This window comes from Paenirhizobium cremeum, assembly GCF_022884085.1.
Taxonomy (GTDB): Bacteria; Pseudomonadota; Alphaproteobacteria; order Rhizobiales; family Rhizobiaceae; genus Allorhizobium; species Allorhizobium cremeum.
This window is the reverse complement of record NZ_JAGGCS010000012.1, coordinates 1-56130: the sequence shown is the minus strand read 5'-3', so window position 1 is coordinate 56130 and position 56130 is coordinate 1. Positions and strand designations below refer to the sequence as shown.

Here is a 56130-nt window from a genome sequence, read left to right as displayed (position 1 = left end):
GCGATCTGGCGACGCTGGAGCGCTGGATTGCCGCCGCCGGCGAAACCGGCCTTGTCGCCTTCGACACGGAAACCACGTCGCTCGACCCGATGCAGGCTGAATTCGTCGGCTTCTCGCTGGCGATCGCCGATAACACCCGTACTCCCGGTTCGACCGATATCCGCGCGGCTTACGTGCCTCTCGGCCACCGGACCGGCGGGGAGGATCTGTTCAGCGACGGGCTGAAGCTTGCCGGAGGCCAGATCCCGATGCCGGACGCGCTTGCCGCCCTGAAAAGGCTGCTGGAGGATCCCTCCATTCTCAAGGTCGCGCAGAACCTCAAATACGATTACCTGCTGATGAAGCGCTACGGCATCGTGATCGAAGGTTTCGACGACACCATGCTCATTTCCTACGTGCTCGACGCCGGCAAGTCGAACCACGGGATGGATGGGCTTTCGGAACGTTGGCTCGGCCACACGCCGATTGCCTACAAGGACGTTGCCGGCAGCGGCAAGTCATCGGTGACCTTCGATCGCGTGGCGATCGACAAGGCGACGGCCTACGCGGCTGAGGATGCCGATGTCACGCTTCGGCTCTGGATGGTACTGAAACCACGTCTCGTCGCAGAAAAGCTGACGCGCATCTACGAGCGGTTGGAGCGGCCGCTGGTGCCGGTTCTCGCTGGCATGGAGGAACGCGGCATCGCGATCGACCGGCAGATCCTGTCGCGTCTCTCGGGCGAACTCGCCCAGAAGGCGGCCGCTTTCGAAGACGAGATCTACGAACTCGCCGGTGAACGTTTCAACATCGGCTCGCCCAAGCAGCTCGGCGACATCCTGTTCGGCAAGATGGGCCTGCCGGGCGGCTCCAAGACCAAGACCGGCCAGTGGTCCACCTCGGCTCAGGTGCTCGAGGATCTCGCCGCCGAAGGTGCGCCGCTGCCGCGCAAGATCGTCGACTGGCGCCAACTCACCAAGCTGAAATCCACCTACACGGATGCGCTCCCCGGTTACGTCCATCCGGAAACGAAGCGCGTTCACACCAGCTATTCGCTGGCGGCGACGACCACCGGCCGTCTTTCTTCCTCCGAGCCTAATCTGCAGAACATTCCGGTCCGCACGGCCGAGGGCCGCAAGATCAGAACCGCCTTCATTGCCTCGCAGGGACACAAGCTCCTTTCGGCCGATTACAGCCAGATCGAGCTTCGCGTGCTCGCCCATGTCGCGGAGATCCCGCAACTGCGTCAGGCGTTTGCGGATGGCATCGACATTCACGCAATGACGGCTTCCGAAATGTTCGGCGTGCCGGTCGAGGGCATGCCGTCCGAGGTCCGTCGTCGCGCCAAGGCGATCAACTTCGGCATCATCTACGGCATCTCCGCCTTCGGTCTCGCCAATCAGCTCGGCATCGAGCGGTCGGAAGCCGGCGACTACATCAAGAAGTATTTCGAACGCTTCCCCGGCATCCGGGATTACATGGAAAGCACCAAGGCGTTTGCCCGCGAAAACGGCTATGTCGAGACGATCTTCGGCCGCCGTGCCCATTATCCCGAGATCAAGTCGTCCAACCCGTCCATGCGGGCCTTCAACGAACGAGCGGCGATCAACGCTCCGATCCAGGGCTCGGCCGCGGATATCATCCGCCGGGCGATGATTAAGATCGAGCCGGTGCTGGCGGAGGCAGGGCTCAACGAAAAGGTCCGCATGCTGCTGCAGGTGCATGACGAACTCATCTTCGAGGTGGAGGACGAAGCGGTCGAGGCCGCAATGCCGATCATCGTCCAGACCATGGAACATGCCGCCATGCCGGCGGTTGCGATGCGTGTACCGCTCAAGGTCGATGCCCGCGCCGCGATGAACTGGGATGAGGCCCACTAGCCGGCGGTCGGCCGTACGGTAGTTCGGCAACCGGGTGTATTCAGGATTCGGCGCTGCGCTTCAACACTCCCTCGAGGGTTTCGAGCAGTTGCCGTCCGGCATCGGCCAGATCACCGCTGTTGTCGATCGTCACGCAATCGAAGTTCGGCGGGATCTCCAGCGATCCCCGGCTGAGCCGGGCAAGGATATCCTCGCGGGTCTCCCGGCCGCGCTGTTCCAGCCGTTGCGCCAGCACGTCGGGCCGGGCGGTGACATTGATGACGAGCAGCGGCGAGAACGCCAGCGCGAAACGGTCGAGTACCGAGCGCGAGCCGTTGGCGACAACCAGATGGCCGAGCGCCAGCTTCTCGTGGACGGCCGCCGGAATGCCGTAACTCAGGCCATGGGCATCCCAGTCCACCGCGAAGGCGCCCTTTTCCCTGAGGGTGTCGAACTCGTCGGCCGACACATCCTTGTGTGCCTCGCCACCGGCGTCCGCCGGCCGGGTAATCACCCGCTGAACGAAATGCACGTCCGCGCGACCGGCGAAATGCTCCATGGCGATCTGGATGAGGCTGTCCTTGCCGGCGCCGCTAGGCCCCACCACGACAACCATGGTGCCGGTGGCTGCATTGGGGTGAAGCTCTGCGGTGCGTCCGTCCATCAGGCGACCCTGTTTCCCTCGCGCCAGACCGAGCGCACCACGGGCACATCCTTCTGGCGACGTACCCGAACCAGATCGGCGCGCAGGCCGGGCGCGATCCGGCCTCGGTCGTCAAGACCCACGGTGCGTGCGGGTGTCGACGTTACCATGGCGATCGCCTGCGGCAGCGAGATGTCTTCGAAATCGTCGGCCAGCACGAAAGGCGCATGCAGCAGGCTGAGCGGCACGTAGTCCGACGACAGCACATCGAGCACGCCGCGGGCGGCGAGGTCGCGTGCCGCGATATTGCCGGAATGCGATTTGCCGCGCACGATATTCGGCGCCCCCATCAGAACGCTCAAGCCCGCCTTGTGCGAGGCCTCGGCGGCATCGAAGCTGGTCGGGAATTCGGCGAGCTTCACCCCGTGGCCTTTGGCTTCCTCCACATGCGCGAGCGTGGCGTCGTCATGGCTTGCGACGGTAATGCCCCGTTCGGCGCAGATCCTGGCCAAGGCATCGCGATGAGGCCTTGAATACTTGGTCGAAAGCGCCAGCCGGTTCTCGACGAAACGGGCGAAGGCTTCGTCGGAGAGCCCGCGCTTGGTCTTGTAGTAAAGCGTGTACTGTTCCATCGTCTGGAACTGGCGCTGGCCCGGCGAATGGTCCATCAGCGAGACGAGCCGCACATGCGGGTCATCCTCGAAATCGGCGAAGTGGTCGAGCACGTTGTCCGAGGCGACCTCGCAGCGCAGGTGGATGAGATGGGTGGCGCGCAGCCGGTCTTCCCTTTCGGCGGCCTGAATGGCGTCGGCCATCTCGCGCATTTCGCCATGTTCGAAGCCGCCATCCTCGTCCGCCCCCATGCGAAGGCAGTCGAAGACGGTGGTGATGCCGGAGGTGACGACCTGCGCATCATGCGCCTGGATCGCCGATGTCTTGTTCCAACGCACGCCCGGCCGGGGCGAATAGTGCGATTCCAGATGGTCGGTGTGGAGTTCGACGAGACCGGCAATCAGATAGTCGCCACCGAAGTCTTCGCCCATTCGGATCGATCCCTCCGAAATATCGGCGATATGTCCGTTGCGGATCAGGACGGAGCCGGAGACGATCTGGTCTTCCAGGACGATGAGGGCATTGCTGAAAACGGTTTCGGCGGACATTTTCCAAGGCTTTCAAAAGGGTCAGGCGGCCGCGAGCGGCTGCCAGTCGTGGACGATGAAGGGCGCGCCGCGTTCGGGTTCCATGAACAGGGCGAGCCCGGAGATGCGCAAGGGGCGCCGGATGAAATCGGAAAAGCGGAGATCCAGCACCGCGTTCATGGCCTGGGCCCGTTCTTCCGGAACCGGGCCGGTCAACGTCATGTGGAAGCGGAATTCCTCCATCACATAGGGATAGCCCCAGCGCGTCAAATAGGCGCGCTGGGCCTCGTTTAGCCGCTCCGGTCGCCGCCGCGCGATGTCGGCCTCACCAAGCGGTGCGCGAAATTCATCGAACGTTTCGACGACCGAGGCGGCAAAGGCCTGTAGCGGCGGGTGAAGCTCTGCCGGCACGAGTGCGAAAAAGGGACCGATGCGGGCTATCGTCGTTGACGGAATGTCGAAGGCTGCATTCGTCGCGCAGAAGTCTCCGAAACGTTCGATCAGCGCCCTCTCACTGACGCCGTCCGCAAGCGCGAAAGGAGCCTTGAGCGTAGCGTGGAAGCCGTAGCGACGAGGGTCCGCAGTAAGTTCCGCGCGTTCTTCCTGCGAAAAGTCTCCGACCGGCTGTAAAGCGCCGTCAATGCCGCTGAAAGCGTTGCGCCCGAGCCAGTCCGCCGCTGCAAGCGTCAACGGGTGATCGGCTTCCGGAGTGAAATAGACGGCATAGCGCAAGAGAGCATTCCTCGGATCGACGGACGGGCCGCCACCATGGGCTGCTTCGCCGTCCAAAGGCAAGATCGGCTGGCTAGCCGATCCGCGTGACAGTTTGATGATGCCGAACCCCGTTCGGCAGAATTTCATTCAGCGTTTCGTCCCCATCAGCCGTGAGCGCAGAGCGTTTGAAATGGAATCGAAGATGAAGACGACGAGCAGGATCAGCAGCACCATGTAGGCCACGTTCTCCCAGTCGGAATTTGTCCGCATCGCTTCCCAGAGCTTCAGGCCGATGCCGCCTGCGCCGACGGCGCCGATGATGGTTGCCGAGCGCGTGTTCGATTCCCAGAAATAGAGTGCCTGCGATGCGAAGACCGGCAGCACCTGCGGCAGGATGCCGAAGCGATGCACCGCGACCGCCGCCGCTCCCACCGACTTGACGCCCTCACGCTGCTTGTCGTCGATGTTCTCCAGCGCTTCCGAATAGAGTTTGCCGAGCGTGCCGGTATCGGTGAAGAAAATCGCGGAAATGCCGGCGAGCGGTCCGGGGCCGAAGGCGCGGGTGAAGAACAGCGCCCAGATGAACATGTCGACCGACCGCTGGAAATCGAAGAAACGTTTGGTGGCCTGGTTCAGCACGCCGTTTCTGGTGATGTTGCGCGCCGCGATGAAGGAGAGCGGGAAGGCAACGACCATGGCGAAGAGCGTGCCGACGAAAGCCATGACAATCGTCTGCAGAAGTTTGGTCCAGACGTCCAGATGCTGCCAGGACGGGTTGTAGAGGATGTCGTTGATCGCGAGCGACAGATTGCTGCGCGACGGGTCGAGCCGTTCGCCGGACGCAATCAGGCTGGCAACTTCGCTGAACGATTTGCCGAAGAAAGCGGAATTCGTGTCGAAGATGAAGTTCGCCCAGCCGAGGAAACGCTTGTGGATTTTGACCACGTCGTCCCGGATTTCGGCCCATCCGGAAAACCCGAAGGCAAGCACGATCTTCTCGCCGGGCGCTCGCTGGCTCGCCCATGTCGGCAGGGGGGCGTCGGCAATGACGCCACCTTCTGCCCGAAGCGTGGCCGAAAGGGTCTCGCCTCCGCGAACGACCTCGACGCGTTCCGGCGTCACTTCGATCCGGTCGGTCGAATTCATCTTAACGGTTGCCCGGGTCACGACTTCTTCGGTGCGGGTTTCGCTACGGGCGGCGTTGCCGTCCTGACCGTTGCCGGTCGCGGCGTTCGGCGCGAGGAAGGAGAAGGAGGATGTCGGTTTGGCAATGGTCGGCTGTTCTGCCGCCGGGACCTCGATCCTGCGGGTCACCATCTTGCGTTCGGCAACCAGCCAGTCCGGGTTCGGATTGGGGCCGATCGGGTCGAAACGCGGGTAGGAAATCTTCATGTGGCCGTCGGCTTCGACTTCGATGTCCGGGCGGATTTCATAGGAAACCCAGTCGGCGAGATAGGTTCCGGCAATGCCCCAGTTGGCGGTTGCAAGCGTCTGACCAATGGCGAAGAACCACCAGCAGAAGATGAAATAGACAGCGACGCCGGCGCCGATGATCGGGAAGCGGAAACGCATCCAGAAGCTCGGTCTGAGCAGGTTGCCGTGACGGGCGGCTATGGCGTCCATTTCGGCCGGATTGAGCGTATTCATCGGCGGCTCCTCACACGACGGCCTGGAATGCATGGTCGCCGACCAGCTTGCGGCGCAGCCACGCCGAGAACTGGTCCACGGCGATGATGGTCACGAACAGCAGAAGCACGATCGCCAGCGTCTTGGCCTCGTGCCCGCGGCTGATCGAAAGACGGAGCTGCTCGCCGATGCCGCCGCCGCCGACAGCGCCGATGATGGTCGAGGCGCGCACGTTGATTTCCATGCGCAGCAGGAAATAGCTCACGAAATTCGGCATCACCTGCGGCACCATGCCGAACCAGGCGCGCTCCACCCAGTTGGCGCCGACCGCCTTCAGACCCTCGTCGGGCTTCATGTCGGCGTTTTCGATGACCTCGAAGAAAAGCTTGCCGAGCGCGCCGATGGTGTGGATCGAGACCGCGATGATTGCGGGAATGGGGCCGAGAGAAAGGATGGCGAGGAAGAAGCCCGCAAGCACGATTTCCGGAAAGGCGCGCAGGACTTCCATGAAGCGCCGGACGGCTCCGCGTATCAGAGGATTGCGCGTCATGTTTTTGGCGGCGAAGAAGGAAAGCACACCGCCGAAGATGAAACCGATCAGGGTCGACAGGATGGCGATGTTGAGCGTTTCCGCCATCTTGTAGAAATATTCGGGAATGTAGAGCGTATCGGTAACGTAGTAGCGGCCTTCCGTGTAGTCGTACTGGAGACTGCCGTCGTAATAGGGTGAGGGCAGATCGAACATCGCCCGCCAGATTTCCATCCCGTCCCGCGGCAGAAGATCGCCGACGAAATCGAACAGATTCGGCAACCGGTCGATGAATTTACCCGAATTGGTTTCGTTGGCGAACCAGAGCGAGGCCGCAAGCGCGGCCATGAGCACGACGATGCTGATGGTCGTATAGAGGCGCCGGCCGCGGGCAAGTTCCTGCCAGTGACGCTCGACGATGGCGCCGCGTTCGCTGAGGCCTGACTGCAACAGGGTGGAGTTCATGAAAACCGCCTTTTGAGGCCGCGGGATCGGAAGGATACGTCCAAGTGAAACGCCGCCGGATACAGCCCGTATCCGGCGGCGCACGAAAATGGCTTATCAGCCGCCGATCGTTGCCTTGCGGGCGTCGATGATCGGCTTGTAGAAGTCGACGTTGACTTCGGTGAAGCTCTTGAAGTCACCGCCCTGTACGGCCGAGAAGCAGGCCGGATCGTTGGTCGGCATGTCCATCATGAACTTCTTGAACTTGGCCTTCATGTCGTCGTTCATCGAGGTACGGACAACGACCGGACCGTTCGGGATCAGTGGGGACTTCCAGAGTTCTACGAGGTCGTCCATGTTGAGGACGCCCTTGTCGACCATCTTCCTCAGGTTGCCGGAGGTGTAGCCGTCCTTGAAGTCGCCGACGCCGGAACCGAAGGTCGTGCCGGCATCGAAGGTGCCCTTCAGGACTTCGAGAACGAGGTTTTCGTGGCCGCCGCCGAAGCCGGTCTCGGCAACGAATTCCTTGACCGGCACGCCGCCGAGGGCTTCCGGCAGGGTAACCGTCGGGATCAGGTAGCCGGAAGTCGAGTCCGGATCGGCGAAGCCGAGCTTCTTGCCCTTGATGTCGGTGACCTTGGTCATGCCGGAATCCTTGCGGGCAACCATGATCGAGTAATAGCCCATCGAACCGTCGGTCTGGACCGTGGTCAGGATCGGCTCGACGGCCTTGGGATCGGTGAGGTAGATCTTGGCGAAGCCGGAAGCGCCGAGTTCGGCATAGTCGAGCGTGCCGCCGAGCAGGCCCTGGATGACGCCGTCATAGTCGGCCGCCGGGAACAGCGAAACCTTTTCCACGCCGAGAACGGCGGGAAGCTTGTCGACCATGCACTGGTAGTTGCGCAGGCGGTCGGCTTCGTTTTCGCCACCAAGGATACCGATGCGGAATTCCTTGAGGTCTTCGGCATGAGCCGCGCCGACGAGCGAAACGAGCGCAACGGCGGCAAGAAGGGTCTTCTTCAACATGTTCATCTCCTGTTTTTCCGGGCGTGCGGAAAGCGTTCTGATGGATTGCCCTTCACGCGGGCGAACGATCGTCGCGGTTTCAGGCTTCGGCGACCGCCAAAGTGCCGACACCGGCTGATGGGGTTGCGCTCGCCAGGGGCTTCGCGCTGGCAATGTTGATGCTGGTCGATGTCATGCTTTCGTCGATGCCGGCGCCGTCCCTGTCGGAGCCGTAGATGGCGTGCACGGCTTCGGCCGTCAGTTCGTTCGGCGGTCCGTCGAAAACAACGCGGCCGCGCGCCATGCCGACGATGCGTTCGCAGTAGTTGCGCGCGGTGTCGAGCGTGTGCAGGTTGGTGATGACCGTGATGCCTTCCCGCTCGTTGATGTCCTTCAGCGCATCCATGACGATCTTGGCGTTCAGCGGATCGAGCGAGGCGATCGGCTCGTCGGCGAGCACCATCTTGGGCGACTGCATGAGTGCGCGTGCGATCGCCACGCGCTGCTGCTGGCCGCCGGAAAGCGTGCCGGCCGGCTGTAGCGCCGCCTGTTCGATGCCGAGGCGCTCCAGCGCGGCAATCGCCATGATGCGCTCTTCCCGGGTGAAGATGTTGAGAATGCTGAGCGCCGTCGAACGATGATTGAGCCTGCCGAGCAGTACGTTGGTCAGGACATCGAGACGCGGCACCAGATTGAACTGCTGGAAGATCATCGCGCAGTCGCGCTGCCAGTTGCGCAGACCCTGGCCGCGCAGAGCGGAAACCTCGGTGTCGCCGAAATGGATGGAGCCGGAGGAAGGATCGACCAGCCGGTTGATCATGCGCAACAGGGTCGACTTGCCGGCACCCGAACGCCCGATGACGCCAACCATCTGTCCGGCCGGAATTTCGAGAGTGACGGAATCGACGGCGACATGCTGTCCGAATTGCCGCGTTACGTTTTTCAGGTGAAATCTCATATCCGCTCTTTCGACATCATGTCCTACCGGGTCGGCACTGCTCTAGCGTCCCTTGATGAAGTGCGAATGTCAGTAATATGTAGGAAATATTATAAGTGCTATAATATTGATATTAATAGATAATTACGTGTATTTCGCGACGAATTCGTTCGCCGGAAGGGCGCGGAAGTCGCCAAGCGCAGCAAACAGCCGGTCATGATCCCAGTCCCACCAGGCAAGCTTTTCCATGCCTTCTGCAGTCCGCGCATCGAAACGCTCGCGTATGAGTTTGGCGGGCACGCCACCGACGATCGTATAGGGTGCAACATCCTTGGAAACCACGGCTCCGGCGCCGATTACCGCCCCGTTGCCGACTGTCACGCCGGGAAGCACCGTCGAGCCGTGCCCGATCCAGACATCATGGCCGATGACGACACGGTTTTCGCGCCGCCAGGCGAAGAAGTCAGTCTCCATGTCGGCGCCCTCGAAATAGTCGGCGGCGCGATAGGTGAAATGGTGCAGCGTTGCCCGCCAGGTCGGATGATTGGTGGCATTGATGCGAACCGCTGCAGCGATGTTGGCGAACTTGCCGATCGTCGCGCACCACACGGAGCCGTCCTGCATGATGTAGGAATAGTCACCCATCTCCACCTCTTCGAGGCGGGTGCGTTCGGAGACTTCCGTGTAACGGCCGAGCGTCGAGTTGTTCACGCGGGCGCTCTCGTGAATATACGGCTCGAGTCCGAGTTTCCGGGTCATGCTGCAGCCTTCCGCGGCGAAAATTGCGCGACGTCGAGAATGCGGTCCGCGACGAGTTCGCGCACCTCCTCGTCGTGGAATATGCCGAGCAAGGCAACGCCGTCTTTCTTCTTGGCGCGGATCATCTCGACGACGACGGCACGGTTGGTTGCGTCGAGCGAGGCTGTCGGCTCGTCCAGCAGCAGGACGTTGTGATTGGTGATGAAGCCGCGTGCGATGTTCACGCGCTGCTGCTCGCCGCCGGAAAATGTGGCGGGCGGCAGTTGCCAGTGTTCCTTCGGCAGGTTGAGCCTCGACAGCAGCTCCGCCGCTTTGTCACGCGCTTCCACGGCTGGGACGCCGCGAGCGACGAGCGGTTCGGCGACCACGTCGAGGGTGGAAACGCGGGGGACTGTTCTGAGGAACTGGCTGACATAGCCGAGCGTCGAGCGGCGAACGTCAAGCACCGCGCGCGGATCGGCGGTCGCGATGTCGATGATGCGGCCGAGGTGATCGATCAGGATCTGCCCGGAATCGACGGCATAATTGCCGTAGAGCATCTTCAGGATCGAGCTCTTGCCGATGCCCGACGGGCCGCCGAGCACGACGCATTCGCCGCCGGCAACCGAAAACGAAACATTGGAGACGACCGGCAGCCTGAGGCCGCCGCGCAGATGCATGGTGAAGCTCTTCGAGACTTCGGAAACGACGAGAGGCGTGGCCATGGTTTTTCCTGTTCTCAGACCTGCAGGATCGAGGAGACGAGCAGTTGGGTGTAGGGTTTGCGCGGGTCGTCCAGCACCCGGTCGGTCAGGCCGTGCTCGATCACATGTCCGTCCTTCATCACCATCATGCGATGGGAAAGAAGGCGGGCGACGGCCAGATCATGGGTGACGACGATGGCTGCAAGGCCGAGATCGTTGACGAGACCGCGCACGAGGTCGAGCAGGCGCGCCTGGACGGAAACGTCGAGGCCCCCGGTCGGCTCGTCCATGAAAACAAGCCGCGGGCCGGTCACGAGATTGCGGGCGATCTGCAGGCGCTGGCGCATGCCGCCCGAAAAGGCGCGCGGCTGGTCGTCGATGCGGTCCGTGGAAATTTCAACGCGCTCCAGCCACTCCGACGCCGTCTGGCGAATGCGGCCGTAGTGCCGGTCGCCGACCGCCATCAGCCGTTCGCCGACATTCGCGCCGGCGGACACCGTCATGCGCAGGCCGTCGGCCGGGTTCTGGTGCACGAAGCCCCAGTCGGTGCGCATCAGGAAGCGGCGCTCGGCCTCGTTCATGTGGTAGAGGTCGCGGTATTGGCCGTCGCGCATGTGATATTCAACGCTGCCGGTCGTCGGCATCAGCCGGGTCGAGATGCAGTTGAGCAGGGTGGTTTTGCCCGAACCGGACTCGCCGACGATGGCGAGAACCTCTCCCGGCCAGAGTTCGAAGGCGACATTGCTGCAGCCGATGCGGCTGCCGTAAAATTTCGACAGGTTTCGAACCTTGAGAAGCGGTTGGTCGGTCATTGCGAAACGTTCCTTACATTGTGACGGAAGACCCCCTCTGGGCTGCCGCCCATCGCCCCCACAAGGGGGGAGAACACCGGTGGCAATGCCTCTGTCCCATTCCGACGCGAGTGCGGCAGATTAAGCCCCTCCTCCCTGTGGGGAGGGGTTGGGGAAGGGGCTTTATCGTGAATGAAGTTCATTCCGCCGCCTCCCTGTCCGTTGCCAGCAGGTGGCCGGCATGGCCGTGTTCCCGGCGCTCCTCGCAATGGTCGGTGTCGGAGCAGACGAACATGCGCCCGCCCTTGTCATCGAGAATGACCTCGTCGAGATAGACGTTCTCGGCGCCGCAGAGCGCGCAGGGCTTGTCGAAGCGCTGGATCTCGAAAGGATGGTCCTCGAAATCGAGGCTGACGACTTCGGTAAAGGGGGGAACCGCATAGATCCGCTTTTCGCGCCCGGCGCCGAAAAGCTGGAGCGCCTCCGACATATGCATTTTCGGATTGTCGAATTTCGGCGTCGGCGATGGATCCATCACGTAACGGCCGGCGACCTTGACCGGATAGGCATAGGTGGTGGCGATCCTGCCGTTTCGGGCGATGTCCTCGTAGAGCTTCACATGCATGAGGCCGTATTCTTCCAGCGCATGCATCTTGCGGGTTTCCGTCTCGCGAGGTTCGAGGAAGCGCAACGGTTCAGGGATCGGCACCTGATAGACCAGAATCTGGTTTTCCGAGAGCTTTTCCTCGGGAATGCGATGGCGGGTCTGGATGATCGTCGCCTCGCGGGTGTGGGTGGTGACCGCGACATTGGCCACCTTCTGGAAGAAGGCCCGGATCGAAACGGCATTGGTCGTATCGTCGGCGCCCTGGTCTATCACCTTCAGCACGTCCTCGGGTCCGAGGACCGAGGCCGTGACCTGCACCCCGCCGGTCCCCCAGCCATAGGGCATGGGCATCTCCCGGGAGGCGAAGGGCACCTGATAGCCGGGTATTGCGATGGCCTTCAGGATTGCGCGGCGGATCATCCGCTTGGTCTGTTCGTCCAAATAGGCGAAATTATAACTCGCCAGGTCGCCATACTGCGAAACTTCTTGCGTCATCGGGCGTTGTCCTTGCTCTGAAGGAGGTGCTGGGTATGGAAGTCAGCGTGATACTTACGATCATCATCGCGACCATGATCGCCGCGACCGTTGTCAGCGCATATTGGTTCCAAGAGGAAAGGGACTAGGCTGACGCGGGTCATTCCGCAGCCTCGGCGCGGGCGTCGGCGTCCGTTTCGCCGCGTGCGGCGTCGAAGTCGCGGCGCATGCGGCGGACGAGATCGAGTTCGGCCTGGAAGTCGACGTAATGCGGCAGCTTGAGGTGTTCCACGAAGCCGGTCGCCTGCACGTTGTCGGAATGGGATATGACGAATTCCTCGTCCTGCGCCGGAGCGACGATGTCCTCGCCGAGTTCGCTCGCGCGAAGTGCGCGATCGACCAGCGACATCGCCATGGCCTTGCGTTCGCTCTGGCCGAACACGAGCCCGTATCCGCGGGTGAATTGCGGCGGAGCCTTGGCCGAACCCTTGAACTGGTTCACCATCTGGCATTCGGTTACGCGGATAGGGCCAAGCGATACGGCAAAGCCCAGTTCCGGGACCTCGATCTCCACATCCACTTCTCCGATCCGGATTTCGCCAGCAAAGGGGTGGGTGCGGCCATAGCCGCGCTGTGTCGAGTAGGCGAGCGCCAACAGAAAGCCCTCGTCGCCGCGCGCAAGTGCCTGAAGGCGCAGGTCGCGGGCCATAGGAAACTCGATCGGCTCGCGGGTAATGTCGCCCGCGATATGATCCTCCGGCATGTCGCCGTCAGCCTCGACAAGGCCTTCCTGAGCGAGAATGTCGGAAACGCGCATGACCTTTTCATCGCTGGCCGGGCGAAGAGCGGGCTCTTCCACATCCGCATCCTCGAGCATGGAGACATCGAGAAGCCGATGGGTGTAGTCGAAGGTCGGCCCGAGCAGCTGTCCGCCCGGCAGGTCCTTGTAGGTCGCAGAAATACGCCGCTCCACGCGCATGCGGCCGGTGTCGATCGGGACGGAATAGCCGAAGCGCGGTAATGTCGTGCGATAGGCGCGGAGCAGAAAGATCGCCTCGATCATGTCGCCCCGCGCCTGCTTGACGGAGAGGGCGGCAAGCGCCCGGTCATGCAGCGATGCCTCGGCCATGACGCGGTCGACCGCGAGGCCGAGTTGTTCGACGATTTGCTCGATCGTGAGCGAGGGCAGCGAACGGTCGCCTCGGCGCCGGTCGGCGAGCAGGCGGTGAGCGTTTGCGATGGCCGCCTCGCCACCCTTTACGGCAACATACATGGTCTCACATCTCCCTTGCGGTGATCTTGCATGTCCGCGGCAGGCCGAGCATTTCGCTGCCCGCCGTCAGCACGACGTCGACGCCGCGCGGGAAAAGCGCCCGGTTGTCGGCCCATTGCCTCAGAAACATCTCCGGCAGGCCCTTTGGCGCGATATGCGCTGTTTCCTTGATACCCGGACCGGTGACCGCGAGACCCGGTCCGCCTTCGAGGCTTGCGACTTCGATGACGATGGTCGTCGAACGGTCCGGATATTCCTGGGTCCCGGAAGAAAAGAGGCCGAAGGAGGCGAGTGTCGTGCCGGCTTCCGCAAAAGCGAAGCGGGCTTCGACCTTTTCGCGGGTCAGCGGAGCGCCGGTGTGGAAGGCGATCCAGTCGCCGACTGGCGATTTTGAAAGCCCGGCCGTGAGCCAGACCGGCGTATCGTGGTCGCAAAGGGTCAACGCAATCGCTCCTGCCGCCGGGCCGAGGGGCGGCGGCGGGCTGACCTGTGGCGCGACGGTACGGATGCTGCCCGGGCGCGCCATGCAGTCCATCAGGGTGCGAAAGACGCTCTGGGCATGGAAAACCGGTTCGGTGAAGCCGCCGGTCAGGGCATCGGTTTTCGGGTCCATCATTCCTCTCCCCTTACCATGGTGAAGAAATCGACGCGGGTCGCCGCCGTCTCTTCCGCCTTGCTGCGTTCCGCGGCTTCGATGCGGGCGGCGACGGGCTGGAGCAACTGCGCTTCGATGAAAGGCCGGTGTTCGGCCTCCTGCCACAGTGCATCGAAGATCGCGGCAAGCCGGGCCCGGCTGCGGTCGGTGCCGAGTACATGTCCGTGGCCGACGGTTCCGGATGAAAGCCGGACCGCTGCCCTGCTGACGGTTGCCTCGCCGAGATTAAAGGCCGCGCCGCCGCCGCCGATGCGTCCGCGCACCATGACGAGGCCGGTCTCCGGTCCGCGCAGCGCCTCGACAGCGGGTTGCGGTTCCAGGGTCTCCCAAACGGTTTTCAGTTCGGTGACAGTCGCCCTGGCCAGCAGGTCCGTCACCCTCTTTCGCTGCGGCGAACCGGTCGCCCTGTCTTGTTCTGCGGTGTCCATTGCCAAACCTCAAAATGTCTATTAATATAGACAACTATACAAGTTAAATTATAGCTACCAATCGAGCGTGACAAGCGTGTGACATGACGGACGTGGCAACGGTTCAGAGGCAGAAGGGCGTGGCGCTTTGGCGCCAGATCGCCGACAAGATCAGGGCGAATATCTCTGCGGGCGAATATGACTCGACCGGCATGGTGCCGCCGGAAACAGTGCTGGCCGAGCAGTTCGGCGTGAATCGTCATACGATCCGCAGCGCGTTGGCGGCGCTCGGGCAGGAGGGCATCGTTCGCGCCATGCAAGGCCGCGGAACGATGATCGAGGTGAAGGACCGCTTCAATTTCCCGATTTCCAAGCGAACACGCTTCACCCAGGGCATAGGTCGCCAGGCGCGCGATATCGAGGGATTTCTCCTGTCATCGGCGCGCGAGATTGCCACGGCCGAGGTCGCCCGCTGGCTGAAGCTTGCGCCCGGAACCGAGGTTATCAGGCTGGAAGCGGTGCGCAAGGCTGACGGCCGCGCTCTTTCGCGGGCAACGACCTGGTTTCCCGCGGCCCGCTTCGAGGGCATTGCGGAAGTCTTCGCTAAGACGGGTTCGGTGACAAAGGCGTTGTCGGAGTTCGGCGTCGGCGACTACCTGCGGGATAAGACCGAAATCACTGCCCGGCACGCGGAACCGGATGACGTCGCCACGCTGGAGTTGACGCCGGGCGCGATCGTTCTCGTCACCCGTGCACTCAATACCGACCCCGACGGTGAACCCATCCAGTATTCGATCACGCGCTTTCCTGCGGATCGCGTCCAGTTCACCATCGGTGGCTGATCGGGAGATAGCCTGCCCGGCGGGAAGAGGGCGCGCCGGTCTCCGGCGCGCCTCGAATTTCTCAGTGGGCGCCGGACATGTCGCCGAGCACTTCCTTGGAAGCGACGGTTGAGTCGGCCTTGAGCTTGTAGACCATCGGAACCCCGGTCGCGAGGTTGAGCTTGAGGATCTCTTCCTTGGAGAGGCGGTCGAGCACCATGACGAGGGCGCGCAGAGAATTGCCGTGGGCGGCAACCAGCACCGTTTCGCCCCTGAGGACGCGCGGCAGGATTTCCGTCATGTAATAGGGCCAGACGCGGGCGCCGGTGTCGCGCAGGCTTTCGCCGCCCGGCGGCGGAACGTCGTAGGAGCGGCGCCAGATATGCACCTGTTCCTCGCCCCATTTAGCGCGGGCATCGTCCTTGTTGAGGCCGGAGAGATCGCCGTAGTCACGCTCGTTCAGCGCCTCGTCGCGGATGGTCTCGAGGTTGGGCTGGCCGACATTGTCGAGCACGATCTGGCAGGTCTTCTGGGCGCGGCTGAGTGCCGATGTATAGGCGACGTCGAACTTGATGCCGTAGTCGGCAAGCGCCTTGCCGCCGGCATTGGCTTCCTGCACGCCAAGCTCGGTCAGGTCCGGATCGCGCCAGCCGGTGAAAAGGTTTTTGAGGTTCCATTCGCTCTGGCCGTGACGTACGAGCACGAGGGTACCAGTCATTGCAAAAATCCTCCGAGGCAGAATTATTTGGTGGGATTGAGCCCGAGCACGTCGAGCATGGAATAGAGGCCGGGCTTCTGGCCATAGGCCCATAGCGCTGCCTTGACCGCGCCGCGCGCGAAGATCGTGCGGTCGCCGGCGCTGTGGGAAAGCGTCACCAACTCGCCTTCGCCGGCGAGGATGACCGAATGTTCTCCGACGACGGAGCCGCCGCGTAGCGTGGCAAAGCCGATGGAGCCGGCCTCCCGGGGGCCGGTGTGGCCGTCGCGCACGCGCACCGAATGGCCGGCAAGGTCGATATCGCGGCCCTTGGCGGCTGCCTCGCCGAGCAGCAGCGCCGTTCCCGAGGGAGCGTCCACCTTGTGCTTGTGATGCATTTCTAGGACCTCGATGTCCCATCCGGCCGCGTCGAGCGCGCGGGCCGCCTGCTGCACGAGCACCGAGAGCAGGTTGACGCCGAGGCTCATATTGCCGGATTTGACGATCCGCGCATGGCGGGCGGCGGCCTCGATCTTCGCTTCGTGTTCCGGCTGACAGCCAGTGGTGCCGATCACATGGACAATGCGGGCCTGTGCGGCCAGCGCGGCAAATTCCATTGTAGTCGCGGGAGAGGTGAAGTCGATCACCCCGTGGGCGTCGAGGAAGGCCGCCAGCGGATCGTCGGTTACCGCAACGTCGATCGGGCCGAGGCCTGCGATCTCGCCGGCATCCTTGCCGACCAGCGGCGAGCCCGAGCGCACCACGGCGGCATGAAGGGTGAGGCCTTCGGTCGCGTGAATGATGCGGATGAGCGCCTGGCCCATGCGCCCACCGGCACCGACGACGACGAGCTTCATTGCATCCTTCATGATTTCACGCTGTCCCTAGCTGAGATCGTTTTGTGCGGCGGGTTGCAGGTTGTTGAGGCGAGCGTAGAGCCCGTCCGGACGCTGTGCAAGGCTCTCATGCGTGCCTTCCTCGGCGATCCGTCCCTCATGCATGACGATGATCTTGTCGGCCTTGATGACGGTCGACAGACGATGGGCTATCACCACCACCGTGCGGCCGTGCATGGCCTGGTCGAGCGCCTTCTGCACGGCTGCCTCGGATTCGGTGTCGAGCGCGGAGGTCGCCTCGTCGAGTAGTAGGATCGGCGCATTGCGCACAAGAGCACGGGCAATCGAAAGCCGCTGCCGCTGGCCGCCGGAAAGGGTTACGCCGTTTTCCCCGACCGGGGTGTCGTAGCCGAGCGGCTGTGCGGTGATGAAGTCGTGGGCATAGGCGAGCCGCGCGGCATCCTCGATTTCCGCATCCGTCGCATCCGGTCGACCGTAGCGGATGTTGTCGCGGATCGTGCCTTCGAAGAGGTAGGGCTGCTGCGAGACATAGGCGATATGCTTGCGCAGCGATGCCTTGGTCACGTCGGCGATGTTCTGCCCGTCGATCAGGATTTCGCCGCTTGACGGATCGTAGAAGCGCGGGATGAGTGTGATGACGGTCGACTTGCCTGCGCCGGAGGGACCGACCAGCGCCGTCGTCTTGCCGCCTTCGGCGACGAAGTCGATGCCTTTCAGCACCTTTTCTCCATCCCCATAGGCAAAGGTCACGCCACGGAACTCGATCGATGCATCGGTGACCGCGAGATCGGCCGCACCCGGCTTTTCCCGCTGATGTGGCTGCATGTCGAGGATTTCATAGATCATCCGGGCATTGACCACGGCCCGCTCCATCTGCACCTGCAGCTTGGCGAGCCGTTTGGCGGGTTCATAGGCCATCAGCAGTGCCGCGACGAAGGAGAAGAAGGCGCCCGGCAGCATGTCGCCATAGATCGAGCGGAAGGCGGCATAGGCCAGCACGCTGGAAATGGCGAGGCCGGCGAATGTTTCGGTGAGCGGCGAGGTGCGCTCGGAGAGTCGTGCGATCCTGTTCGAACGTTTTTCCGCAGCGTCTATGGTGGTGCCGACCTTGCGCTCGAGTTGCTCCTCCATGGTGAAGGCCTTGACGATCGCGATGCCCTGCACGGTTTCCTGCATTGCCCCCAGCACGTGGCTGTTGAAGATGATCGCTTCCTTCGTCGCCGCCCGCAGGCGCTTGGAAATGTAGCGCAGCGCATAGAGAAGCGGCGGCGCGACCACGAAGACGATCAGCGTCAGCATCGGGTCCTTGAAGATCATCACGCCGATCAGTGCGATGAGGCTCAAGAGGTCGCGCGCCGTCGAGGTGACCGTCAGGTTGAGCACGTCGCGGATGCCGTTGATGTTCTGGCTGATCTGGGCGGCGAGATGGGCCGAGCGGGATTCGGTGAAATAGCCGAGCGACAGAGTCATCAGATGGGCGAAGAGCCGCCGCTGGTAGCGCGCCACGATATTGTTGCCGATTTTGGAAAGAGTCACGGCCTGACCGTAACTCGCAAGCCCGCGCAGCACGAAAGCAGCGAGAATGGAGCCGCAGATCAGCCAGACGAGGTCGGCGCGCTTGTTGGCGAAGGCCTCGTTGACCACGGATTCCATGATCCAGGCGGTAAACGCCGTCGTCAGGGCCACGGTCGCCAGACAAATGATGGCGAAGATGTATCCGCGGATGTGGTCGCGGCCGTTTTCAGCGATGATGCGTTTGAGGACTGCTGTCACGCTGTTCGAGCTGATAGCTGTCGTCTGTGTCCTGGAGGCGTCCAAAATGAAGCCAATCCCCCGTGAAACTGGGTGGTTGCGGGCATCATGCCCTATTTCTGCGCGCTCTATAGCCAGTGAAGGGCCGTTTGGCCATAGCCAATTGCTGCTCGGACGAAAGGCGAAATCAGCGGCGCCAGCGGCGGCCCTCGGTCGCAAGCCCGAAACTGCCGGGCGTCCGGGCATAGGTGGCAAGTCCCGAAAGTGCTGCCAGCGGATGGGTGACGACGAAGGTCGGAATGGTCTTCATCAGATGGCTGTGGGGCGCCTTATCCTCGAAAGCCTGCCGGAACTCCGGTCTCTTCAGCGCCGGAATGATCTTCTGGGAAATGCCGCCGGCGAGGAAGACGCCGCCGCGCGCCATGAAGATCAGCGCCATGTCGCCGGCGACCCGCCCGAGATAGGTCACGAAAAGTGAGACGGTTTCAACGGCGGCCGGGTCGGCGCCGGAGAGCGCATTCGTGGTCACCTCGGCCGGATCCTTGTAGACCGGCTCGATGCCGCTTGCGGCGCACACGGCGCCGTAGATGTTGAGAATGCCCCGGCCGCTCAGCAATTGCTCGGCCGAAATGCGTCCTTCGATCGGCGTCAGATGCGGAAAGATCTCATAGTCGCGCTCGCTGCGCGGACCGACATCCACGTGCCCGCCCTCGCCGGGAACGGGAAACCACATGTGCTGGGCATGCACGAGACCGGCAACGCCAAGTCCGGTGCCGGGACCGAGAACGACGCGCGAGGCAAGTGAGGTGTCCCCGTGCTCGCCGATCGGTTCGCGATATTGATCGGCGAGCGAGGCGATCGCCAGCGCCTGCGCCTCGAAGTCGTTGACAACGAGAACGTCGGAAAATCCGAGATCGGAGATCATCGCCTTGGGACGCACCACCCAGTCGCAATTGGTCAGCGGGATCTCGTCGTCGTTGATCGGGCCGGCAATCGCCAGGATCGCCGAGCGCGGCTGTACCGAGGTCTTGTCGAGAACCGTGACCTGGATCGCCTCGTCGATGGTCGCGAAATCCGCGGTATGCACGTTCGGAAACTGCTTCGGCTCGGCATAGGCGTCGATCAGGATGGAGAAGCGCGCATTCGTGCCCCCGATGTCGCCGATCAGGATGGGGAACGTGAGCTGTTCGTTTTCGAGGGACTTGGGCATGGCGGGTTCCGTGTCGGGCCTTTGGGGGCTCAGGCGTTCTGGGCCCCTGGGGTCAGGAGGATTTCTGCGGTGGCGCGGTTCAGGGCCATCGGAATGTCATAGACCGTTGCAAGCCGCATCAGCGCTTTTACATCGACATCATGAGGCATGGATGTCAAAGGGTCGACGAAGAAGATCAGCATATCGACCTCTCCGGTCGCGATCATCGCGCCGATCTGCTGATCGCCGCCAAGCGGACCGCTTTTCAGTCGCGTGACGTCAAGCGAGGGACAGGCCTCCTTGATGCGCCCGCCGGTCGTGCCGGTCGCCACGATGCGTTGCTTTGCAAGCTCGGCCTCGTGCTGGCGGGCAAATTCCGCCATATCGTCCTTCTTCTGGTCATGGGCAATCAGGGCGATACATTTTTGAGCGGTCACGAAGCGCCTCGGTCCGGATTTTCAATCGATTTGAACGCCTTCTATCGCAGCCGGAAGCGGTTGAAAAGCCCGGCCTTGAGGCAAGCCGGGCCTGTGCGAGCTCAGTTGCCGGCAGGACGGGGCAACGGAACCGGAACATCGGCTGGTGCATTGTCCGGCATCTGGGCTGCAATGGCCGCGCCTGCAGCCGCCGGCTCGGGCGTTGCGGCGTGCGCCGAAACGGGGGCTGCACCATTTGCGGAATAGGTCGCTGCCCATTCGCTGTCGACGGAAGGCGCGTTCAGCACCATGGCGCAGGCTTTCGGCAGGTCTGAAAGCTGCATCGGTTTCGGTTTCGGCGCAGGTTTCGCATTGGGATCTTTCTTCGGCTTCGCCCAGGGCTCGTCGGTAAACCACCATGCGAGAGACTTGTCGCAGCCGTCGCCGGGCGGAATGCCGGCCTGGTCCTTGCAGCCGGCGGCATCGGCGGGGCACTTGATGCGGACGTGGAAATGGTAGTCATGGCCGTAATAGGGCCGCACCTTGCCGAGATCGGTGCGGTCGCCCTTCCAGGTCTCGCACAGCTTCTTCTTGATCGCCGGGTTGACGAAAATGCGCTCTACCTGCGGATAGCTCGCAGCCCGCATGATGACGCGCGCATGCGCCGGCGTCCAGATGTTCGGATCGACGGTCAGGAAGGCATTCTTCTTCAGCATGGAGGTCGCCGAGATATTTTCGCGCTCATTGGCCGACAGCGTGCGCGACGGCATCGGCGTCAGCCAGATGTCCGCATCGAGGCCTATCTGGTGGGAGGCGTGTCCGGAGAGCATCGGTCCGCCGCGCGGCTGGGAGATGTCGCCAAGCAGCAATCCCGGCCAGCCGTCATACTTCGCGGCGTCCTGCGACAGGCGTTCCAGCAGCGAGATCATCTGCGGATGGCCCCAACGGCGGTTGCGTGAAAGCCGCATCGCCTGCCAGGTGGGCCCGTCGGTCGGAATGGCGACCCCGCCGGCAAGGCAGCCCTTCGAATAGAAGCCGTAGGAACTCGGATCAGCTCGCGTCGGCAGCTTCATTCCGCCGAAAAGCTCCTTGGCGGGCGGGCCGTCTGCCGCCCATCCGTCCGCGATGGCGCCCGCCATGCTTGCCGCAAAGGCCAGCGCAACTGCCAGCCGCCTCGAAACCGCTCTCATCGTCATGCTGTCCGCCGCATTTTCCCAATCCCGCTCCGGCGGGTGATTTGCTTCAACTTTAACCTGAATGCCGATTTTGTTGAATCCGTGATCGTATCGTGATCCCGGCACGGTCTGTTTTTTGCCGAGGTTTGGCCTATGCTGGTCTCAATGAAAAACAACAGGGGTGATTTGCATGGGATTGGCTTTCCTGAGGACAGGTGTCTTCACGTGTGCACTGGCGGCGCTTGCGCCGCAGGCCTTGCAGGCGCAGGAGCCCGAATGGCGGCATGCGATCTCGGTCATCGAGGCGCCGAAATATCCCAAGGATTTCCCCCGGTTCAACTACGTCAATCCCGATGCGCCGAAAGCCGGCGATCTGAAGCTCTCTGCTTCCGGCACCTTCGACACCTTCAACCCCGTGCTCGACAAGGGCGAACTCGCCGCCGGCCTGACGCCGCGCCTCTCGTTGGTAACCGAGACACTGCTGAAGCCGTCGATGGACGAGGTCGATGCGGTCTACGGTCTGCTGGCCGAAGCCGTCGCCTATCCCGAAGATTACGCCTGGGTGAAATTCCGCCTGCGGCCGGAAGCGAAATGGGCGGACGGCCAGCCGGTCACGCCCGAGGATGTCGTCTTCAGCTTCGAGAAGTTCAAGGATCTCAATCCGAAATATGCCAGCTATTACCAGCATGTGCTGAAGGCGGAAAAGACCGGAGAGCGCGAAGTCACCTTCACCTTCGACGAGAAGAACAATCGCGAATTGCCGGTCATCGTCGGCGAGATCGACATCGTTCCCATGCACTGGTGGACGGCCAATGGCCCGGACGGCAAGCCGCGCGACATCTCGAAGACCACTCTGGAGCCGATCATGGGCTCAGGCCCTTATCGCATCGCTTCCTTCTCGCCGGGCTCGACGGTCCGTTATGAGCTTCGCGACGACTATTGGGGCAGGGATATCAACGTCAACATCGGCTACGACAACTTCCGCAGCCAGACCTACACCTATTTTGCCGACCTCGATGTCGAGTTCGAGGCCTTCCGGTCCGGCAATGTCGATTACTGGGCTGAGAATTCCGCCATGCGCTGGGCGCGCTCCTATGATTTTCCCGCCGTTGCTGACGGCCGCGTCAAGCGCGAGGTGCTCGACAACGAATACAAGACATCGGGCGTTCTCGTCGGTTTCATTCCCAACATGCGCCGCGACAAGTTCAAGGACCCGCGTTTGCGCAAGGCCCTGAACTATGCCTTCGACTTCGAGGAACTGAACCGCACGATCTTTTTCGGCCAGTATCAGCGCATCGACAGCTATTTCTACGGCTCCGAACTCGCATCCAGCGGTTTGCCGGAAGGCAAGGAACTGGAAATCCTGAAAGGGTTGGGCGACGGCGTGCCGCCTGAAGTTTTCACGACCGAATACAAGAATCCGGTGGCAGGCGATCCCGCAAAGCTGCGCGACAACCTCCGCACCGCCATATCGCTCTTCCGTGAGGCCGGCTACGAGATCCGCGGCGGCCGGATGACCGATACGAAGAGCGGAACACCGCTTTCCTTCGAAATCCTGCTGAACGGACCGACCATCGAGAGGGTGGCGTTGCCGTTCGCGGACAACCTGAAGAAGATCGGCGTCACGGTGTCGGTGAGGACGGTCGATGCCTCCCAATATGCCAACCGCGTCAGAAGCTTCGACTACGATATGATTTATCTCGGCTGGGCTCAGAGCCTCAATCCCGGCAACGAGCAGAAGAACTACTGGGGTTCGCAGTCGGTCGGTCAGGAGGGGTCGCAGAACTATGCCGGCATCTCCAGTCCCGCGATCGACAAGCTGATTAATCAGATCATCTTCGTCAAGGATCGCGAAACGCTGATACCGACGGTAAAGGCGCTCGATCGCCTTCTGCTGGCGGGAAGCTACACTGTGCCCTCCTACACCATGCGGTCCTCGCGCATCGCCTATTGGGACAAGTTCGGCCGACCGGCGGAATTGCCGACATACGGTATCGGCTTTCCGTCCATCTGGTGGGCCAAAGGGGCGTCGAAGTGATTGGCGGGGCTTGCGCGCCACATTTGAGCAGCTACCAATAAACCCCACGAATCGCATGGGCCGGCAGGCCGTCTGCCGGCGGGAAAGGACGAACGGATTGAAATCGGGACTTGAGACGGACATCGTGCACCGCGCGGGAGAGACGGCCTGATGGGTGCCTATATCCTTCGGCGTCTCCTGCTGATGATCCCGACCATCGTCGGGATCATGGGCATTTCCTTCCTTGTCATCCAGTTTGCCCCGGGCGGCCCTGTCGAACAGGTCATTGCCCAGCTGACCGGGCAGGGAGACAGCGCCGACCAGCGCCTTTCCGGCGGCGGCGACATGCTCAACCAGCAGTTCGGCAATGACGAGATGAACGCCAAGTATCGCGGCGCTCAGGGGCTCGATCCGGAACTCATCGCCAAGCTCGAGAAGCAGTTCGGCTTCGACAAGCCGCCTCTGACCCGCTTCCTCGAGATGATGTGGAACTATATCCGCTTCGATTTCGGCGAGAGCTTCTTCCGCAACGCCACGGTCATCGACCTGATCGTCGAGAAGATGCCGGTGTCGATCTCGCTTGGAGTCTGGATCCTGATCTTCTCCTATGCGATTTCGATCCCGCTCGGCATCAAGAAGGCCGTCGCGGACGGCTCCCCCTTCGATGTCTGGACCTCTGGTGTCATCGTCATCGGCTACGCCGTACCGAGCTTCCTGTTCGGTATCCTGCTGATCGTGCTCTTCGCCGGCGGTTCCTTCTTCGACTGGTTCCCGCTGCGCGGTCTCGTCTCCGACAATTTCGCCCAGCTGTCCTGGTGGGAAAAGATCGTCGACTACTTCTGGCACCTGACCTTGCCGCTGATCGCGCTGTCGCTTTCGGCCTTTGCCACCACCACGCTGCTCACCAAGAATTCCTTCATCGACGAGATCAAGAAGCAGTATGTCGTGACCGCCCGCGCCAAGGGCCTGAACGAACGGCAGGTGCTTTACGGCCATGTGTTCCGCAACGCCATGCTGATCGTCATCGCCGGCATCCCCGGAGCCTTCATCTCGGCCTTCTTCACCGGTTCTCTATTGATCGAGAACATCTTCTCGCTCGATGGCCTCGGCCGGCTCGGCTATCTCTCGGTGGTCAATCGCGATTACCCCGTCGTCTTTGCCACCCTCTACATCTTCTCGCTGATGGGCCTTGTCGTCGGTCTCGTCTCCGACCTGATCTATACCTGGATCGATCCGCGCATCGATTTCGACCGGAGGGATGTCTGACATGTCTTCCGTCGAAACCGCCCGCACCGATGTCGCAGCTCCCGTGAAGAAGCCATGGTTTTCGCCGACGAATTTACGGCGTCTTGAAAACTTCAAGGCCAATCGTCGCGGCTACTGGTCCTTCTGGCTCTTCATGATCCTTTTCGTCCTGTCGCTGTTTGCCGAATTCATCGCCAACGACCGGCCGTTGATCGCCTCCTACAAGGGCGAGATCCTGTTCCCCGTCTTGGTTGACTATCCAGAGGAAAAGTTCGGCGGCTTCCTGGCGGTCACCGACTACCGCTCGCCTTTCATCAGCGACGAGATCAACGCCAACGGCTGGATGGTCTGGCCGCCGATCCGCTATTCCTACCGCACCGTGAATTCGGACATTCCCCATTCCGCGCCGACGGCGCCCTTCTGGCTGATGGACAAGGCGGAGCGCTGCTCGGCCTACCCGCTCAAGGATCAGGACCCGAACTGCAATCTCGGCAATCTCAACTGGCTCGGCACCGACGACCAGGCGCGCGACGTTGCCGCCCGGATGATCTACGGCTTCCGTATCTCCGTGCTGTTCGGCCTCGCGCTCACCATCTGTTCGGCGCTCGTCGGCGTCACCGCCGGTGCGGTGCAAGGCTATTTCGGTGGCTGGACCGATCTTCTGATGCAGCGTTTCATCGAGATCTGGTCCTCAATGCCGGTGCTCTACATCCTGCTCATCATTGCCGCGATCCTGCCGCCGGGTTTCTTCGTGCTGCTCGGCATTATGCTGCTCTTCTCATGGGTCAGTTTCGTCGGCATCGTGCGCGCCGAGTTCCTGCGTGCTCGCAATTTCGAATATGTGAACGCCGCCCGCGCGCTCGGCGTCGGCAACTGGACGATCATGTTCCGGCACCTGCTGCCGAACGCCATGGTCGCAACCCTCACCTTCCTGCCCTTCATTCTCTCCGGCTCGATCACCACGCTGACCTCGCTCGATTTCCTAGGGTTCGGCATGCCGCCGGGCTCGCCCTCTCTTGGCGAACTCATCGCCCAGGGCAAGCGCAACCTGCAGGCTCCGTGGCTCGGCCTCACCGCTTTCTTCACCATGTCGATCATGCTGTCGCTCCTGATCTTCGTCGGCGAAGCCGTGCGTGATGCTTTCGATCCGAGGAAGGCCTTCAGATGACCGCTCCGCTTCTGTCCGTCCGCGATCTCTCGGTCGCCTTCCACCAGGGGGGCAGGGAAACCCTTGCAGTTGACCGCGTCTCCTTCGACATTGCCCCGGGCGAAGTCGTGGCGCTGGTCGGCGAATCCGGCTCCGGCAAGTCCGTCTCGGCGAATTCGGTGCTGCGTCTCCTGCCTTATCCGGCGGCGAGCCATCCTTCGGGAGAGATCCTGTTCGAGGGTCGTGATCTTCTCAAGCTTCCCGAGGCGGAACTTCGTCAAGTGCGCGGCAATGACGTGACGATGATCTTTCAGGAGCCGATGACCTCGCTCAATCCGCTCCACTCCATCGAGAAGCAGATCGGCGAGATACTCGAACTGCATCAGGCGATGAGCGGACCTACAGCGCGCGAACGGACGCTGGAGCTTCTCCGGCAGGTCGGCATCCGCGAACCGGAAAAGCGCCTTTCCGCCTATCCGCACGAGTTGTCCGGCGGCCAGCGCCAGCGCGTGATGATCGCCATGGCGCTCGCCAACCGGCCGAAGCTGTTGATCGCCGACGAGCCGACGACGGCGCTCGATGTGACCGTTCAGGCGCAGATCCTGGCGCTTCTTCGTCAACTCAAGGCCGATCACGGCATGTCCATGCTGTTCATCACGCATGATCTCGGCATCGTGCGCAAGTTTGCCGACCGGGTTTGCGTCATGACCAAGGGGCAGATTGTCGAAAGCGGGCCGGTGGAGGATATCTTCACTGATCCGCAGCACGACTATACGAAGAAGCTGCTCGCCTCCGAGCCGCGCGGCGAACCTCCGGCGCTCGACGAGACGAAGCCGGTGGTGATGAAGGGCGACGACATCCGCGTCTGGTTTCCGATCAAGTCCGGTTTCCTGCGCAAGGTGGTCGATCATGTGAAGGCCGTCGATGGCGTCGACATGGTGCTGCGCGCCGGCCAGACGCTCGGCGTCGTGGGTGAGTCCGGCTCGGGCAAAACGACGCTCGGTCTGGCGCTTGCCCGCCTTATCTCGTCGAAGGGGCGCATCAGCTTCATCGGGCAGGAGATTGCCGGGTTCTCCTATCGCGAGATGCGTCCGCTGCGCGACCGCCTGCAGATCGTCTTCCAGGACCCCTACGGATCGCTCAGCCCCCGCATGTCGGTAGGGGAGATCATTGCGGAAGGCCTGAAGGTTCACGAAAGCGCGCTGTCGGCAGACGAGCGCGATGCCCGTGTCTGCTGGGCTCTGGAGGAGGTCGGCCTCGATACGGCGACCCGCTGGCGTTACCCGCACGAGTTTTCCGGCGGTCAGCGTCAGCGTATCGCGATTGCCCGCGCCATGGTTCTGAAACCCCGTTTCGTCATGCTCGACGAACCGACCTCGGCTCTCGATATGACGGTGCAGGCGCAGGTGGTCGACCTGCTGCGCGACCTGCAGAAGAAGCACGACCTCGCCTATCTCTTCATCAGCCACGACCTGCGCGTGGTGAAGGCGCTCGCCAACGAAGTGATCGTCATGCGCGCCGGCAAGGTTGTGGAGCAGGGGCCGTCGAGCGCGATCTTCTCCGAGCCGAGGGAAGATTATACCCGCGCCCTGATGGCCGCCGCCTTCAATCTCGAGGCCGTCGAGATCGGCGGCATCAGTCAGTAATATCCGGCTTACCGAAAGAGTGACCATGTCCGACAAGAGCCCCGTCGTCATCGACCTGAAGTTCGAACGCGAGAGCGTCGTTGCAGGCCTGAAGAACGCCTTTCCCGGTCGCGAGATCATCGACATGGCCTTAGCCGAGAATGCCGGCCGCGATCTTTCCGGCATTGCCTATGCGGTCGTCTGGAAGCCGGATCCGGCGCTGTTCTCCCGCATGCCGGATCTCAAGGTCATCTTCTCCGGCGGTGCCGGCGTCGACCATATCCTGAGGGCTTACGAGCTGCCGGATGTGCCGATCGTGCGCTTCGTAGACCGCAGCCTGACCGATCGCATGAGCGAGTGGGTCGTCTTGCAATGTCTGATCCACCTGCGCAGGTCGCTCGCCTATGCGCGCCAGCAGAAGAGCCGCGAATGGCGCGATCTCGATCCGCAGCCGGAGGCCTGCGATGTCACCGTCGGCGTCATGGGGCTCGGCGTCCTTGGTCAGGACGCCGTCCGCAAGCTGAAGGTCATGGGCTTCGATGTTGTGGGCTGGTCGCGCAGCATGAAGGTGATCGAAGGCATCGAGACCTTCGACCAGGCCGGACTCGATACTTTTCTAGCAAGGACGGACATTCTCGTCGGCCTGTTGCCGCTCACCGAGGAGACGCGGGGCATTTATAACGCCTCGCTGTTTGCCAGGCTTCGCCAGGGCGGGGCGCTTGAAAAGCCCGTCTTCGTCAATGCCGGCCGCGGCGGCAGCCAGGTTGAGGCCGATATCGTTGCGGCGCTTGAAGAGGGCGTACTCGGAGCCGCCTCGCTCGATGTGTTCGAAAAGGAGCCGCTCGAACCGGAAAGCCCTCTCTGGGGTTTCGAGACTGTGATCGTCACGCCCCATGTCGCGGCCTCCTCCGATGTCAGGGCCCTTTTCCGTCACGCGGAAAGACAGATGATTCGTCTGGAAGAGGGGACTTCCCTGCAGCATGTGGTCGACCGCGTGGCAGGTTACTGACGCCTTTTTCGGAACCTAATCCCGGCCCTTCTCGTTCCTCTGGTATGTTGGCGCATGCTCTGGCGCCGAAACCAGGGAGATTGTCCATGGATACGCGTTCTGACCCACGTCGCTCAGAGGCCGAACCGGGCATCGAAAACCCGAACGAAAAGCCCTTGTCCCCCAACGAGGCGAGACAGGGCTTTCTGGGAAGGCCGGTGCTGATTATCCTGCTTGCGGGCCTTGTCCTCGCGCTGCTGGTCTGGATACCCGTCGAATGGTGGGGCAATGCGATTGCGCCGGAAAACCCGTCCAACCAGCCGGCGCCGCAGGAAACGACGCCGCCTGCGCAGACCAGTCCGCCGCAACAGTAATCCAGCGGGGATATGGACTTTCAGAACCGAATTTCTGATAAGGGACGCCTGAAGCGGCCGGGCTGAATCCGGTCGCGGAGAGCGGTCAAAGCCGGCCGCGGTTTGCAGGACTGTCCGCCGATGACCAAGACCGATATCGCGACACGGGTTTTCAACCACACATGGAAGCTTGACCCGATCATCCGCAGCCTGATCGATACGGATTTCTACAAACTGCTGATGCTGCAGATGATCTGGAAGCTCTATCCGGATGTGAATGCAACCTTCAGCCTCATCAACCGGACGAAGACGGTTCGGCTGGCGGAAGAGATCGATGAGGCGGAACTCCGCGACCAGCTCGATTTCGCCCGTTCGTTGCGGCTGACCAAGAAGGAAGCGATCTGGCTGGCCGGCAACACCTTTTACGGCCGCGCCCAGATCTTCGAACCGGAATTCCTCGCCTGGCTCGCCAACTTCCGCTTGCCCGAATACGAACTGTCGAAGAAGGACGGGCAGTTCAACCTTCACTTCCATGGCAAGTGGATGGAAACCACCATGTGGGAGATCCCGGCGCTTGCCATCATCAATGAACTTCGTTCGCGCGAGGTATCGAAGTCGCTCGGGCTCTTCACGCTGGATGTGCTCTATGCCCGCGCCAAGGCCAAGATGTGGTCCAAGGTCGAGCGCCTGCGGGAGCTGCCGGGTCTCAGGATCTCGGATTTCGGCACGCGCCGCCGCCACAGTTTCCTCTGGCAGCGTTGGTGCGTCGAGGCGTTGAAGGAAGGCATCGGCCCGGCCTTCACGGGCACCAGCAACGTGCTGCTCGCCATGGATTCCGATCTTGAGGCCGTCGGCACCAACGCCCACGAGCTTCCGATGGTGACGGCCGCCCTTGCACACAATGACGAGGAGCTGGCGACGGCAAACTACAAGGTCATGCAGGACTGGAACCGTCTCTATGGCGGCAATCTGCTGATCGTTTTGCCCGATACTTTCGGGACGGCCGCCTTCCTGCGCAACGCCCCGGACTGGGTCGCGGACTGGACGGGTTTCCGCCCCGACAGCGCCCCACCGATCGAGGGTGGGGAAAAGATCATCGAATGGTGGAAGAAGAAGGGCCGCGATCCACGGCAGAAGCTGTTGATCTTCTCCGATGGGCTCGATGTCGAAGCGATCATCGATACCTATCGCCATTTCGAGGGCCGTGTGCGTATGAGCTTCGGCTGGGGCACCAACCTCACCAATGATTTCGCCGGTTGCGCTCCCCGCGAGATCGAGGGCCTGAAGCCGATTTCGCTTGTCTGCAAGGTGAGCGACGCCAATGGCCGTCCCGCAGTGAAGCTCTCAGACAATCCACGCAAGGCGACCGGCGATCCGGCCGAGGTGGAACGCTATCTGAAGTTCTTCGGCTCCGAGGACCGTATCGAACAGGCCGTGTTCGTCTGACGTCGAACCTCGACGGGCGATGTTCGCTTCTTGCGATCCGTCCCCGTGTCTGTAAGCTGTTGGTCAGGTACTGACGTCTTGCCCGGGGAGGGGCGTGGCGGGCGTATGGTCGGATCGCTTCAGGGAGGAAAGCAGCATGGACATGAGCGGCAGCGAGCGGATCGAAGCTCCGGTGGAAACCGTATGGCGGGCGTTGAACGATCCTGAAATCCTGAGGCAGGCTATACCGGGTTGCGAAAGCCTGGAAAAAACCTCCGATACCGATATGGTCGCCAAGGTGGTGCTGAAGATTGGACCAATCAAGGCGAAATTCGAAGGCGCCGTGGAGTTGCAGAACCTCGATCCGCCGCATTCGTATACCATTTCCGGCGAGGGGAAGGGTGGTATCGCCGGTTTTGCCAAGGGCGGTGCCGATGTGGCGCTTGCTGCCGATGGTCCCGGCGCGACGATCCTCAGCTACACCGTGAAGGCTGAGGTGGGCGGCAAGATCGCCCAGCTTGGCTCCAGGCTGATCGATTCGACGGCCAAGAAACTCGCGGGCGAGTTCTTCTCGAAGTTCGGAGTGCTGGTTGCGACCGGCTCCGGGGAAGCTGCCGGCATTCCGGCCTGACGAACCGGCATGAGAGGATGCAGGGATCGCAGCACCCTTTGAACGACCAGGATCGTCTGAAAGCCTTGCGCAAGCCACCGGGGCGACGGTGGCTTAAGGCCGAAATGTGATTCGGCGCGTATAGGATATGAAAATGACGAACGATCCCGATCACTTCTTCGAACAGCAGGACATGGCGGTGCAGATGCTCATCGTCGAAAACAAGGGCGATGAACTGACGGATATTCTCGTTGAAGCCCTGCGCGATGCGCTTTCCCTGCTGCAGGAAGAGCGGGAAGCGACGATGCATTGAAACGGTTCCGGCAAGAGCGGGAACCTGTTTGATGCTTAGAACCGGTCGGATACCTGGATGCCGGCGGGGCCGAGAATGACGGCGACGAGCACCGGCAGGAAGAACAGGATCATCGGCACCGTAAGCTTTGGCGGCAAGGCCGCGGCCTTCTTTTCAGCTTCGTTCATGCGCTCGTCGCGGCCTTCCTGTGCGAGCACGCGCAGCGCCTGTGCAACGGGCGTGCCATAGCGTTCTGCCTGGATAAGCGCCTGTGTAACGTTCTTCACGCCTTCAAGCTGCGTGCGCAGACCGAGGTTTTCGAGCGCCGTGCGACGATCGGGCAGGAAGGAAAGCTCCGCCGTGGTCAGCACCATTTCCTCGGCGAGTTCCGGTGACTGGATGGCGATTTCATCCGCCACACGCCGCATGGCGGCCTCGATGGAAATTCCCGATTCGACGCAGATCAGCATCAGGTCCAGAGCGTCCGGCCAGGCGCGGCGGATGGATTTCTGCCGCTTCGTCATGCGGTTCGAGACATAGATGTTCGGCAGGTAAAAGCCGACGTAGCCGCCGACGATGGTGGCCAGCAGGCGGATGGGAAGGGGCTTGTCTGCGAGGTTGCCGAGCGCGAAGATCCAGATGGCGGTGATCGCCAGTGTCAGGAACGGCAGGAAGAAGCGCGCGAACAGGAAAATGTTCAAGGCGTTCTGGGAGCGCAGGCCCGCGGCGCGCAGCTTGTCCATCGTCGCGTCATCCACCAACGCCTGACGCAGGTTCAGGCGCTCGACGATCTGCCTGACCGACTGGTTGTTGGTGGCGCGAAGGCTCGCCTTGCCGCGGGCGGTTTCGGCGTTCATCCGGGCCCGCTCCCGTGCGCGGATCTGCTCGCGCTCGGTCGAGACCGCCTTCATGCGCTTGTCGAGGTCGCTGCGTTCGAGAAAGGGTATGACGATCGTATAGAGCGTTGCGAACACTGCGATCGCCACGAGCGCGGCGATAATCAGCGAGGGGTTTGTCAGGCGTGCCGCGAGTTCTTCAGTCATCGCCCGTCCCTAGATGTCGAAATTGATCATGTTGCGCATCACGAGGATGCCGATCGACATCCACACCGCCGAGATGCCGAGGATCATATGGCCGCGGGAATCGGTGAACAGGATCATGATGTATTGCGGCGAGGTGAGATAGACGAGCAGCGCAACGATGAAGGGCAGGGCGCCGATGATGGCTGCCGATGCCTTGGCTTCCATCGAAAGAGCGTTGACCTTCGCCTTCATCTTCTTGCGGTCGCGCAGGACGCGCGAAAGATTTGCCAGCGCTTCCGACAGGTTGCCGCCGGCCTGGCTCTGGATGGCGATGACGATCGAGAAGAAGTTGATCTCCTGCAGCGGCATGGTCAGCATCATGCGCTGGCAGGCTTCCGGAATGCTGAGGCCGACCTGCTGGGATTCGATGACCCGGCGGAACTCCGTCTTTACCGGCTCCTGGCTTTCCGACGCGATCAGCCGCAGCGCGTCGTTGAGCGGCAGGCCGGATTTGATGGAGCGGACCATCACATCTAGCGAATTGGGAAACTCGTTGAGGAACTTCTTCTGCCGGCGGCCGATCATAAAGCCGAGAAGCCAGCGCGGCACGCCGAGACCGGCGACGAAAGCGACGCCGAGCACCGCGACGGGCGGCAGGCCGGCCACGAAGGCGAACACCGCGATGACGACGCCGAAGACGGCGCTGAACGTGTAGTACTGGCTCGGAGCGAACGAGAGCCCGGCCTGAGACAGCCGTGATTTGAGGCTGGTGGTCGCTGCTTTCTTCTGGCGCTCATGCTGCTTGCGTTCCAGCTCTTTCAGCGAATCCTGTACCGATTTTCGCCGCTTGGAGATTTCCTGCACGCGGTCACGGGCGGCTTTCACCTTGGCATGATCCGTCTCGGCCGCCTTGACGCGGTTGATGCGGTTGGCGGTCTTTTTCTCGACCTCGATCTGTGAGTACAGGAGACCATAGGCGACGCCGCCGGTCGCGACGGCTGCAAGCGCGACGATGGCCAGTACGATCGGGTCGAAACCGAACATCTTCCTCAGGTCCCCTTGCTTTTTTGTTCCATCGCGTCCAGCGCGGCCGCCAGTCGGCGCTCCTCGTTGTAATAACGTGCCCGGTCCCAGAAATGCGGCTTGCCGATGCCCGTCGAGACGTGCCGGCCGATAATCCGGCCGTTCAGATCCTCTCCTTCGATCTCGTAGCGCAGCAAATCCTGGGTGATGATGACATCGCCCTCCATGCCGATTACTTCGGTGACATGGGTGATGCGGCGCGAGCCGTCGCGCAGTCGGGCGGCCTGGATAATGACGTCGATGGAGCCCGAGATGATCTCGCGCACGGTTTTGGCCGGCAGCGTAAAGCCGCCCATGGCGATCATCGATTCCATGCGCGACAGGCATTCGCGTGGCGTGTTTGCGTGGATCGTGCCCATCGAGCCGTCATGGCCCGTATTCATCGCCTGCAGGAGGTCGAACACCTCCGGTCCGCGCACTTCGCCGACGATGATGCGTTCGGGACGCATGCGCAGGCAGTTCTTGACGAGGTCGCGCATGGTGATTTCGCCCTCGCCCTCAATGTTCGGCGGGCGGGTTTCCAGACGCACCACATGCGGCTGCTGCAGTTGCAGTTCTGCGGTGTCCTCGCAGGTGATGATGCGCTCGTCGGCATCGATGAAGCCGGTCAGGCAGTTGAGCAGCGTCGTCTTGCCCGAGCCCGTTCCGCCCGAGATGACGACGTTGCAGCGCACGCGACCTATGATCTGCAGGATCTCGGCGCCCTCCGGCGTGATGGCGCCGAACTTCACGAGCTGGCCGAGATTGAGCTTGTCCTTCTTGAACTTTCGGATGGTCAGAGCGGGACCGTCGATCGCGAGCGGCGGTGCGATGACGTTGACGCGGGAGCCGTCCGGCAGGCGTGCGTCGCAGATCGGGCTCGATTCGTCGACGCGGCGGCCGACCTGGCTCACGATACGCTGGCAGATGGAGAGGAGCTGGGCGTTGTCGCGGAACCGGATATCCGATTCGATCGTCTTGCCGCCCACTTCGATGAAGGTCTGGCCGGCGCCGTTGACCATGATGTCGGCGATGTCGTCGCGTGCGAGCAGCGGCTCCAGCGGGCCGTAGCCCAGCACGTCGTTGCAGATATCGTCGAGCAGTTCCTCCTGCTCGGAAATCGACATCGCGAAATTCTTGATGGTGATGATGTCGTTGACGATGTCGCGGATTTCTTCGCGCGCACTTTCCCCATCAAGCTTGGCGAGCTGCGATAGGTCGATGGTGTCGATCAGCGCCGAGAACACCTGGGATTTGGTGTCGTAATAGTCCTGCGTGCGGGCCGGCCGCTTGCGCGCTCCAGGTTGTTGCTGCGCCTGCAAGGGCGGCGGCGTTACCTGCTGGCGCGGTTCTTCGCGCAGGGGCTCCGGTGCGGCGGCCGCGCTGCGCTGGGGCGGCGCTGCAACAGCCGGCGCGCCTGCAGGCGGCGCCATGCCGACCCCCGACCCGCTCTTGCCAAAACCGTCGCTTCCGCGCTTTCCGAACATCAGCTTTTACCTGTTTCCGTCCTGCCGTTACTTCTTGCCGAGCAGGCTCAGCATCTTGCTGAGGCCCGCTTTCCTGGGCTTCTTGATCGTTGCTCTGCCCGTCACGAGATGGGCGATCTGCGAGAAGGTTTCCGAGGTCGGCGACTTCGCGTCGATTTCAAAGATCATCCGGCCGCTATTGGCGGCGTTGCCGAACAGGGCGGCATCGAAGGGGATGATCGCGACAGGTTCGATTTCCAGCGGCTCGAAGAAATCCTGCGGCGAGATTTCCGGACGCTTGGGCATGCCGACCTGATTGAGAACGAGATGCGGTGTTTTGTCGTTGGGCCTGATCTTCTTCAGGGCGTCCAGCATGTTCTTCGCATTGCGCAGGTTGGCGAGATCCGGGGTGCAGGTGATGACGATCTCGTCGACCTCGCCAAGGACGGTGCGGGTCCAGTCGGACCAGACATGCGGCACGTCTAGTACGGTCACCGGTGCGCTGCGTTGCAGGAGTTCCAGGATTGGCTGGAAGGCGCCTGGGTCGTAGTCGTAGGCGCGGTCGAGCAGCGAGGGAGCCGCCAGCAACGAAAGATGCTGCGAACATGTGGTCAGCAGGCGGTCGAGGAAGACTTCGTCCAGCCGCTCAGGCGAAAAGACCGCTTCCGCCATGCCCTGGGCAGGGTCCTGGTCGAAGTCGATATTGGCGGTCCCGAAGGGAAGGTCGAGATCGGCGAGAATGGTTTCCGTCGAAAACAGGCTCGAAATGCCGAATGCGCAGTTGTGCGCGATGGTCGACGAGCCGACGCCGCCCTTTGCGCCGATGAAGGCGATGCTGCGACCGAGCGGTTCGGCTTCGGGGTCGACGAAAATGGCGGCGACCGCCGTCATGACGTCGGCCATCGAAAGAGGCGCGACGATGTATTCGGAAATGCCGTTACGCATCAGTTCGCGATAGAGCGCGATGTCGTTCTGGCGTCCGATGATGATGACCCGCGTCGCGGGATCGCAGACTTCGGCGAGAGGCGAAAGTTCCGCCATCAGATTGGCGGCAGTGGCATCCGTTTCCAGAATAATCAGGTTGGGCGTCGGCGTCGAGGCGAACATGCTCGCCGCCGCCGCGATATTGCCGCTGGTGATCCTGAGGCTTGCCCGCGACATGCGCCGATCCTGGGCACATTGCTCCATGACGCGCCGCACCGCATCGGAGATGCAGAAGGCATGCACCGAAATGCGCGGCAGCGGGCGCACGCTGTCGAGATCGCCGGTCGCAGGCGTCTCGTCCGTCGGACGGCCGGCAATGCTCCCGGTGTCAATGTCGTAATCGATCGCACTCATGCTCTCTTCCTGACTTCGGACATCGCTGCCCTGCTAGTTCGTCGACGTGTCGCTGCCTTCGCGGTAGAGACCGATGACCGTGGACCTGCGGGTCGCGTCGATCGGTGCCGTTGCACGCGGCGTCACGAGATCCATCGGATTGGCCACCTGGGCGGCGAGGTTCGCCTGTGTCGCGCAGCCGAAATTATACCAGTTCTTGTTAGCATAGGTGTTGTTCTGCAAGTCCTCCGGCCATTGGCCGCACTGGTCGGTGACGGCGGTGACCGCGACATAGCTCAACCGAACCGGTGCGGCATCGCCCGTTGCCCCTGCCTGGTAGCTGGTTTCAACGATGCGGGGCGCCGGAACGCCGTTGCCGGCCAGCACTGAGCGGATCTCTTTCCGCATGTGGGCAGCCGCGACCGAGTTGGGCGAGCCCTGCGGCAGCAGGATCTGCAGATTGCCCTTGGATTTCGAAGCATAGTCACCGGCAAAACCCGCAATGGCATCGCGCGTCCCCGTCGTCAGGCTGCGGTCTCCCGATGCGATCGGAATATCGAGGGTATGCTCCACTTCCGTCAGCGTGATCGGGTGGCGGGTGCGGTAGTCGTCGGGGATCGCTCCCGTCGACATTCCGTCCTTGTTCATGCTGCCGCAGCTTGCGAGCATGGTTGCCGCACCAAGAACGAGCAAGGTGACTGCGAGACGTCCGCGGCGGGATTTATGTTCGGCCATGGCGGTCCGGCTTTCTGTTCCTGCGAGCTGTGTCGTTGGCGTCGTCATGTCGGCCTCCGGGCTCATTTGTAGATAAATCCGACGGCGCCGTGGTACTGGCCCGCGGTACCGGCCTGACGGCGGCCATAGACCTTGTTCACCTTGTTCAGGAAGAAGGTGGCGCCGTCGTTTTCCGGGTTGAAGTTGTCATCGGGGCGGGCGAGCTGGTTGCGCGCCACCGGTCGCACGAGATAGGGCGTGGCGATGATAACGAGCTCGGTCTCGTTGCGCTGGAAGTCCTTGCTTCGAAACAGCGTGCCGAGGATCGGGATCTTGGCAAGGCCGGGCAGGCCGGTCATCGCCTGGCGGATATTGTCCTGCACCAGACCGGCGATTACGATCGAGCCGCCCGAAGGCAGTTCGACGGTGGTCGATGCCTCGCGCTTGCGGATCGAGAGATAGGTGGAACCGGGGATGCCACTCTGGGTATTGCCGGTGACATCGGAACCTTCCCAGGTGGGTTCGGAGACGTTGGTCTCGATGGCGAGGCTGATACGGCCGGGAGCGAGAACCACGGGACGGAAGTTGAGTTCGATCCCGTATTCGACCGTTTCGGTGGTGCGCGAAAGCGTCGTCTCTCCGGTTTCGGAATCGGTGTCGACTTCCTGCTCTGCGGCCATCCTGTATTCGCCACCCACGTAGAACTTCGCCTGCTCGCCGGAGATCGCCGTCAGGCTGGGCTCGGCGAGCGTGCGCATGACGCCGGCCTGCTCCATGGCGTTGATATAGGTGCTGAGGCCGAAGCCCGAACTGCCGAGCGTTGCGGTGATCTTGCCCACGCCTGTCGGATCGATGGCGTTGCCGAGATTGGCCGGATTGGCATAGCCGATACCGCTTGTGCCATCCGAGATGGAGCCGCTGAAACCGAGCTGCTTCAGCACTGATCGGCTGACTTCCGCGACCGTGACCTTGAGCGAAACCTGGTCTTCGCCCTCGATTGTCAGAAGATTGACGATCTGGGAAACCTGGCGGTCTTCGGCAAAGATCGCAACCGCCGCATCGCCGCTTTCGCTTGAGGCCGTCGCCGTCTCGTTTCGGGTGGTTGCCTCGCCGCCCTTCAGGAAGGCGGTGGCAAGGCTCTCGGCCCGTGACGCATCCTGGGGTGTGCGCACCGTTCCGGTCAGCACGATATTGTCCGAAACGATCTCGACCTTGATGTCGGACTCGGGAATGAAACGCCGAAGGTTGTTCTCCAGCCCTGCAATATCGCGCTCAATCTCGACATCGATGCTCACGACTTCCTCTCCGTTCGCGCCGAAGATGAAGATGTTCGTCTGGCCGACCGCCTTGCCGAAGAGATAGATACGCCGCGAAGTGCGGGTAACGGCATCCGCCATCGAGGGATCTGCAACCAGAATATCGTGCGCATCCTGCGGCAGGTCGATCACCAGCGCCTTGTTGAGGCCGAGCTTGACGGTGCGCCGGGCGCCGGGACCCGTTTCGTTGATGCGGATGACGCTCTGGGCTGCCGCTTCCGCCACAGGCACATCGAATATGTGGGGGGCGAAATTGCCGGGCACGCCCGAAAGCGCCGCCGAGAATGCCAGTCCTGCGGCCAGCGAAGCGCGGATTTTCCGTTTCAAGTTCAGCACGGCGGCATCCTCGATCATTGTGTTTGGCCTTCAGACGCCCCGGCTTTCACTACTTCACCGGATTTGATGACTTGAATGGAGGGAGCGCCCGACCCGCCGCTCAACAGGTAGTCTGCGGCCGAGGTGTCCTCCTCCTGTGCATCGGCAACCGAACGGAGCGCCAGAGACAGCCGATCGGCCATCTGCTGCGCAACGGTAATCACCCTGGCCTGGTCGGGCGTCAGTTCGAGCGTCGCGGTTGTACCGATCACGGATTTGCTCCCGTCTTCCTTCTCCTCGACCTGCTGGTCGATGGCCAGCACGCGGATGTTCGAAAGGACGGTTTCTGTCAGGTAGTTGTTCTCGGTCCCCTTGCGGACCATGATGATGTCGACGCGGTCGTTGGGCAGGATGAAGCCGCCGGCGCCGGTCGCGACGGAAATCTCGGTTGCGACGGCCCGCTTTCCGGAAGGCAGCAGCGAAGACATGATGCGTGTCGATGAATCGACGATCTTTTCGCGCCTGAGCGGTTCTCCTTCGAACATCGGCAGGCGCACAACGACGCCCGAAAGCTCGGTGATCGCATCCGGCCGGTCGGTTCTGGTGATGAAACCCGGAACGATGCTGCTTTCGGGCCAGGTCATCCAGCGCATCGACTTGTCGTTCAGGCGCGCGCCGACCGGCAGGTTCTCGGCGGAGACGAGGACATCGACCGTCGGCTCCTTTTTAACCTCGCCGCTCACCTGCTGCATCACGACCTGTTTCGTGCCGCCGAGGCGCATGGCGAGGAGCCCTGCCATTCCGGCCGCCACGACGGCGACTGTGAGGATGATGATGCGCGCGGGTTTCATGATCTTTCCTTGAGCAGCACAAAGCACTGTGCCCCGCAGAATGATCAGCAATTGGTGTAATTATGGTTAATAAGACACTTACGGGCTTGGTTAACGATAACTTTCCGCCGCCGGATGCCGGCGTCTAGCGGATCTGTTCCAGCGCTGCGAGCACGAGCGGCGATTGGGGAAACGTGACGAGCCCGCCGACGCCGATGGCAATCGCATAGGGAATTTTCTTCGCGGTCAGGATCGAATGCGGGACCCGGAGGCCGAGCGCCATGACGGTATTGGCGCGGGCACGCACCAGCAGGATCAGGATCGTCAGCAGACCGCCGCCATAGGCCACATAGATCAGGAAATGGAGAAGGGACGGGGTGAAGCCGTACCATACGGCCGCCGCCGTCAGGAGCTTCGCATCGCCGCCGCCCATGACGTTGAGGGCGAAAAGGCCGAAGACAACGGCGAATACGGTGATGCCGGCAGCGATATGCCAGCCGAAATCGCCAAGGCCGAGACCGGAAAAAGGCGCAAGCAGGAGGAAGGAGGCAAGAAGGATCGCCGGAATGCGGTTCGGGACCGTCATCTCGAACAGGTCGGTGAAGGCCGCGACCACGAGGCACAGCGGGAAAATCACGAAAACCGCAGCTTCATACATGGCTGTTTTCCTCGAATTTCAACCGCATTATCGTATTGTCAAAGACTTACAAAATCGCAAATCCGTAGACGTTTGGAAACGCGGCATCGAGACCGGCAAATATCTAAGAGCCGCCTCTCGCTTGAGGCGGCCCTTAGGTCTCTTCCACAGACAGTAAGGATCTGCTGTCGCGCAGTTTACTTCGAGGTGTAATCCAGTTCCTTGGAGATCTGGGTGAACTGGTTGTCGAGGGCGTTGCCGAGCGTCGAGGCGCCGGTGATGAGGGCGACGGAGATGAGGGCTGCGATCAGGCCGTATTCGATAGCGGTGGCGCCGGACTCATCCTTCAGGAAACGTGCGAAAATCTTGGTCATGGTACTCTCCTACTCCACAATAGTTGTTCAGCACTGCCGGCAACTGTTTGCCGTTGCTCGGATGAAAGGAAATTACACACCCGCCCATTGCCATCGACTTAAGAAATACGGTTACCAACCTCTAAAAGCTAAAATGACGACAGCTTGGTAAATGCATGCGAAGGACGACCACGCATATTTTATCGATTTTCCCGCCAGTAGGGGTAAAGCTGTTTTAAATCAGCTTGTTGGCTGATCACGATCGACCCCGGTCCTGTCGCTGAAGCCTCGATCTTTGTCAGCCCACCCGGCGGCTAACCGGGCATGGCGTGGTTGAGCGTGACCGGTTTTGGGAATAATGCCTGCCAATCCGCCGCATCGGACCCATTTTTGACAAAACAGAAGTTCTGCGGGCGGCGCTTCTGGCACGCATTCCCTCGGTTTCGCGGACCGGCCGGCTCCCGCGCCCGCATATCCCTGACTGAAGTGTGCCTGCCTTAACCGTCCGTTCACCAATCCGCATCATCCTGCCTTCTGGATCCATGTATTGAATGCTTCGGAAGGCTGGCACGCATGTTGTTTCGCAGCGGTTTCAAACCACTTGCCGTCGCTTGCACACTTGCATGCGCGCTCGCAGCACCGCTTTCCGCATCGGCGGAAGACGACGATGCGGGCCTGCTGCGCGTCTATATGAACAATGCGCGCGTCCTGAAACTGGATCGGCCGGTCAGCAAGGTGATCGTCGGCAACTCCGATGTCGCCGACGCCACGGTCGCCGACGCCAAGACCATTGTCCTGACCGGCAGGGCTTTCGGCACGACCAATCTCGTTCTTCTGGATGCTGACGGGAACGCGATCATCGACGAGCGTATCCTTGTCTCGATTGACGAGGGCAATACGGTGCGTGTCTTCAAGGCGACCAGCCGCACCGTACTGTCCTGTACGCCCAACTGCGAGGAACATGCCGCAACCGGCTCCAGCTCGGGTTCGAAGTAAGCCGGCGAAGGAGCCTTTTCTTCGGCAGGCGCCCCGGATCGGGAAAAACGTAAAGAAACCGGAAACGGAATTTCAACACTTCGCCCCTAGTGTCCTGGCGAACCCGCATTCGGTCACAGGCGATGAGCGCATTCGAACATCAGGGCAGTGTCAAACGTCGCAGCTGGCGACCGCGCTTCTCGTTGTGGCGTAGGCTGAGGCGCTCCAAGGACGGAGCGGCGGCGATCGAGTTCGCCATCCTCGCCGTCCCGTATTTCATCATCATTTTCGCGATCCTCGAAACCTTTGCCGCCTATATCGCCGAACAGTTGGTGACGAACGCCGTGAACACCATGGCGCGCGAACTGAGGACGGGCAACATCACCTATAAGCTCGGACGTTCGACGGACATGAACACGGCGGAAGCGTTCCGTGCGGCATTCTGCGACGAAATCTCCATCATGATCGCCTGTTCGGCGAGTGAGATTTCGACGCCGCAAAAACTGTATCTGGATGTGGAAACGCTTTCGAGTTTTGCAGCTATTGCGGACAAGGTGGGCATTCCCCGTATCGGCGGCGACTACTCCGATCTCGATACCTCTGCCTTCCATTATTCGCCCGGCGGGCCGGACACGATCAATCTGCTGCGCGCCTATTACCGCTGGGATATCACGTTCGATCTCATCCGATCGATCACCCATATCCGGCCCGACAGCCAGACGCAGCAGTTTCTCATTATCGCCACCACCGCGTTTCGCAACGAGGACTACCCGTGAGGCGCTTCGATATCGATCGTATTCAGGCAGGTTCGGATGCGACCGGCGTTCGTCGCGGTGCTGCGGCATTGTTGCGGCGCTTCATGTCCGACCGACGGGGTATCGGCGGGGTCGAATTCGCCCTGCTGGCCCCCATGCTGATCGTGCTCTATCTGTGCGCCTTCGAGTTGATGATGGGGCTGAGCGTGTCGAAAAAGGTGACGATGGCGGCGAGCACTGTCGCGGATCTGGTCACGCGCGCGGATACATCGGTCAAGAAGAGCGATCTTGCCGGAATGGTGGATGTGACGGACGCCATTTTCGTTCCCTATGCCGTCAACGATCTTTCTCTCAAAATTTCGGGAGTCAAGATCGACAGCAACAAGCAGGCGACGATAGCGTGGTCCTGGTCGAACACCGGCGCTGCTCCCTATGCCGTCGGCTCATCCGTATCGGTGCCCTCGGATATGTTGATCGCCGATACCTTTCTCGTTCACTCGGAACTCAGTGTCGGCCACGAGTTGCTGATGTATCTTCCGGGACTCACAGGCCATGAACTGAAGGATATCACCATCCGGCGGGAGTTCTATTTCCGTCAGCGTGTCGGCAACGGCATCACGTGCAGCGATTGCTAGCATCTGCCGCCGGGGGGATCGGCACTGCATCGTTGATATCTCCCCCAGGTTTGCCAAGTCTTCGACATGGCGCTAAACATCGGCTCGTATAGACGCAGGAGAGACATCGGCCATGACGGCCACGATCCTGCGCTTCGGGTGGATCATGGCACGTGCATTTCTCTTCGTTCTCGATTCCTTCGGCATAGGCGGCGCGCCGGATGCGGTCCGCTATGGCGACGAGGGCGCCGATACGCTCGGTCACATCGCCGAATTCTGCGCCGCCGGCATCGGCGACCGCAAAGGATTGCGTTCGGGACCGCTGTCGCTACCCAACATGTCGGCGCTCGGCCTCGTCGAGATTGCGCGGCTGGCGTCCGGTCGCTTTCCGGCGGGCATGCCGGTTCCAGAGCGCGTTTTCGGGCTGCATGGCGCCGCCAGCGAAGTGTCTCACGGCAAGGATACGCCCTCCGGGCATTGGGAGATCGCCGGAACGCCCGTCATGTTCGACTGGGGCTATTTCCCCGCCGAAGGCGATGCTTTTTCTCCCGAATTGGTCGAGGCGATCTGTCGCGAGGCGAACCTTGCCGGCATTCTCGGCAATTGCCATGCATCCGGCACGGAGATCATCGCGAAACTCGGCGAGGAGCATATCCGGACCGGCAAGCCGATCTGCTACACCTCTTCGGATTCCGTTTTCCAGATCGCGGCGCACGAGGTTCATTTCGGCCTGGAACGCCTGCTTTCTCTCTGCGAGATCGTTCGCAAGCTCGTCGATCCCCTGAATATCGGCCGGGTCATCGCCAGACCGTTTGTTGGAGAGACGCCGGCCACCTTCCAGCGGACGGGAAATCGGCGCGATTATTCCGTGCTGCCGCCGGAGCCGACGCTGCTCGACAGGCTGGTCGAGGCCGGCCGCCATGTGCATGCCGTCGGCAAGATCGGCGATATCTTCGCCCATCAGGGCGTTTCGCGTGTTCTAAAAGGCAACGGCAACATGGCGCTGATGGATGTCACCCTTCAGGCCATGGACGAGGCGGAGGACGGCGATCTCGTCTTCACCAACTTCGTCGATTTCGACATGCTTTACGGCCATCGCCGCGATGTGCCGGGCTATGCCGCGGCCCTCGAAGCCTTCGACCTGCGCCTCCCCGAGGTTCATCGCAAGCTCCGGCCCGGCGACATGGTGCTTCTGACCGCCGATCACGGCTGCGACCCCACCTGGCGGGGCACCGACCACACCCGCGAGCGCGTGCCGATCATGGCCTTCGGCCCCGGCATCAAGTCGCGCGCCGTCGGCATCCGCAATACCTACGCCGATATCGGCGAAACGATCGCGGCCCATCTCGGCATTCCCGCCGGGCCGCGTGGACGGAGTTTTCTTTGACATCCCAACTCAGGAAAGCCGAACTGCACTGTCACGTCGAAGGTGCGGCCCCGCCGGCTTTGACGCTCGCCCAGGCCGAGAAATACGGCATCGATTTCTCCGCCTTTGTGCGTGACGGAGCTTATGTGTGGAAGGATTTCACCAGCTTCATCGAATGCTACGATTTCGTGGCCTCCGTCTTCCGCACGGCGGAGGATTATGCCGCCCTCGCCGAGGCCTATCTCGGCGAACTCGCCGCCGCGAACACGATCTATAGCGAACTGTTCGTTTCGCCTGACCATGGCGAGGCCGTGGGACTTTCTCCCAGTGACTATATCGGCGGTCTGGCGGCAGGTATTATGGCGGCCAGGGAAAAGACCGGCATCGAATGCCGCATGATTATCGTCGGCGAGCGCCATCTGGGGCCGGAAAGTGTGCTGCGCCGGGCCGAATGGGCGGCAGAATTCGAGCACCCGCTCGTCACCGGCTTCAACATGGCGGGCGAGGAACGCTTGCACCGTTTTTCAGATTACGCGCGCGCTTTTGACATCGTGCGCGAAGCGGGCCTCGGCATCACCATCCACGCCGGCGAGCTGTGCGGCGCCTTTTCCGTTGCCGATGCGCTGGATCTGGTGCGGCCGAGCCGCATCGGCCATGGCGTGCGGGCGATCGAGGACCCCGATCTCGTCAGGCGGCTCGCCGATCTCGGCACCGTGCTCGAGGTCTGCCCCGGCTCGAACATCGCGCTGAAAGTCTTTCCCGATTTTGAAAGCCATCCCTTGCGCCGTTTCGTTGAGGCGGGTGTCAGGGTGACGCTGAACTCCGACGACCCGCCTTTCTTCCACACCTCGCTGGCGCAGGAATACGAGACCGCGTCGAAGGTTTTCGGCTTCTCGGATGCGGAGATAAACGCCATGACGCGCACCGCGATCGAGGCGGCCTTTGTCGATGAGACGACCCGAAAGATGCTGCTGGCGAAGTTGCAGGCTGCGGATTGGGGATGAGCGCACAAATTTGCGGCCTGCTCTTGCGGGCCGCCGCGCGAATGTGGAAGAACAATTTCATCCGCGAAAAATAGAAGAAGGCTATCCCCATGCACGGCGTCACAGTCATCGATCATCCGCTCGTACAGCACAAGCTCACGATCATGCGCCGCAAGGAGACCTCCACGTCGAGCTTCCGCCGGCTTCTCAGGGAAATCTCGACGCTTCTCTGCTACGAGGTCACCCGTGATCTCGAACTCACCATGGAGACGATCGAAACCCCGCTCGCCGAGATGCAGTCGCCGGTTCTGGAGGGCAAGAAGCTGGTGTTCGCGTCCATCCTTCGCGCCGGAAACGGCCTTCTCGAGGGTATGCTGGAATTGGTGCCGGCCGCCCGTGTTTCGCATATCGGGGTCTACCGTGACCATGACACGCTTCAGCCGGTCGAATATTACTTCAAGGCGCCCGATGCGCTCGACGAGCGCCTCGTCATCGTCGTCGATCCGATGCTTGCCACCGGCAATTCCTCGATTGCCGCAATCGACAAGCTGAAGGAGCGGGGTGCTAAGAACATCCGCTTCCTCTGCCTGCTTGCCGCGCCCGAAGGCATCAAGCATTTCTGTGAGGCTCATCCCGACGTGCCGGTTTTCACCGCCGCCATCGACAGCCATCTGAACGAGAAGGGTTATATCGTGCCCGGTCTCGGCGATGCCGGCGACCGCATGTACGGCACGAAATGAAGTCTTAACCACCACGACATGAAAGCGGCCCGCAAATGCCCTTTGCGGGCCGTTTTCCGTTTGGGTTAGCGGCTTTTCAGGGGGTGTCGTGCTACGCAGGCGTTCTTCGTCATCCCGGGGATTGCCCATGTTGGTGCGCACGCTTGTCTTCGTTTCCGTGGCCGTCGTTCTTGCTACGCAGGTGCCGCGCTTTATCCAGAGCGAAGGCAGGATCGCACCGGCCGCGCCGGCAGTCGAGGCTGCGCCGACGCCGGTCGGTCTTCCGGGCGGTGTGGCGCTGCTGAAAGCGGACGGACGCGGTCACTATGCCGGCAGTTTCAAACTCAACGGCAAGCCCGTCGAGTGCCTCATCGATACGGGCGCCTCGCTGGTTGCGATCAATGAAACCACGGCTCGGCGGCTCGGCATCAGCATTGCCGGTCTCGATTTCAAGTATCCGATTTCGACCGCCAACGGCCGCACGGACGCCGCGCTCGTCACGCTTCAGCGGGTTGAGATCGGCACGGTCAGGGTCGATAAGGTCGAGGCTTTCGTATTTCGGGACAAGGCGCTATCGACCACGCTCATCGGCATGAGTTTCCTCAAGCGTCTCGACGCCTATGCGGTCGAAGGCGATACCATGCGTCTCACCCGCTGAGGCGGAGGCAGTCTGCCGCCTCAGGCGATCCGCTTGCCGATCGTCGCCGAAAGAACGGGCGCGGCGGCCCCGATCGTATAGGCCATCGAAACCATTTCGGCCGCGCGGCTGCCGCTTGCCTCGTCATTGGCATGCACCAAGGCAATGACATCGCCTTTCGAGACGGCCGTTCCGAGCGGCAGGAAGCCGGTGAGCCCCACCTTGTGGTCGATTGCATCGCTCGGACGCTGCCGTCCGCCGCCGAGCGCCACGACACAGAGGCCGAGGCCGCGCGTGTCGCAGGCCGAAAGCCAGCCGTCAGTAGCGGCCAGGACCGGGATCTGCACCGGAGCCTTCGGCAGGTATCTCTCGGCATGCTCCATGAAGTCGAGAGGACCGCCGAGCGCATGGACCATCCGTCCGAAATAGTCCGCCGCTCTTCCGGAGGAAAGTGCATCCCGGCAGCGTGAGAGGGCGGCGTCGATGTCCGCCACGATGCCGGCATTGACCAGCATTTCCGCCGAAAGCGCCAGCGTCACCTCTTCAAGCCGCGTGCCGCTCTTTTGCCCTTTCAGGAAATCGACGGCATTCTGCACCTCGACCGCATTGCCGGCGCAGTCGGCGAGCGGCTGGTTCATGTCGGTGAGCAGCGCGGTGGTCTTCACGCCCGCGCCATTGGCCACCGTCACCAGCGAGCGCGCCAGTGCCTCGGCGTCCTGAGCATTGCTCATGAAAGCGCCGTTGCCGGTCTTGACGTCGAGCACCAAGCTCTCCAGTCCCGCAGCGAGCTTCTTGGAAAGGATCGAGGCGGTAATCAGCGGGATGGATTCCACCGTCGCGGTCACGTCGCGGATCGCATAGAGGCGCTTGTCGGCGGGAGCGAGGTCACCCGTCTGGCCGATGATCGCGCAACCTGCATCGTCCACCGTCCGGCGGAAGATCTCCGGCGAGGGCATGACGTCATAGCCCGGAATGGACTGCAGTTTGTCCAGCGTGCCGCCCGTGTGGCCGAGCCCCCGGCCGGAAATCATCGGCACCGCCAGTCCGCAGGCCGCAACGATGGGTGCCAGCATCAGCGAAACATTGTCGCCCACGCCGCCGGTCGAATGCTTGTCGGCGATCGGCTTGCCGACGCCCTGCCAGGAAAGCACTTCACCGGAATCGCGCATGGCAAGCGTCAGCGCCACGATCTCTTCCGGCGTCATGCCGCGGAAGAAAACGGCCATGGCGAAGGCCGCGACTTGGCCCTCCGAGATCGTTTCCTTGCTCAGCCCCTCGATGAAGCCGGCGATCTCGGCGGCTGTCAGTGTGCCGCCGTCGCGTTTCTTGCGGATGATTTCCTGTGGCAGCATGTCTGACGGTCAGGGTTTCAGTAATCGGAATTGTCGGTGACCGCGCGCCCGCCGCCAAGCACGGACAGAATGTCGTCGAGCAGGCCGGACGCGCCGAAGCGGAAGGTCGACGGTATCGCCCAGTCCTCGCCCATGATCGTGTCTGCAAGCCGAAGATAGAGGGCAGCGTCCGCCACGGTGGAGATACCGCCCGCCGGCTTGAAGCCCACCTTCTTGCGGCTGTCGCGGATCGCCTGCAGCATGGTGTCGGCCGCTTCCAGCGTGGCGTTGACGGAGACCTTGCCGGTTGAGGTCTTGATGAAATCCGCGCCCGCTTCGATCGCCAGTTCCGAGGCGCGTCGAACCAGGGCCATGTCCTTGATTTCGCCTGTCTCCAGAATCGTTTTGAGCGTGATGGCCGGACCGCAGGCGGCCTTCACGCCGGCGACCATGTCGCTGACGGCCTGTTCGTCGCCGGAAAGCAGCGCGCGATAGGGGACGACCACGTCGATCTCGTCAGCCCCGTCGGCAATCGCGTCGCGGGTTTCGGCAACCACGTCCTCGACCTTCATCTCCCCGGAAGGAAAGTTAACGACCGTCGCGATCCGGACAGGTGTTTCCGCCCCGAACAGCGCGCGCGCCTGGGGCACGAAGCGCGGCCATATGCAGATCGCTGCCGTATGGCCGTAAGGCGTCAGCGCCCGTTCGCACAGCGCCTCGATGGCCGCCGGCGTGCAGTCGTCCTTGAGATTGGTCAGGTCGAGCAGCGACAAGGCACGGGCGGCTGTCGCCCGCAGTTCATGCGTGTCCATGGGTCGTCCCTCCGCCGGCAATCATCCTTTTGAGGATGGCGGCAAGTCGTTTTCCGCCGATGGGAGCCATGTCCTTGGTCTCTTCGTGACTGAGTTCAGCACCCGTCATGCCGGCTCCGTAATTGGTAATAACCGATGCGGCGGCGACGCGCAGCCCAAAAAAGCGCGCAAGGATCACTTCCGGAACGGTCGACATGCCGACCGCGTCGGCGCCGAGAATGCGCGCCATGCGGATCTCGGCCGGCGTTTCGAAGCTTGGGCCGGAGAACCACATGTAGACACCGGAGGAAAGCGGAATGCCTTCTTCTTCCGCCGCGCGGCGCATTGCGGCGGAAAGTTCCGCGTCATAGGCCGCCGTCATGCCGACGAAGCGCCTGTCGCTGTCCTGGCCGATCAGCGGGTTGTGGCCGGAGAAATTGATGTGGTCCGAGATCAGCATCACCGAGCCCGGAGGCATGTCCTCGCGCAGCGATCCGGCCGAATTGGTGAGGATCAGCGACTGCACGCCGAGCCCCATCAGCACCTGGATCGGCAGGCGCATCGCATTCGGGTCGCCGTGTTCGTAGTAATGGATGCGGCCGGCGAGCATGATGACCGGCACATTGCCGAGCAGGCCAGCCACCACGGCACCGGCATGGCCCGATACGCCGCTCACCGGAAAGCCCGGCAGCTCGGTATAGGGAATGCGGATCGGGTTGCGGATTTCATCGACGAGCGAGCCGAGACCCGAGCCGAGAACGATGCCATGACGCGGCACCAGCCCGTTCAGCCGGTCGACGAGAAGATCGATCACCGCCTTCATCCGAGGATGTCCGTCTCGAAGCTGAAGGGCAGGAGTTCTGCCATGGTCATGGTTTTCTGCACGCCGACTTCGTCGCACAGATAGATCTTCGTGCCGGCATCCGCGAATTCGGAGATCTTCTGCCGGCATCCGCCGCAGGGAGGGCAAAGCGCCAGCTTCTCGGCGATCACGGCCATTTCGACGATCTTCCTGCCCCCGCCCATGACCATGCAGCCAATGGCCGTCGGTTCGGCGCACCAGCCCTGCGGGAAGGAAAGATTCTCGATATTGGCGCCGGTATAGACCTTGCCGTCATCGGCGCGGATGGCCGCGCCGACAGGGAACTTGGAATAGGGCACATGGGCGAACTTCATCGCGCCGCGTGCGGCTTCGAAGAGATCGTGCGACATGGTTCAGCGCTCCTTCACATAGGGTACGCCGCCGGCTTTCGGCGGGTTTGCCGCGCCGATGAAGCCGGCGAGCAGGATGCAGGTCAGAATGTAGGGCAGTGCCTGGAAGATCTGGACAGGCACTTCGCCGATCAGCGGCACGGACTTGCCCTGCATGAAATTCGCGAGCGCATCGAGGAAGCCGAAGAGCAGGCAGGCGAGCAGCACCGGCACCGGCTTCCACTTGGCAAAGATCAGCGCGGCGAGCGCGATATAGCCCTTGCCGGCCGACATGTCCTTGATGAAGGCCGCCGACTGGGCGATTGCCAGATAGGTGCCCGAGAAGCCGCAGAGAAAGCCCGCGACCAGCACGGCCCGGTAGCGCAGCCATGTCACCGAGATGCCGGCGGTATCGACTGCGCCGGGGTTTTCGCCGACCGCGCGAAGTCTGAGGCCAAAGCGCGTACGGTAAAGCACCCACCACGAAAGCGGCACCGCCAGGAAGGCAAGATAGGTGAGCAGGTTGTTGCCGGAGATCACGTTGGCATAAAGCGGGCCGATCACCGGCACGTCGCGCATCGCCTCCGCCCCCGGCAGCGTGATCGGCGAGAAGCGTGCGCTGCCCGCGAGCTGCGGCGTGCGGCCGCCCTGGCCGAACCAGGCCTGTCCCAGAACGACGGTGAGGCCGGCCGCCACGAAGTTGATCGCGACGCCCGAGACGATCTGGTTGCCGCGATTGGTGATCGATGCAAAGCCGTGCACCAGCGAGAAGGCGAGTGAAACGCCGATACCCGACGCAAGGCCGATCCACGGCGATCCCGTCATGTAGGCTGCCGATGCCGCTGCGAAGGCTGCTGCCAGCATCTTGCCTTCGAGCCCGATGTCGAAGATGCCGGAGCGTTCGGAAAAGAGGCCTGCAAGGGCGGTAAAGATCAGCGGGATCGACAGGCGGATGGTCGATCCCAGAATGCTGATGAGGATATCGAAGAAATCCATCGTCTTGCCTCAACCTCTCACGAATTGCTGGTAGATGCGCACGATCGCCGGACGGAACATGTATTCCAGCGCGCCGGCAAACAGGATGACGAGACCCTGGATCACGACGATCATGTCACGGGTGATGTTCGGCATGTCGAAGGAAAGCTCGGCGCCGCCCTGGTAGAGCACCCCGAAGAGGATGGCCGCGAGCAGGATGCCGAGAGGGTGGCTGCGTCCCATCAGCGAAACCGCGATGCCGACGAAGCCGGCCCCGCCGACGAACTCGACCTGCAGGCGGGCGGAGGCGCCGAGCACCGGATTGAGCGCCATCATTCCGGCAAGCCCGCCTGATATCAGCATGGTGACCATGACGATCTTCACATAGGGAATGCCGGCGTAAGCCGCTCCCGGGCGGGAAAGCCCGAGCGTGCGCATCTCGTAGCCGAGCTTGGTGCGCCAGATCAGCACCCAGACGACGACGCACATGAAGAGCGCGATCAGGAAGGAAACATTGAAGGGGGCCGGACCGAGCTTCAGCCCGAACAGCGCCATCAGCCAGTCGAGCTTCGGCAACTGGCCGCCCGGCAGGAAGGTGCGGGTTTCCGGAGCCATCTTGCCCGGCACGATCAGCACGTTGACGAGCAGGTAGACCATCAGCGCCGCGCCGATGAAATTGAACATGATGGTGGTGATGACGATATGGCTGCCGCGTTTGGCCTGCAGCCATGCGGGGATCAGCGCCCATGCCGCGCCGAAGGCGGCGGCACCCAGAACCGCGAAGGGCATCGTCACGTACCACGGCACGTAATGGTCGAGCGCCAGCGCCACGAGTGCCGCGCCGAGACCGCCGACATAGGCCTGGCCTTCCGAGCCGATGTTGAACAGCCCCGCATGATAGGCGACGGCGACGGAGAGGCCGGTGAAGATGAAGTTGGTCGCATAATAGAGCGTGAAGCCGATGCCCTCGCCGCGCCCGAGTGCGCCGGCGAGCATGAGCTTCAGCGCCTCATAGGGATTTTCGCCGATGATCCAGACGACGAGGCCGGACACCAGAAACGCCAGGATGAGGTTGAGCAACGGCAGAAGCGCGTAGTTGATCCAGTTGGGAAGGGGTACGGAAGCGGTACTCATCAAAACCTCATGCGGCAATGCCGGCCATCATCAGGCCGAGTGTCTGTTCGCCGGTTTCCGGGCTCTTCTCGCCGACGATCTTGCCGGCGAACATCACCAGGATACGGTCGGAGAGCGAACGGATCTCGTCGAGTTCGACGGACACCAGAAGCACGGCCTTGCCGGCGTCGCGGGTCTCCACGATCCGGCGATGGATGAATTCGATGGCGCCGATATCGACGCCGCGGGTCGGCTGGCCGACGATAAGAAGTTTCGGGTCGCGCTCGATTTCGCGAGCGACGACGATCTTCTGCTGGTTGCCGCCGGAGAAGTTGGCGGTCTTGAGCCGTGGGTTCGGCGGCCGGATGTCGTATTTCTCGATCTCTTCGACGGCCGCCTTGCGGATGAGGTCGGGATCGAGGAACGGGCCTTTGCCGTAGCGCTGATCGCGGTGGTAGCCGAGAATGGCATTCTGGCTTTCCTCGAACGGCAGGATAAGGCCCATGTGATGCCGGTCTTCCGGGATATGGGCTAGACCGATGGAGCGCAGCTTCGCCGGATCATAGCCGGCGACCGGTTCGCCGCAAATGAAGATCTCGCCCGATGTCGGCTTGCGGATGCCGGTAATGGCTTCCAGCAGTTCGCTCTGGCCGTTGCCCGCCACGCCCGCTATGCCGACGATCTCGCCGGCCCGAACGTCGAAGGAGACGTTGTCGACCATGGTGACGCCGCGGCTGTCCTTGACGGTGAGGTTGCGCACCGAAAGATAGACGTCTCCCGGCTTGGCGCTGCCCTTTTCGACATGCAGCAGCACCCGTCGCCCGACCATCAGTTCGGCGAGTTCCTCCACCGTCGTCTCCGCCGTCTTGCGGGTTGCCACGATCTCGCCGCGGCGCATCACCGACACCGTGTCGGTGATCGCCATGATCTCCCGCAGCTTGTGGGTAATCAGGATCACGGTCTTGCCCTGGTCGCGCAGCACGCGCAGGATCTTGAACAGATGATCGGCCTCGGCCGGCGTCAGAACCCCGGTGGGTTCGTCGAGGATAAGGATCTCGGCGCCGCGATACATGGCTTTCAGGATTTCGACGCGCTGCTGCAGCCCGACCGGCAGTTCCTCGATGACTGCGTCCGGGTCGACCTCGAGCTCGTAATCGTCCTCGAGCTTCTTCAGCGCCGCGCGCGCCTTGTCCGTGCCCTTGCCGAGCAGGGCGCCGCCTTCGGCGCCGAGCATCAGGTTTTCAAGCACGGTGAAATTTTCGACCAGCATGAAGTGCTGGTGCACCATGCCGATGCCGGCGGCGATCGCCGACTGGCTGTCGCGAATCGCAACTGGCTTGCCGTCGATGTGTATGCTGCCGCTGTCGGCATGATAAAAGCCGTAAAGGATCGACATCAGCGTCGATTTTCCGGCTCCATTCTCGCCGATGATGCCGTGGATCGAACCCTTGGCCACGGTCAGGTTGATGTTCTTGTTGGCATGCACGGCGCCGAATTTCTTGTCGATGCCGATCAGCTCGATCGCCGGTGCCCGGTTCGTTTCGCTCATTCCAATCCCCCGGAGCGTTGCCCGCAAGCCTGCGGTGAACGCCCTCTTTTATGGATTTTTGAAGCAGCCCGCCCGTTTGATCGTCCCGCTTCCGGCGCGGACAGGATGCTCAAGACATGGAAAGGGCGCAAGACGGCCGATCATGCCGTCTTGCGCCCGTATCAGATCACTTCGGGCAGGAATTGTCCGACATGTAGTCATGGACCTTGATCGTGCCGGCAATGATGTCGGCCTTGGCCTTTTCGACCGCTGCCTTCATGTCGTCGGTAATCAGCTTGGCGTTGTTCTCGTCGAGGGCATAGGCAACACCGTCTTCCTTGACGCCGAGCGCTTGGACGCCGGCGGTGAACTTGTCGCCCTTGGCATCGGCATAGGCGTTGTACACGGCGAGGTCGACGCGCTTGACCATCGAGGTCAGAACCGAACCCGGATGCAGGTGGTTCTGGTTCGAATCGACGCCGATCGAAAGCTTGCCGTTGTCGGCGGCGGTCTGCAGCACGCCGAGGCCGGTGGCGCCGGCTGCCGCATAGATGACGTCCGCGCCCTGGTCGATCTGGTTCTTGGTGAGTTCACCCCCGCGAACCGGGTCGTTCCATGCCGCACCGGTGGTGCCGGTCATGTTCTGGAAGACCTGGATGTCGGCCTTGGCGGCGCGTGCGCCCTGCTCGTAGCCGCATTCGAACTTGCGGATCAGCGGGATGTCCATACCGCCGACGAAGCCGACCTTGCCGGTCTTCGAGGCGAGGCCAGCCAGGACGCCGACGAGATAGGAGCCTTCCTCTTCCTTGTAGACGACCGAGCGGACGTTCGGCAGATCGACGACGCTGTCGACGAGGACGAACTTGGTGTCAGGGAATTCGGCTGCGACCTTTTCGATCGCCGAGGTCCAGGCAAAGGAGACGGCAACGACCGGATTGTAGCCCTTGGATGCGAAGTTGCGGATCGCCTGTTCACCCTGGGTATCGCCGGTCGGCTCGAAATCGCGATACTCGATGCCGGTTTCCGCCTTGAACTTCTCTGCGCCGGCATAGGCCGCCTCGTTGAAGGACTTGTCGAATTTGCCGCCTGTGCCGTAGACGAGCGCCGGCTTGATGTCCGCGGCAAGCGCCGTGGCCGACATGGCGGTCAAGGCAAAGAGGCTCAAAAGGGTTTTTTTCATTGTGCAGCCCTGTTGTTGCTATTGATCTTGTTGGGTCCTCCCGCAAGCCCTTTGGAAGGCATGTCTGCGGAACCACCGACCCCCTCATCAAGGGCCTGGCTGCGCGCATCCTTGCATGGCTCATGGAAAAATTCACCAGATTTTTTTCATCCGGTAAAGGAATAGTGGAACCGCAGGATTTCCGGCGACGATTGCCGAAAATCCTGTCAGATCAATGAGCTTTCTGCCCTTGTCTTGGGCAGGGCGCTTATGCCGCGGGCGCGATTGGGCAGGAGACGCCGGTGCCGCGAAGACCGCAATAACCATCCGGATTTTTCGCCAGATATTGCTGGTGATAGTCCTCGGCATAATAGAAGGGACCGGCCGCCGCGATCTCGGTCGTCACCGTCATCTTCCGGCCGGACGCGATCAGCGCCTCCTGGAAGGCGTCGCGCATGCGGATCGCGGTGTCTATGTCGTCAGGGCTCTCGGCATAGATGGCCGAGCGGTAGGTCGTGCCGATGTCGTTGCCCTGACGCATGCCTTGCGTCGGGTCGTGCGCCTCGAAGAAGATCTTCAGCAGGGCTTCGAGTGTCACCTGTCCCGGGTCGTAGACGACCTTGACCACTTCGGTATGGCCCGTGAGCCCTGTGCAGGTTTCCTGATAGGTCGGGTTCGGGGTGATCCCGCCCTGATAGCCGGCGGCAGTCACCCAGACGCCGGGCGTGTTCCAGAGCAGGCGTTCAGCCCCCCAGAAGCAGCCCATGCCGAGATAGACCGTCTTCAGGCCCTCAGGATAAGGTCCCTTGAGCGGCCTGCCTGAGACGAAATGGGTCTCCGCGGTCGGGATCGGCTGGTCGCGGCCGGGCAGGGCCGTGTCCGGGGTGGGCATGGTGGTCTTCTTGTTGAACATGTCGATCAGGAACATTCTTGCCTCTCTCTGGCCGGTGAAGCGGCTTCTGGCTTTTCATGTCGCATATATAGGTACGGCGCACCGCCGCCGACAGGTCAGGCCGCAAAACGGCCGGCGGGCGAAGGCTTCCGGTAACCGATCATCCACAGCAGCAATGCCAGGAGCAGAAGCACGGCAAAAGCCGGTTGCGGCAGCAGCCAGGCCGAAATGATCTGCCAGACGGGCTTGCCTGCATAGGCTTCCACCAGGGACTGCGCGCCGACCAGAGTTGCAGGGCTAGTCTCCGCCCAGGTCGTGGCGAGCGGAGTGACGGCGACCTGCGAGATCGAGACAGACTCGATCGAATCGATCGTCGCCACGATCACTGCGAGGCAGAGGCAGAGGAAACTCAGGGCACGAAATACAAAGCGCAGCATTTCCATCTCCAGCTTTTGCCGAGAGGGACGGCGAAACGCACAGCACCCGCAGCCAGGCCCCCTTCCTGTCCGCGAAGAGCTAATAGATAGGTATTTGCGCGGACAAGTCAAAAATCTGTCAGATTTGGGTTGATCCGCGGAAATTCATCGGTATATATCGCGCCCGACCGGCTGCACTGCCCGATAGAGGCAGAGAGCTGTTAAGGACAGGTGGCCGAGTGGTTGAAGGCGCACGCCTGGAACGCGTGTATACGTGAAAGCGTATCGAGGGTTCGAATCCCTCTCTGTCCGCCATTTTATCTTCCAACATATTGATTTAACGTTGTTAAGCCGCTTGATGCGCGTGGTGCCCCACAAAACCACCCACATTACTTTTGGCTTTGCGTTGGCGGGTTGCCTTTGAGCGCAGCTTTGCGTTAACGCAGCCTATCGCCTATGGTTTCGGCAACGACCATATTGGGGCCGCAGAACGAACCCGCTGCGCGGGAGGGCGCCTGCG

The 56130-nt window shown here is 62.0% G+C and carries 57 protein-coding genes and 1 tRNA gene (1 of these 58 only partly in view); 19 read left to right on the top strand and 39 right to left on the bottom strand.

Features of this window, described 5'->3' with window-relative positions; translation table 11 throughout:
• Window positions 1-1859: the 3' portion of a DNA polymerase I gene (polA, locus tag J5N58_RS19560; protein WP_113444015.1), read on the top strand. 1135 nt of this gene lie to the left of the window's left edge; only the last 1859 of its 2994 coding nucleotides appear in the window; its start codon lies off the left edge, out of view; its stop codon occupies window positions 1857-1859.
• A gap of 40 nt (window positions 1860-1899) precedes the next feature.
• Here polA and phnN read toward each other — a convergent pair whose 3' ends face one another.
• The 14 genes from phnN to phnG all read right to left on the bottom strand — a co-directional run bounded on the left by phnN (window position 1900) and on the right by phnG (window position 14545).
• Complete coding sequence (gene phnN / locus J5N58_RS19555; protein ID WP_244712442.1) at window positions 1900-2502, bottom strand: phosphonate metabolism protein/1,5-bisphosphokinase (PRPP-forming) PhnN; 603 nt, start codon at window positions 2500-2502, stop codon at window positions 1900-1902.
• The gene (locus J5N58_RS19550) at window positions 2502-3641 is read right to left on the bottom strand and encodes an alpha-D-ribose 1-methylphosphonate 5-triphosphate diphosphatase (protein WP_244712433.1); all 1140 of its coding nucleotides are present in this window, start codon (window positions 3639-3641) and stop codon (window positions 2502-2504) included. The genes phnN and J5N58_RS19550 overlap by 1 nt, the downstream gene beginning before the upstream one ends.
• Before the next feature lie 21 nt (window positions 3642-3662).
• Window positions 3663-4352 (bottom strand): DUF1045 domain-containing protein, encoded by a 690-nt coding sequence (locus J5N58_RS19545; protein WP_113467170.1) that lies wholly within the window; start codon window positions 4350-4352, stop codon window positions 3663-3665.
• Window positions 4353-4481: 129 nt separating this feature from the next.
• Window positions 4482-5981, bottom strand: coding sequence for a phosphonate ABC transporter, permease protein PhnE (phnE, locus tag J5N58_RS19540; RefSeq protein WP_112829917.1), 1500 nt, complete (start codon window positions 5979-5981; stop codon window positions 4482-4484).
• A gap of 10 nt (window positions 5982-5991) precedes the next feature.
• A complete protein-coding gene (gene phnE / locus J5N58_RS19535; RefSeq protein WP_244712430.1) occupies window positions 5992-6954 on the bottom strand; it encodes a phosphonate ABC transporter, permease protein PhnE in 963 nt (320 codons plus the stop codon).
• Between the two features lie 96 nt (window positions 6955-7050).
• Window positions 7051-7959, bottom strand: a complete 909-nt coding sequence (gene phnD / locus J5N58_RS19530; RefSeq protein ID WP_112830011.1) for a phosphonate ABC transporter substrate-binding protein — start codon at window positions 7957-7959, stop codon at window positions 7051-7053.
• A 79-nt stretch (window positions 7960-8038) separates the two neighbouring features.
• Window positions 8039-8896, bottom strand: a complete 858-nt coding sequence (gene phnC / locus J5N58_RS19525) for a phosphonate ABC transporter ATP-binding protein (protein WP_112829915.1) — start codon at window positions 8894-8896, stop codon at window positions 8039-8041.
• Between the two features lie 123 nt (window positions 8897-9019).
• Window positions 9020-9634, bottom strand: coding sequence for a DapH/DapD/GlmU-related protein (locus J5N58_RS19520; protein ID WP_112829914.1), 615 nt, complete (start codon window positions 9632-9634; stop codon window positions 9020-9022).
• Window positions 9631-10338, bottom strand: a complete 708-nt coding sequence (gene phnL, locus J5N58_RS19515) for a phosphonate C-P lyase system protein PhnL (protein WP_113338553.1) — start codon at window positions 10336-10338, stop codon at window positions 9631-9633. Before phnL ends, J5N58_RS19520 begins: the two co-directional genes overlap by 4 nt.
• 14 nt (window positions 10339-10352) lie before the next feature.
• Window positions 10353-11129 carry a phosphonate C-P lyase system protein PhnK gene (gene phnK / locus J5N58_RS19510; RefSeq protein WP_244712428.1) on the bottom strand — a complete coding sequence of 259 codons (777 nt, stop codon included), beginning with the start codon at window positions 11127-11129 and terminating at the stop codon, window positions 10353-10355.
• A gap of 178 nt (window positions 11130-11307) precedes the next feature.
• Window positions 11308-12210: an alpha-D-ribose 1-methylphosphonate 5-phosphate C-P-lyase PhnJ gene (locus J5N58_RS19505; protein WP_112827492.1), complete on the bottom strand. Its 903-nt coding sequence runs from the start codon at window positions 12208-12210 to the stop codon at window positions 11308-11310.
• A 139-nt stretch (window positions 12211-12349) separates the two neighbouring features.
• Window positions 12350-13462 (bottom strand): carbon-phosphorus lyase complex subunit, encoded by a 1113-nt coding sequence (locus J5N58_RS19500; RefSeq protein ID WP_112827493.1) that lies wholly within the window; start codon window positions 13460-13462, stop codon window positions 12350-12352.
• Window positions 13463-13466: 4 nt separating this feature from the next.
• Entirely contained in the window at window positions 13467-14075 is a 609-nt protein-coding gene (gene phnH / locus J5N58_RS19495) for a phosphonate C-P lyase system protein PhnH (protein WP_112827494.1), read from the bottom strand.
• The gene (phnG, locus tag J5N58_RS19490; RefSeq protein WP_113443937.1) at window positions 14075-14545 is read right to left on the bottom strand and encodes a phosphonate C-P lyase system protein PhnG; all 471 of its coding nucleotides are present in this window, start codon (window positions 14543-14545) and stop codon (window positions 14075-14077) included. Before phnG ends, phnH begins: the two co-directional genes overlap by 1 nt.
• 83 nt (window positions 14546-14628) lie before the next feature.
• On the opposite strand from phnG, the gene phnF reads away from it, so the two are divergent.
• Window positions 14629-15366, top strand: coding sequence for a phosphonate metabolism transcriptional regulator PhnF (gene phnF / locus J5N58_RS19485; protein WP_113443938.1), 738 nt, complete (start codon window positions 14629-14631; stop codon window positions 15364-15366).
• Window positions 15367-15427: 61 nt separating this feature from the next.
• Here phnF and J5N58_RS19480 read toward each other — a convergent pair whose 3' ends face one another.
• The 6 genes from J5N58_RS19480 to mepA form a co-directional block, all read right to left on the bottom strand.
• Window positions 15428-16063 carry a 2,3-bisphosphoglycerate-dependent phosphoglycerate mutase gene (locus J5N58_RS19480; protein WP_112827497.1) on the bottom strand — a complete coding sequence of 212 codons (636 nt, stop codon included), beginning with the start codon at window positions 16061-16063 and terminating at the stop codon, window positions 15428-15430.
• Window positions 16064-16086: 23 nt separating this feature from the next.
• On the bottom strand, window positions 16087-16911 hold the full coding sequence (gene dapB / locus J5N58_RS19475; protein WP_113443939.1) for a 4-hydroxy-tetrahydrodipicolinate reductase: 825 nt from the start codon (window positions 16909-16911) through the stop codon (window positions 16087-16089).
• A gap of 15 nt (window positions 16912-16926) precedes the next feature.
• A complete protein-coding gene (locus J5N58_RS19470; protein ID WP_113447074.1) occupies window positions 16927-18717 on the bottom strand; it encodes an ABC transporter ATP-binding protein in 1791 nt (596 codons plus the stop codon).
• Between the two features lie 121 nt (window positions 18718-18838).
• Window positions 18839-19861: a glucokinase gene (locus tag J5N58_RS19465; protein WP_244712426.1), complete on the bottom strand. Its 1023-nt coding sequence runs from the start codon at window positions 19859-19861 to the stop codon at window positions 18839-18841.
• Between the two features lie 29 nt (window positions 19862-19890).
• The gene (locus J5N58_RS19460; protein ID WP_112827501.1) at window positions 19891-20277 is read right to left on the bottom strand and encodes a methylglyoxal synthase; all 387 of its coding nucleotides are present in this window, start codon (window positions 20275-20277) and stop codon (window positions 19891-19893) included.
• A gap of 101 nt (window positions 20278-20378) precedes the next feature.
• Window positions 20379-21446 (bottom strand): penicillin-insensitive murein endopeptidase, encoded by a 1068-nt coding sequence (mepA, locus tag J5N58_RS19455; RefSeq protein ID WP_425314480.1) that lies wholly within the window; start codon window positions 21444-21446, stop codon window positions 20379-20381.
• Window positions 21447-21621: 175 nt separating this feature from the next.
• Between mepA and J5N58_RS19450 the strand changes: the two genes are divergently transcribed.
• The 9 genes from J5N58_RS19450 (at window position 21622) to J5N58_RS19410 (ending at window position 31154) form a co-directional block, all read left to right on the top strand.
• A complete protein-coding gene (locus J5N58_RS19450; protein ID WP_244712424.1) occupies window positions 21622-23469 on the top strand; it encodes an extracellular solute-binding protein in 1848 nt (615 codons plus the stop codon).
• 150 nt (window positions 23470-23619) lie between these two features.
• On the top strand, window positions 23620-24714 hold the full coding sequence (locus tag J5N58_RS19445; RefSeq protein WP_112827504.1) for a microcin C ABC transporter permease YejB: 1095 nt from the start codon (window positions 23620-23622) through the stop codon (window positions 24712-24714).
• A 1-nt stretch (window position 24715) separates the two neighbouring features.
• Window positions 24716-25861, top strand: a complete 1146-nt coding sequence (locus J5N58_RS19440) for an ABC transporter permease (RefSeq protein WP_112827505.1) — start codon at window positions 24716-24718, stop codon at window positions 25859-25861.
• Window positions 25858-27486, top strand: coding sequence for an ABC transporter ATP-binding protein (locus tag J5N58_RS19435; protein ID WP_244712421.1), 1629 nt, complete (start codon window positions 25858-25860; stop codon window positions 27484-27486). Before J5N58_RS19440 ends, J5N58_RS19435 begins: the two co-directional genes overlap by 4 nt.
• Window positions 27487-27511: 25 nt before the next feature.
• On the top strand, window positions 27512-28474 hold the full coding sequence (locus tag J5N58_RS19430) for a 2-hydroxyacid dehydrogenase (RefSeq protein WP_244712411.1): 963 nt from the start codon (window positions 27512-27514) through the stop codon (window positions 28472-28474).
• An 86-nt stretch (window positions 28475-28560) separates the two neighbouring features.
• Entirely contained in the window at window positions 28561-28827 is a 267-nt protein-coding gene (locus J5N58_RS19425) for a hypothetical protein (RefSeq protein WP_244712409.1), read from the top strand.
• Between the two features lie 120 nt (window positions 28828-28947).
• The gene (gene pncB, locus J5N58_RS19420) at window positions 28948-30252 is read left to right on the top strand and encodes a nicotinate phosphoribosyltransferase (RefSeq protein ID WP_113447133.1); all 1305 of its coding nucleotides are present in this window, start codon (window positions 28948-28950) and stop codon (window positions 30250-30252) included.
• 136 nt (window positions 30253-30388) lie between these two features.
• Window positions 30389-30862 carry an SRPBCC family protein gene (locus tag J5N58_RS19415; protein ID WP_244712407.1) on the top strand — a complete coding sequence of 158 codons (474 nt, stop codon included), beginning with the start codon at window positions 30389-30391 and terminating at the stop codon, window positions 30860-30862.
• A 133-nt stretch (window positions 30863-30995) separates the two neighbouring features.
• Window positions 30996-31154, top strand: a complete 159-nt coding sequence (locus J5N58_RS19410; RefSeq protein WP_244712404.1) for a hypothetical protein — start codon at window positions 30996-30998, stop codon at window positions 31152-31154.
• A 35-nt stretch (window positions 31155-31189) separates the two neighbouring features.
• Here J5N58_RS19410 and J5N58_RS19405 read toward each other — a convergent pair whose 3' ends face one another.
• The 9 genes from J5N58_RS19405 to J5N58_RS19365 all read right to left on the bottom strand — a co-directional run bounded on the left by J5N58_RS19405 (window position 31190) and on the right by J5N58_RS19365 (window position 40186).
• Window positions 31190-32176: a type II secretion system F family protein gene (locus tag J5N58_RS19405; RefSeq protein ID WP_112827510.1), complete on the bottom strand. Its 987-nt coding sequence runs from the start codon at window positions 32174-32176 to the stop codon at window positions 31190-31192.
• A 9-nt stretch (window positions 32177-32185) separates the two neighbouring features.
• Entirely contained in the window at window positions 32186-33199 is a 1014-nt protein-coding gene (locus tag J5N58_RS19400; RefSeq protein ID WP_112827511.1) for a type II secretion system F family protein, read from the bottom strand.
• Between the two features lie 5 nt (window positions 33200-33204).
• A complete protein-coding gene (locus J5N58_RS19395; RefSeq protein WP_112827512.1) occupies window positions 33205-34704 on the bottom strand; it encodes a TadA family conjugal transfer-associated ATPase in 1500 nt (499 codons plus the stop codon).
• Window positions 34705-34731: 27 nt separating this feature from the next.
• The gene (locus J5N58_RS19390; protein ID WP_112827513.1) at window positions 34732-36021 is read right to left on the bottom strand and encodes a CpaE/TadZ family protein; all 1290 of its coding nucleotides are present in this window, start codon (window positions 36019-36021) and stop codon (window positions 34732-34734) included.
• Between the two features lie 33 nt (window positions 36022-36054).
• Window positions 36055-36735: a CpaD family pilus assembly protein gene (locus J5N58_RS19385; RefSeq protein WP_112827817.1), complete on the bottom strand. Its 681-nt coding sequence runs from the start codon at window positions 36733-36735 to the stop codon at window positions 36055-36057.
• A 62-nt stretch (window positions 36736-36797) separates the two neighbouring features.
• Window positions 36798-38384 carry a type II and III secretion system protein family protein gene (locus J5N58_RS19380; RefSeq protein ID WP_280521526.1) on the bottom strand — a complete coding sequence of 529 codons (1587 nt, stop codon included), beginning with the start codon at window positions 38382-38384 and terminating at the stop codon, window positions 36798-36800.
• The gene (gene cpaB / locus J5N58_RS19375; RefSeq protein ID WP_112827514.1) at window positions 38381-39196 is read right to left on the bottom strand and encodes a Flp pilus assembly protein CpaB; all 816 of its coding nucleotides are present in this window, start codon (window positions 39194-39196) and stop codon (window positions 38381-38383) included. Before cpaB ends, J5N58_RS19380 begins: the two co-directional genes overlap by 4 nt.
• Before the next feature lie 124 nt (window positions 39197-39320).
• Window positions 39321-39833, bottom strand: coding sequence for an A24 family peptidase (locus J5N58_RS19370; protein WP_113338535.1), 513 nt, complete (start codon window positions 39831-39833; stop codon window positions 39321-39323).
• Between the two features lie 176 nt (window positions 39834-40009).
• Window positions 40010-40186, bottom strand: coding sequence for a Flp family type IVb pilin (locus J5N58_RS19365; RefSeq protein WP_113338534.1), 177 nt, complete (start codon window positions 40184-40186; stop codon window positions 40010-40012).
• Window positions 40187-40738: 552 nt separating this feature from the next.
• Between J5N58_RS19365 and J5N58_RS19360 the strand changes: the two genes are divergently transcribed.
• The 7 genes from J5N58_RS19360 (at window position 40739) to J5N58_RS19330 (ending at window position 46235) form a co-directional block, all read left to right on the top strand.
• Entirely contained in the window at window positions 40739-41161 is a 423-nt protein-coding gene (locus J5N58_RS19360; protein ID WP_244712389.1) for a pilus assembly protein N-terminal domain-containing protein, read from the top strand.
• 122 nt (window positions 41162-41283) lie between these two features.
• Window positions 41284-41916, top strand: coding sequence for a TadE/TadG family type IV pilus assembly protein (locus J5N58_RS19355; protein ID WP_112827518.1), 633 nt, complete (start codon window positions 41284-41286; stop codon window positions 41914-41916).
• Window positions 41913-42530 carry a TadE/TadG family type IV pilus assembly protein gene (locus J5N58_RS19350; protein WP_342346010.1) on the top strand — a complete coding sequence of 206 codons (618 nt, stop codon included), beginning with the start codon at window positions 41913-41915 and terminating at the stop codon, window positions 42528-42530. Before J5N58_RS19355 ends, J5N58_RS19350 begins: the two co-directional genes overlap by 4 nt.
• A 145-nt stretch (window positions 42531-42675) precedes the next feature.
• Window positions 42676-43896: a phosphopentomutase gene (locus tag J5N58_RS19345; RefSeq protein WP_244712549.1), complete on the top strand. Its 1221-nt coding sequence runs from the start codon at window positions 42676-42678 to the stop codon at window positions 43894-43896.
• On the top strand, window positions 43893-44879 hold the full coding sequence (locus J5N58_RS19340; protein ID WP_244712387.1) for an adenosine deaminase: 987 nt from the start codon (window positions 43893-43895) through the stop codon (window positions 44877-44879). Before J5N58_RS19345 ends, J5N58_RS19340 begins: the two co-directional genes overlap by 4 nt.
• 89 nt (window positions 44880-44968) lie before the next feature.
• Window positions 44969-45598 carry a uracil phosphoribosyltransferase gene (upp, locus tag J5N58_RS19335; RefSeq protein WP_244712385.1) on the top strand — a complete coding sequence of 210 codons (630 nt, stop codon included), beginning with the start codon at window positions 44969-44971 and terminating at the stop codon, window positions 45596-45598.
• A 127-nt stretch (window positions 45599-45725) separates the two neighbouring features.
• Complete coding sequence (locus tag J5N58_RS19330) at window positions 45726-46235, top strand: TIGR02281 family clan AA aspartic protease (RefSeq protein ID WP_244712383.1); 510 nt, start codon at window positions 45726-45728, stop codon at window positions 46233-46235.
• Between the two features lie 20 nt (window positions 46236-46255).
• Here the strand turns inward: J5N58_RS19330 and deoA are convergent, their stop codons facing one another.
• The 10 genes from deoA to J5N58_RS19280 all read right to left on the bottom strand — a co-directional run bounded on the left by deoA (window position 46256) and on the right by J5N58_RS19280 (window position 55628).
• Window positions 46256-47566 carry a thymidine phosphorylase gene (deoA, locus tag J5N58_RS19325; protein ID WP_244712380.1) on the bottom strand — a complete coding sequence of 437 codons (1311 nt, stop codon included), beginning with the start codon at window positions 47564-47566 and terminating at the stop codon, window positions 46256-46258.
• Between the two features lie 17 nt (window positions 47567-47583).
• Window positions 47584-48357 carry a deoxyribose-phosphate aldolase gene (gene deoC, locus J5N58_RS19320; RefSeq protein ID WP_113467111.1) on the bottom strand — a complete coding sequence of 258 codons (774 nt, stop codon included), beginning with the start codon at window positions 48355-48357 and terminating at the stop codon, window positions 47584-47586.
• Entirely contained in the window at window positions 48344-49159 is an 816-nt protein-coding gene (locus J5N58_RS19315) for a purine-nucleoside phosphorylase (RefSeq protein WP_112827525.1), read from the bottom strand. Before J5N58_RS19315 ends, deoC begins: the two co-directional genes overlap by 14 nt.
• A complete protein-coding gene (locus J5N58_RS19310) occupies window positions 49156-49548 on the bottom strand; it encodes a cytidine deaminase (RefSeq protein WP_112827526.1) in 393 nt (130 codons plus the stop codon). Before J5N58_RS19310 ends, J5N58_RS19315 begins: the two co-directional genes overlap by 4 nt.
• Window positions 49549-49551: 3 nt before the next feature.
• Window positions 49552-50523 carry an ABC transporter permease gene (locus tag J5N58_RS19305; protein ID WP_113437302.1) on the bottom strand — a complete coding sequence of 324 codons (972 nt, stop codon included), beginning with the start codon at window positions 50521-50523 and terminating at the stop codon, window positions 49552-49554.
• 9 nt (window positions 50524-50532) lie between these two features.
• Window positions 50533-51636 carry an ABC transporter permease gene (locus J5N58_RS19300; protein WP_112827528.1) on the bottom strand — a complete coding sequence of 368 codons (1104 nt, stop codon included), beginning with the start codon at window positions 51634-51636 and terminating at the stop codon, window positions 50533-50535.
• A 7-nt stretch (window positions 51637-51643) separates the two neighbouring features.
• On the bottom strand, window positions 51644-53164 hold the full coding sequence (locus J5N58_RS19295; protein ID WP_112827529.1) for an ABC transporter ATP-binding protein: 1521 nt from the start codon (window positions 53162-53164) through the stop codon (window positions 51644-51646).
• A 166-nt stretch (window positions 53165-53330) separates the two neighbouring features.
• Window positions 53331-54323 carry a BMP family lipoprotein gene (locus tag J5N58_RS19290; protein ID WP_112827530.1) on the bottom strand — a complete coding sequence of 331 codons (993 nt, stop codon included), beginning with the start codon at window positions 54321-54323 and terminating at the stop codon, window positions 53331-53333.
• Window positions 54324-54570: 247 nt separating this feature from the next.
• Window positions 54571-55230, bottom strand: a complete 660-nt coding sequence (gene msrA, locus J5N58_RS19285) for a peptide-methionine (S)-S-oxide reductase MsrA (protein WP_244712378.1) — start codon at window positions 55228-55230, stop codon at window positions 54571-54573.
• Window positions 55231-55310: 80 nt separating this feature from the next.
• Window positions 55311-55628: a hypothetical protein gene (locus J5N58_RS19280; protein ID WP_112827821.1), complete on the bottom strand. Its 318-nt coding sequence runs from the start codon at window positions 55626-55628 to the stop codon at window positions 55311-55313.
• Window positions 55629-55835: 207 nt separating this feature from the next.
• Here J5N58_RS19280 and J5N58_RS19275 point away from each other — a divergent pair.
• Window positions 55836-55925: transfer RNA gene (locus J5N58_RS19275), tRNA-Ser, on the top strand.
• Window positions 55926-56130 lie beyond the last annotated feature (205 nt).

Bases quoted from the DNA above. Each gene is read 5' to 3' on its own strand.
- phnN (WP_244712442.1), bottom strand. From the start codon at position 2,502: ATGGACGGACGCACCGCAGAGCTTCACCCCAATGCAGCCACCGGCACC.
- J5N58_RS19550 (WP_244712433.1), bottom strand. From the start codon at position 3,641: ATGTCCGCCGAAACCGTTTTCAGCAATGCCCTCATCGTCCTGGAAGAC.
- phnE (WP_112829917.1), bottom strand. From the start codon at position 5,981: ATGAATACGCTCAATCCGGCCGAAATGGACGCCATAGCCGCCCGTCAC.
- phnE (WP_244712430.1), bottom strand. From the start codon at position 6,954: ATGAACTCCACCCTGTTGCAGTCAGGCCTCAGCGAACGCGGCGCCATC.
- phnD (WP_112830011.1), bottom strand. From the start codon at position 7,959: ATGTTGAAGAAGACCCTTCTTGCCGCCGTTGCGCTCGTTTCGCTCGTC.
- phnC (WP_112829915.1), bottom strand. From the start codon at position 8,896: ATGAGATTTCACCTGAAAAACGTAACGCGGCAATTCGGACAGCATGTC.
- J5N58_RS19520 (WP_112829914.1), bottom strand. From the start codon at position 9,634: ATGACCCGGAAACTCGGACTCGAGCCGTATATTCACGAGAGCGCCCGC.
- phnL (WP_113338553.1), bottom strand. From the start codon at position 10,338: ATGGCCACGCCTCTCGTCGTTTCCGAAGTCTCGAAGAGCTTCACCATG.
- phnK (WP_244712428.1), bottom strand. From the start codon at position 11,129: ATGACCGACCAACCGCTTCTCAAGGTTCGAAACCTGTCGAAATTTTAC.
- J5N58_RS19505 (WP_112827492.1), bottom strand. From the start codon at position 12,210: ATGACGCAAGAAGTTTCGCAGTATGGCGACCTGGCGAGTTATAATTTC.
- J5N58_RS19500 (WP_112827493.1), bottom strand. From the start codon at position 13,462: ATGTATGTTGCCGTAAAGGGTGGCGAGGCGGCCATCGCAAACGCTCAC.
- phnH (WP_112827494.1), bottom strand. From the start codon at position 14,075: ATGGACCCGAAAACCGATGCCCTGACCGGCGGCTTCACCGAACCGGTT.
- phnG (WP_113443937.1), bottom strand. From the start codon at position 14,545: ATGGACACCGCAGAACAAGACAGGGCGACCGGTTCGCCGCAGCGAAAG.
- phnF (WP_113443938.1), top strand. From the start codon at position 14,629: ATGACGGACGTGGCAACGGTTCAGAGGCAGAAGGGCGTGGCGCTTTGG.
- J5N58_RS19480 (WP_112827497.1), bottom strand. From the start codon at position 16,063: ATGACTGGTACCCTCGTGCTCGTACGTCACGGCCAGAGCGAATGGAAC.
- dapB (WP_113443939.1), bottom strand. From the start codon at position 16,911: ATGAAGGATGCAATGAAGCTCGTCGTCGTCGGTGCCGGTGGGCGCATG.
- J5N58_RS19465 (WP_244712426.1), bottom strand. From the start codon at position 19,861: ATGCCCAAGTCCCTCGAAAACGAACAGCTCACGTTCCCCATCCTGATC.
- mepA (WP_425314480.1), bottom strand. From the start codon at position 21,446: ATGAGAGCGGTTTCGAGGCGGCTGGCAGTTGCGCTGGCCTTTGCGGCA.
- J5N58_RS19450 (WP_244712424.1), top strand. From the start codon at position 21,622: ATGGGATTGGCTTTCCTGAGGACAGGTGTCTTCACGTGTGCACTGGCG.
- J5N58_RS19445 (WP_112827504.1), top strand. From the start codon at position 23,620: ATGGGTGCCTATATCCTTCGGCGTCTCCTGCTGATGATCCCGACCATC.
- J5N58_RS19440 (WP_112827505.1), top strand. From the start codon at position 24,716: ATGTCTTCCGTCGAAACCGCCCGCACCGATGTCGCAGCTCCCGTGAAG.
- J5N58_RS19435 (WP_244712421.1), top strand. From the start codon at position 25,858: ATGACCGCTCCGCTTCTGTCCGTCCGCGATCTCTCGGTCGCCTTCCAC.
- J5N58_RS19430 (WP_244712411.1), top strand. From the start codon at position 27,512: ATGTCCGACAAGAGCCCCGTCGTCATCGACCTGAAGTTCGAACGCGAG.
- J5N58_RS19425 (WP_244712409.1), top strand. From the start codon at position 28,561: ATGGATACGCGTTCTGACCCACGTCGCTCAGAGGCCGAACCGGGCATC.
- pncB (WP_113447133.1), top strand. From the start codon at position 28,948: ATGACCAAGACCGATATCGCGACACGGGTTTTCAACCACACATGGAAG.
- J5N58_RS19415 (WP_244712407.1), top strand. From the start codon at position 30,389: ATGGACATGAGCGGCAGCGAGCGGATCGAAGCTCCGGTGGAAACCGTA.
- J5N58_RS19410 (WP_244712404.1), top strand. From the start codon at position 30,996: ATGACGAACGATCCCGATCACTTCTTCGAACAGCAGGACATGGCGGTG.
- J5N58_RS19405 (WP_112827510.1), bottom strand. From the start codon at position 32,176: ATGACTGAAGAACTCGCGGCACGCCTGACAAACCCCTCGCTGATTATC.
- J5N58_RS19400 (WP_112827511.1), bottom strand. From the start codon at position 33,199: ATGTTCGGTTTCGACCCGATCGTACTGGCCATCGTCGCGCTTGCAGCC.
- J5N58_RS19395 (WP_112827512.1), bottom strand. From the start codon at position 34,704: ATGTTCGGAAAGCGCGGAAGCGACGGTTTTGGCAAGAGCGGGTCGGGG.
- J5N58_RS19390 (WP_112827513.1), bottom strand. From the start codon at position 36,021: ATGAGTGCGATCGATTACGACATTGACACCGGGAGCATTGCCGGCCGT.
- J5N58_RS19385 (WP_112827817.1), bottom strand. From the start codon at position 36,735: ATGGCCGAACATAAATCCCGCCGCGGACGTCTCGCAGTCACCTTGCTC.
- J5N58_RS19380 (WP_280521526.1), bottom strand. From the start codon at position 38,384: ATGATCGAGGATGCCGCCGTGCTGAACTTGAAACGGAAAATCCGCGCT.
- cpaB (WP_112827514.1), bottom strand. From the start codon at position 39,196: ATGAAACCCGCGCGCATCATCATCCTCACAGTCGCCGTCGTGGCGGCC.
- J5N58_RS19370 (WP_113338535.1), bottom strand. From the start codon at position 39,833: ATGTATGAAGCTGCGGTTTTCGTGATTTTCCCGCTGTGCCTCGTGGTC.
- J5N58_RS19365 (WP_113338534.1), bottom strand. From the start codon at position 40,186: ATGACCAAGATTTTCGCACGTTTCCTGAAGGATGAGTCCGGCGCCACC.
- J5N58_RS19360 (WP_244712389.1), top strand. From the start codon at position 40,739: ATGTTGTTTCGCAGCGGTTTCAAACCACTTGCCGTCGCTTGCACACTT.
- J5N58_RS19355 (WP_112827518.1), top strand. From the start codon at position 41,284: ATGAGCGCATTCGAACATCAGGGCAGTGTCAAACGTCGCAGCTGGCGA.
- J5N58_RS19345 (WP_244712549.1), top strand. From the start codon at position 42,676: ATGGCACGTGCATTTCTCTTCGTTCTCGATTCCTTCGGCATAGGCGGC.
- upp (WP_244712385.1), top strand. From the start codon at position 44,969: ATGCACGGCGTCACAGTCATCGATCATCCGCTCGTACAGCACAAGCTC.
- J5N58_RS19330 (WP_244712383.1), top strand. From the start codon at position 45,726: ATGTTGGTGCGCACGCTTGTCTTCGTTTCCGTGGCCGTCGTTCTTGCT.
- deoA (WP_244712380.1), bottom strand. From the start codon at position 47,566: ATGCTGCCACAGGAAATCATCCGCAAGAAACGCGACGGCGGCACACTG.
- deoC (WP_113467111.1), bottom strand. From the start codon at position 48,357: ATGGACACGCATGAACTGCGGGCGACAGCCGCCCGTGCCTTGTCGCTG.
- J5N58_RS19315 (WP_112827525.1), bottom strand. From the start codon at position 49,159: ATGAAGGCGGTGATCGATCTTCTCGTCGACCGGCTGAACGGGCTGGTG.
- J5N58_RS19310 (WP_112827526.1), bottom strand. From the start codon at position 49,548: ATGTCGCACGATCTCTTCGAAGCCGCACGCGGCGCGATGAAGTTCGCC.
- J5N58_RS19305 (WP_113437302.1), bottom strand. From the start codon at position 50,523: ATGGATTTCTTCGATATCCTCATCAGCATTCTGGGATCGACCATCCGC.
- J5N58_RS19300 (WP_112827528.1), bottom strand. From the start codon at position 51,636: ATGAGTACCGCTTCCGTACCCCTTCCCAACTGGATCAACTACGCGCTT.
- J5N58_RS19295 (WP_112827529.1), bottom strand. From the start codon at position 53,164: ATGAGCGAAACGAACCGGGCACCGGCGATCGAGCTGATCGGCATCGAC.
- J5N58_RS19290 (WP_112827530.1), bottom strand. From the start codon at position 54,323: ATGAAAAAAACCCTTTTGAGCCTCTTTGCCTTGACCGCCATGTCGGCC.
- msrA (WP_244712378.1), bottom strand. From the start codon at position 55,230: ATGTTCCTGATCGACATGTTCAACAAGAAGACCACCATGCCCACCCCG.